55 protein-coding genes (1 of these 55 only partly in view) are annotated in these 56,178 nt (G+C 61.8%); 25 read left to right on the top strand and 30 right to left on the bottom strand.

All coding sequences use genetic code 11. The annotated features are described in order from the left end of the window. The 6 genes from M0H32_RS26050 to M0H32_RS26030 form a co-directional block, all read right to left on the bottom strand. Positions 1 to 1,240, bottom strand: partial view of an AMP-binding protein gene (locus tag M0H32_RS26050; RefSeq protein WP_248159404.1) — the 5' portion only. The gene continues 206 nt to the left of window position 1, outside the view; the window shows 1,240 of its 1,446 coding nt (coding positions 1-1,240); its start codon is at positions 1,238 to 1,240; its stop codon lies off the left edge, out of view. Positions 1,241 to 1,261: 21 nt separating this feature from the next. Further along, positions 1,262 to 1,816 (bottom strand): biotin transporter BioY, encoded by a 555-nt coding sequence (locus M0H32_RS26045; protein WP_248159402.1) that lies wholly within the window; start codon positions 1,814 to 1,816, stop codon positions 1,262 to 1,264. After that, complete coding sequence (locus M0H32_RS29575) at positions 1,809 to 1,943, bottom strand: hypothetical protein (RefSeq protein WP_282449563.1); 135 nt, start codon at positions 1,941 to 1,943, stop codon at positions 1,809 to 1,811. Before M0H32_RS29575 ends, M0H32_RS26045 begins: the two co-directional genes overlap by 8 nt. Positions 1,944 to 1,960: 17 nt before the next feature. After that, complete coding sequence (locus tag M0H32_RS26040; protein WP_248159400.1) at positions 1,961 to 2,569, bottom strand: energy-coupling factor transporter transmembrane component T family protein; 609 nt, start codon at positions 2,567 to 2,569, stop codon at positions 1,961 to 1,963. After that, positions 2,566 to 3,342 (bottom strand): energy-coupling factor ABC transporter ATP-binding protein, encoded by a 777-nt coding sequence (locus tag M0H32_RS26035; protein ID WP_248159398.1) that lies wholly within the window; start codon positions 3,340 to 3,342, stop codon positions 2,566 to 2,568. The genes M0H32_RS26040 and M0H32_RS26035 overlap by 4 nt, the downstream gene beginning before the upstream one ends. A gap of 135 nt (positions 3,343 to 3,477) precedes the next feature. Further along, positions 3,478 to 4,887 (bottom strand): aminotransferase-like domain-containing protein, encoded by a 1,410-nt coding sequence (locus M0H32_RS26030; protein WP_248159396.1) that lies wholly within the window; start codon positions 4,885 to 4,887, stop codon positions 3,478 to 3,480. A 107-nt stretch (positions 4,888 to 4,994) separates the two neighbouring features. Between M0H32_RS26030 and M0H32_RS26025 the strand changes: the two genes are divergently transcribed. From M0H32_RS26025 to M0H32_RS26015, 3 genes are all read left to right on the top strand, one after another. After that, positions 4,995 to 5,591 (top strand): LysE family translocator, encoded by a 597-nt coding sequence (locus tag M0H32_RS26025; protein WP_248159394.1) that lies wholly within the window; start codon positions 4,995 to 4,997, stop codon positions 5,589 to 5,591. A 518-nt stretch (positions 5,592 to 6,109) separates the two neighbouring features. Beyond that, positions 6,110 to 6,856, top strand: a complete 747-nt coding sequence (locus tag M0H32_RS26020) for a substrate-binding periplasmic protein (RefSeq protein WP_248159392.1) — start codon at positions 6,110 to 6,112, stop codon at positions 6,854 to 6,856. A gap of 362 nt (positions 6,857 to 7,218) precedes the next feature. Further along, positions 7,219 to 7,728, top strand: coding sequence for a substrate-binding periplasmic protein (locus M0H32_RS26015; RefSeq protein WP_425607365.1), 510 nt, complete (start codon positions 7,219 to 7,221; stop codon positions 7,726 to 7,728). Positions 7,729 to 7,737: 9 nt separating this feature from the next. Here the strand turns inward: M0H32_RS26015 and M0H32_RS26010 are convergent, their stop codons facing one another. Then, the gene (locus M0H32_RS26010) at positions 7,738 to 8,448 is read right to left on the bottom strand and encodes a methyltransferase family protein (RefSeq protein WP_248159390.1); all 711 of its coding nucleotides are present in this window, start codon (positions 8,446 to 8,448) and stop codon (positions 7,738 to 7,740) included. 138 nt (positions 8,449 to 8,586) lie between these two features. On the opposite strand from M0H32_RS26010, the gene M0H32_RS26005 reads away from it, so the two are divergent. After that, a complete protein-coding gene (locus tag M0H32_RS26005) occupies positions 8,587 to 9,120 on the top strand; it encodes a TetR/AcrR family transcriptional regulator (protein WP_248159388.1) in 534 nt (177 codons plus the stop codon). A gap of 89 nt (positions 9,121 to 9,209) precedes the next feature. Here M0H32_RS26005 and M0H32_RS26000 read toward each other — a convergent pair whose 3' ends face one another. After that, complete coding sequence (locus M0H32_RS26000) at positions 9,210 to 9,446, bottom strand: hypothetical protein (protein WP_248159386.1); 237 nt, start codon at positions 9,444 to 9,446, stop codon at positions 9,210 to 9,212. A gap of 94 nt (positions 9,447 to 9,540) precedes the next feature. Here M0H32_RS26000 and M0H32_RS25995 point away from each other — a divergent pair, with 94 nt between their 5' ends. After that, positions 9,541 to 10,467, top strand: a complete 927-nt coding sequence (locus M0H32_RS25995) for a LysR family transcriptional regulator (protein ID WP_248159384.1) — start codon at positions 9,541 to 9,543, stop codon at positions 10,465 to 10,467. A gap of 18 nt (positions 10,468 to 10,485) precedes the next feature. On the opposite strand, the gene M0H32_RS25990 is transcribed toward M0H32_RS25995, so the two are convergent. Together M0H32_RS25990 and M0H32_RS25985 are read right to left on the bottom strand one after the other, a co-directional pair. Then, on the bottom strand, positions 10,486 to 11,301 hold the full coding sequence (locus tag M0H32_RS25990) for a beta-keto acid cleavage family enzyme (RefSeq protein WP_248159382.1): 816 nt from the start codon (positions 11,299 to 11,301) through the stop codon (positions 10,486 to 10,488). 2 nt (positions 11,302 to 11,303) lie between these two features. After that, positions 11,304 to 12,620 (bottom strand): aspartate aminotransferase family protein, encoded by a 1,317-nt coding sequence (locus M0H32_RS25985; RefSeq protein ID WP_248159380.1) that lies wholly within the window; start codon positions 12,618 to 12,620, stop codon positions 11,304 to 11,306. 193 nt (positions 12,621 to 12,813) lie between these two features. Here M0H32_RS25985 and M0H32_RS25980 point away from each other — a divergent pair, with 193 nt between their 5' ends. Then, entirely contained in the window at positions 12,814 to 13,230 is a 417-nt protein-coding gene (locus M0H32_RS25980) for a YcbK family protein (RefSeq protein WP_248159379.1), read from the top strand. A 12-nt stretch (positions 13,231 to 13,242) separates the two neighbouring features. Here the strand turns inward: M0H32_RS25980 and M0H32_RS25975 are convergent, their stop codons facing one another. Then, positions 13,243 to 13,602: an ArsC family reductase gene (locus M0H32_RS25975; protein ID WP_248159378.1), complete on the bottom strand. Its 360-nt coding sequence runs from the start codon at positions 13,600 to 13,602 to the stop codon at positions 13,243 to 13,245. Between the two features lie 210 nt (positions 13,603 to 13,812). On the opposite strand from M0H32_RS25975, the gene M0H32_RS25970 reads away from it, so the two are divergent. The 7 genes from M0H32_RS25970 to M0H32_RS25940 all read left to right on the top strand — a co-directional run bounded on the left by M0H32_RS25970 (position 13,813) and on the right by M0H32_RS25940 (position 23,496). Further along, the gene (locus M0H32_RS25970) at positions 13,813 to 14,970 is read left to right on the top strand and encodes a hypothetical protein (protein WP_248159377.1); all 1,158 of its coding nucleotides are present in this window, start codon (positions 13,813 to 13,815) and stop codon (positions 14,968 to 14,970) included. A gap of 120 nt (positions 14,971 to 15,090) precedes the next feature. Continuing rightward, on the top strand, positions 15,091 to 16,812 hold the full coding sequence (locus tag M0H32_RS25965; RefSeq protein ID WP_248159376.1) for an adenylate/guanylate cyclase domain-containing protein: 1,722 nt from the start codon (positions 15,091 to 15,093) through the stop codon (positions 16,810 to 16,812). A 28-nt stretch (positions 16,813 to 16,840) separates the two neighbouring features. Then, on the top strand, positions 16,841 to 18,010 hold the full coding sequence (gene argE, locus M0H32_RS25960; protein ID WP_248159375.1) for an acetylornithine deacetylase: 1,170 nt from the start codon (positions 16,841 to 16,843) through the stop codon (positions 18,008 to 18,010). A gap of 118 nt (positions 18,011 to 18,128) precedes the next feature. Further along, complete coding sequence (locus M0H32_RS25955; protein ID WP_248159374.1) at positions 18,129 to 19,712, top strand: ABC transporter substrate-binding protein; 1,584 nt, start codon at positions 18,129 to 18,131, stop codon at positions 19,710 to 19,712. Positions 19,713 to 19,785: 73 nt separating this feature from the next. Beyond that, on the top strand, positions 19,786 to 20,760 hold the full coding sequence (locus M0H32_RS25950; protein WP_248159372.1) for an ABC transporter permease: 975 nt from the start codon (positions 19,786 to 19,788) through the stop codon (positions 20,758 to 20,760). Between the two features lie 14 nt (positions 20,761 to 20,774). Then, positions 20,775 to 21,752, top strand: a complete 978-nt coding sequence (locus M0H32_RS25945) for an ABC transporter permease (protein ID WP_248159370.1) — start codon at positions 20,775 to 20,777, stop codon at positions 21,750 to 21,752. A 7-nt stretch (positions 21,753 to 21,759) separates the two neighbouring features. Next, positions 21,760 to 23,496, top strand: a complete 1,737-nt coding sequence (locus M0H32_RS25940) for an ABC transporter ATP-binding protein (RefSeq protein ID WP_248159369.1) — start codon at positions 21,760 to 21,762, stop codon at positions 23,494 to 23,496. A 618-nt stretch (positions 23,497 to 24,114) separates the two neighbouring features. Here M0H32_RS25940 and M0H32_RS25935 read toward each other — a convergent pair. Beyond that, positions 24,115 to 24,345: a hypothetical protein gene (locus M0H32_RS25935; RefSeq protein ID WP_248159368.1), complete on the bottom strand. Its 231-nt coding sequence runs from the start codon at positions 24,343 to 24,345 to the stop codon at positions 24,115 to 24,117. Between the two features lie 10 nt (positions 24,346 to 24,355). Here M0H32_RS25935 and M0H32_RS25930 point away from each other — a divergent pair, with 10 nt between their 5' ends. The 3 genes from M0H32_RS25930 (at position 24,356) to M0H32_RS25920 (ending at position 28,184) form a co-directional block, all read left to right on the top strand. After that, entirely contained in the window at positions 24,356 to 25,699 is a 1,344-nt protein-coding gene (locus tag M0H32_RS25930) for an HAD family hydrolase (RefSeq protein WP_248159367.1), read from the top strand. A gap of 112 nt (positions 25,700 to 25,811) precedes the next feature. Beyond that, positions 25,812 to 27,611: an IlvD/Edd family dehydratase gene (locus M0H32_RS25925; protein WP_248159366.1), complete on the top strand. Its 1,800-nt coding sequence runs from the start codon at positions 25,812 to 25,814 to the stop codon at positions 27,609 to 27,611. A gap of 291 nt (positions 27,612 to 27,902) precedes the next feature. Continuing rightward, positions 27,903 to 28,184, top strand: a complete 282-nt coding sequence (locus M0H32_RS25920) for an SCP2 sterol-binding domain-containing protein (RefSeq protein WP_248159365.1) — start codon at positions 27,903 to 27,905, stop codon at positions 28,182 to 28,184. A gap of 311 nt (positions 28,185 to 28,495) precedes the next feature. Here the strand turns inward: M0H32_RS25920 and M0H32_RS25915 are convergent, their stop codons facing one another. The 10 genes from M0H32_RS25915 to modA form a co-directional block, all read right to left on the bottom strand. Beyond that, positions 28,496 to 30,100, bottom strand: coding sequence for a TRAP transporter large permease (locus M0H32_RS25915; protein ID WP_248159364.1), 1,605 nt, complete (start codon positions 30,098 to 30,100; stop codon positions 28,496 to 28,498). 10 nt (positions 30,101 to 30,110) lie between these two features. After that, positions 30,111 to 30,731 (bottom strand): TRAP transporter small permease, encoded by a 621-nt coding sequence (locus M0H32_RS25910; RefSeq protein WP_248159363.1) that lies wholly within the window; start codon positions 30,729 to 30,731, stop codon positions 30,111 to 30,113. A 127-nt stretch (positions 30,732 to 30,858) separates the two neighbouring features. After that, positions 30,859 to 31,866: a DctP family TRAP transporter solute-binding subunit gene (locus M0H32_RS25905; protein WP_248159361.1), complete on the bottom strand. Its 1,008-nt coding sequence runs from the start codon at positions 31,864 to 31,866 to the stop codon at positions 30,859 to 30,861. Between the two features lie 249 nt (positions 31,867 to 32,115). Further along, positions 32,116 to 33,027 (bottom strand): RNA polymerase sigma factor SigJ, encoded by a 912-nt coding sequence (gene sigJ, locus M0H32_RS25900; protein ID WP_248159359.1) that lies wholly within the window; start codon positions 33,025 to 33,027, stop codon positions 32,116 to 32,118. Positions 33,028 to 33,041: 14 nt separating this feature from the next. Continuing rightward, complete coding sequence (locus M0H32_RS25895; protein WP_248159357.1) at positions 33,042 to 33,473, bottom strand: carboxymuconolactone decarboxylase family protein; 432 nt, start codon at positions 33,471 to 33,473, stop codon at positions 33,042 to 33,044. A 258-nt stretch (positions 33,474 to 33,731) separates the two neighbouring features. Continuing rightward, on the bottom strand, positions 33,732 to 35,066 hold the full coding sequence (locus M0H32_RS25890; protein WP_248159355.1) for a sigma-54-dependent transcriptional regulator: 1,335 nt from the start codon (positions 35,064 to 35,066) through the stop codon (positions 33,732 to 33,734). A gap of 13 nt (positions 35,067 to 35,079) precedes the next feature. Continuing rightward, complete coding sequence (locus tag M0H32_RS25885) at positions 35,080 to 36,864, bottom strand: sensor histidine kinase (protein ID WP_248159353.1); 1,785 nt, start codon at positions 36,862 to 36,864, stop codon at positions 35,080 to 35,082. Between the two features lie 59 nt (positions 36,865 to 36,923). Next, a complete protein-coding gene (gene modC / locus M0H32_RS25880) occupies positions 36,924 to 38,036 on the bottom strand; it encodes a molybdenum ABC transporter ATP-binding protein (protein WP_248159350.1) in 1,113 nt (370 codons plus the stop codon). Further along, the gene (gene modB, locus M0H32_RS25875) at positions 38,029 to 38,736 is read right to left on the bottom strand and encodes a molybdate ABC transporter permease subunit (protein WP_248159347.1); all 708 of its coding nucleotides are present in this window, start codon (positions 38,734 to 38,736) and stop codon (positions 38,029 to 38,031) included. The genes modC and modB overlap by 8 nt, the downstream gene beginning before the upstream one ends. Positions 38,737 to 38,783: 47 nt before the next feature. Continuing rightward, entirely contained in the window at positions 38,784 to 39,542 is a 759-nt protein-coding gene (gene modA, locus M0H32_RS25870; protein WP_248159345.1) for a molybdate ABC transporter substrate-binding protein, read from the bottom strand. 191 nt (positions 39,543 to 39,733) lie between these two features. On the opposite strand from modA, the gene M0H32_RS25865 reads away from it, so the two are divergent. Both M0H32_RS25865 and M0H32_RS25860 read left to right on the top strand, forming a co-directional pair. Then, positions 39,734 to 40,141, top strand: a complete 408-nt coding sequence (locus M0H32_RS25865; protein ID WP_248159343.1) for a GNAT family N-acetyltransferase — start codon at positions 39,734 to 39,736, stop codon at positions 40,139 to 40,141. Positions 40,142 to 40,248: 107 nt separating this feature from the next. Next, positions 40,249 to 40,716 (top strand): DUF1203 domain-containing protein, encoded by a 468-nt coding sequence (locus M0H32_RS25860; RefSeq protein WP_248159341.1) that lies wholly within the window; start codon positions 40,249 to 40,251, stop codon positions 40,714 to 40,716. A 1-nt stretch (position 40,717) separates the two neighbouring features. Here M0H32_RS25860 and M0H32_RS25855 read toward each other — a convergent pair whose 3' ends face one another. Beyond that, a complete protein-coding gene (locus tag M0H32_RS25855; protein WP_248159339.1) occupies positions 40,718 to 41,365 on the bottom strand; it encodes an MSMEG_1061 family FMN-dependent PPOX-type flavoprotein in 648 nt (215 codons plus the stop codon). 236 nt (positions 41,366 to 41,601) lie between these two features. Between M0H32_RS25855 and M0H32_RS25850 the strand changes: the two genes are divergently transcribed. Then, complete coding sequence (locus M0H32_RS25850) at positions 41,602 to 42,447, top strand: isocitrate lyase/PEP mutase family protein (protein WP_248159338.1); 846 nt, start codon at positions 41,602 to 41,604, stop codon at positions 42,445 to 42,447. A 75-nt stretch (positions 42,448 to 42,522) separates the two neighbouring features. Here the strand turns inward: M0H32_RS25850 and M0H32_RS25845 are convergent, their stop codons facing one another. The 3 genes from M0H32_RS25845 to M0H32_RS25835 form a co-directional block, all read right to left on the bottom strand. Next, positions 42,523 to 43,416: an AEC family transporter gene (locus M0H32_RS25845; RefSeq protein WP_248159335.1), complete on the bottom strand. Its 894-nt coding sequence runs from the start codon at positions 43,414 to 43,416 to the stop codon at positions 42,523 to 42,525. Between the two features lie 186 nt (positions 43,417 to 43,602). Beyond that, positions 43,603 to 44,697, bottom strand: coding sequence for a ribosome small subunit-dependent GTPase A (gene rsgA, locus M0H32_RS25840; RefSeq protein WP_248159332.1), 1,095 nt, complete (start codon positions 44,695 to 44,697; stop codon positions 43,603 to 43,605). A gap of 188 nt (positions 44,698 to 44,885) precedes the next feature. Continuing rightward, a complete protein-coding gene (locus M0H32_RS25835; RefSeq protein ID WP_248159329.1) occupies positions 44,886 to 46,055 on the bottom strand; it encodes a citrate/2-methylcitrate synthase in 1,170 nt (389 codons plus the stop codon). Positions 46,056 to 46,132: 77 nt separating this feature from the next. On the opposite strand from M0H32_RS25835, the gene M0H32_RS25830 reads away from it, so the two are divergent. Then, positions 46,133 to 47,236, top strand: a complete 1,104-nt coding sequence (locus tag M0H32_RS25830) for a citrate synthase/methylcitrate synthase (RefSeq protein ID WP_248159327.1) — start codon at positions 46,133 to 46,135, stop codon at positions 47,234 to 47,236. Here M0H32_RS25830 and M0H32_RS25825 read toward each other — a convergent pair. Beyond that, positions 47,224 to 48,153 (bottom strand): LysR family transcriptional regulator, encoded by a 930-nt coding sequence (locus tag M0H32_RS25825; protein ID WP_248159324.1) that lies wholly within the window; start codon positions 48,151 to 48,153, stop codon positions 47,224 to 47,226. The two genes, M0H32_RS25830 and M0H32_RS25825, sit on opposite strands and share 13 nt — an antisense overlap. 140 nt (positions 48,154 to 48,293) lie before the next feature. Between M0H32_RS25825 and M0H32_RS25820 the strand changes: the two genes are divergently transcribed. Genes M0H32_RS25820 through M0H32_RS25810 form a run of 3 tightly spaced genes read left to right on the top strand, consistent with a single transcriptional unit; the run spans position 48,294 to position 50,909 of the window. Further along, on the top strand, positions 48,294 to 49,469 hold the full coding sequence (locus M0H32_RS25820; protein ID WP_248159320.1) for a cytochrome P450: 1,176 nt from the start codon (positions 48,294 to 48,296) through the stop codon (positions 49,467 to 49,469). A gap of 11 nt (positions 49,470 to 49,480) precedes the next feature. After that, entirely contained in the window at positions 49,481 to 49,804 is a 324-nt protein-coding gene (locus tag M0H32_RS25815; RefSeq protein ID WP_248159317.1) for a 2Fe-2S iron-sulfur cluster-binding protein, read from the top strand. A gap of 52 nt (positions 49,805 to 49,856) precedes the next feature. Further along, on the top strand, positions 49,857 to 50,909 hold the full coding sequence (locus tag M0H32_RS25810; protein WP_248159314.1) for a TRAP transporter substrate-binding protein: 1,053 nt from the start codon (positions 49,857 to 49,859) through the stop codon (positions 50,907 to 50,909). Positions 50,910 to 51,060: 151 nt separating this feature from the next. On the opposite strand, the gene M0H32_RS25805 is transcribed toward M0H32_RS25810, so the two are convergent. After that, complete coding sequence (locus M0H32_RS25805) at positions 51,061 to 51,801, bottom strand: tellurite resistance TerB family protein (RefSeq protein ID WP_248159310.1); 741 nt, start codon at positions 51,799 to 51,801, stop codon at positions 51,061 to 51,063. Positions 51,802 to 51,965: 164 nt separating this feature from the next. On the opposite strand from M0H32_RS25805, the gene M0H32_RS25800 reads away from it, so the two are divergent. Further along, complete coding sequence (locus M0H32_RS25800; protein WP_248159307.1) at positions 51,966 to 52,493, top strand: hypothetical protein; 528 nt, start codon at positions 51,966 to 51,968, stop codon at positions 52,491 to 52,493. A gap of 9 nt (positions 52,494 to 52,502) precedes the next feature. Here the strand turns inward: M0H32_RS25800 and M0H32_RS25795 are convergent, their stop codons facing one another. After that, a complete protein-coding gene (locus M0H32_RS25795; RefSeq protein WP_248159305.1) occupies positions 52,503 to 52,976 on the bottom strand; it encodes an Lrp/AsnC family transcriptional regulator in 474 nt (157 codons plus the stop codon). Between the two features lie 127 nt (positions 52,977 to 53,103). Between M0H32_RS25795 and hppD the strand changes: the two genes are divergently transcribed. Then, on the top strand, positions 53,104 to 54,216 hold the full coding sequence (hppD, locus tag M0H32_RS25790) for a 4-hydroxyphenylpyruvate dioxygenase (protein WP_248159303.1): 1,113 nt from the start codon (positions 53,104 to 53,106) through the stop codon (positions 54,214 to 54,216). A gap of 561 nt (positions 54,217 to 54,777) precedes the next feature. On the opposite strand, the gene gshB is transcribed toward hppD, so the two are convergent. Beyond that, positions 54,778 to 55,722 carry a glutathione synthase gene (gene gshB, locus M0H32_RS25785; RefSeq protein ID WP_248159301.1) on the bottom strand — a complete coding sequence of 315 codons (945 nt, stop codon included), beginning with the start codon at positions 55,720 to 55,722 and terminating at the stop codon, positions 54,778 to 54,780. Between the last annotated feature and the right edge of the window lie 456 nt (positions 55,723 to 56,178).

Genomic DNA, 56,178 nt, shown 5'->3' with positions numbered 1-56,178 from the left:
CGCGCACCGGATCGGGCAAACCGACGACGACGGCCAGCGCCACGGCGGGATGGGCCGACAGCACCGCCTCGACCTCTTCCGGATAGACATTGAGACCGGAGGTGACGACCATCCGGTTTTCGCGGCCGGTCAGAAACAGAAAGCCGTCTTTGTCGAGAAAACCGTGATCGCCGACCGTCAGCCAGCTGTCCCGCCAGCGCGTATCCTGCGAACCGCCGCACAGATACCCGGAAAAGAGCAGTCCGCTCTTGACCCAGACCGGGCCGGACCGCCCGGCGGACGCCGGATTGCGAGGGTCGCCAATGGCAATCGACACGCCGGGTGCCGCCCGGCCGACGGAACCAGCAGGGATAGTGTCGTCCGGGCCTGCGATGGTGATGAAGCTGGTTTCCGAGGCGCCATAGAATTCGAACAGCCGCGCCTCCGGGAAAACCGTCTTCAGGGCCTCCCTGTCGGCGTCATGCCACTTGGCGCCGCTGGCCAGGACCTGGCGCACGGCGCCCAGCGGTCCCGACCGTCCTGAAACCTCCGCCAGAAGATGAAGCTGGGTCGGTGTCGCATAGAGCACCGCGCCGTCCCCGCCGGCCACCCTCAGCGCCGCCAGGACACTGCGCGGATCGAAGCGCGGCAGCAACGCGACTTCCTGGCCGCCGGCCAGGGCGCAGACCGCGCCGTAAAGATGCAGCGAATGGGTGAGCTGTCCCGGGATGACCACGCGGCTCTCCGGCGCAATGCCGAACAGGGCGGAGGACAGCTTGAAACTTTCCAGCCAGGAGCCGTGCGAGCGGACATAACCCTTTGGCATGCCGCTGGAACCGGAGGTGAAGCCCGCGTAAAAAAGGTCGTTCTCTTCCGGTGGCACGGTATCCGGTGCCTGCCGGTTCGACGACGGGACGTTGCCGGCTGCCAGCTCTTCGAAGCGCGCATCATCGACAACGAGTTCCGGTTCGATCTCCCCCAGGGCGGCCCCTGCCAAGGTCGCCGGCCAGTCCGGGTCCATCACCACAGCGATGCGGCCGGTGCGGGCACAGGCAAAAAAGCAGAGCAGCAGGGCAACCGGATCCGTCAGGCGCAGCACCACCCGGCCGCTCCGCCGGGTGTGCGACCCAAGCGCCCCCTCAAGAACGGCAACAGCGCGGGCCAGATCCTGCCGGGACAAACGGATCGGGCCGCAGCTAAGTGCGGCCCGGTCGGGAGCTTCATTTGCAAACCGGTCAAGCCGGTCGCCGACAAAGGCCATGGGCCGGCCTTCTCTTCGGGATCAGGAGCGGGACAGGACGGCGCCGGGCAAGCCGCGGGCAACCGTCTGCGCGATCAACGCCGTCAGCACCACCTTGACCAGATCGCCGGGGATGTAAATGGCGCTGCCCAGCGCGGCCTTGGGCAGGGACAGGCCGGCCATGATGGCAACACCCGGGATACCGAAAGCATAGACCACCAGAATGCCGCCGACAGCCGCGGCAATGGCCGCCGACACCAGGACATTCATTTCACGGGTGGACTGCATGACCCAGCCGGCGACCAAGGCACCGACCGGCCAGCCGACCAGGAAGCCGACCGAAGGCCCCATGAACACGCCAAGGCCGCCACGGCCACCGGCCAGCAGCGGCGCGCCGAGCGCGACCAGGAACAGAAAAAGAAGAACCGCCAGAGCGCCACGCACCGGGCCGAGCATGACGCCGGCCAGCATGACGCCGAGGGTCTGGGCGGTGATCGGAACGCCGCCGAGAAAAGCAATCGAGACGGGCGGGACAAGTCCCAATGCCGCGATCAGGGCCGCATAGAAAGCAATGTGCACAAGTGATCGGTCAGCCATTTTTATATACCTTCTTCTCGATGGTCTGAGCGCTGCCGCTTGCGGTTGAGTTTACCAGAGACTCTAGGGCGACGCTGCGTCGTCTGTTGGCGGGATAACCCAATTTCTTGGCAATTGCCAGATCCATTCGACTTATCTCCTAGGTTATCTTGACAGGCCTTCCGAACCGCCGCGGGCTTTTAAAGCCTCGGCGACATTGTCGGACATGCGCAGGGACTGGATTGCAAACGGCGCCAGCAACCGCCAGGAATTCCGCGATCCGGTGCGCGCCTGCCAGGCCTCGCGCAACAGGCCGTAAACCAGCAGCATATGCGGCGCGAACCGCAGCACCAGCGCCACTCCGAGCGCGGGCTTGCGCGGCGACACGCCAAGGACACCTAGCGGACGGAACAGCGGCTGGACCGCCTCGAGCATGTCGTCCAAGCGCGTTGTGATCGACACGAAATTGGCCGCGAGGATCATCACCACCAGGCGCAGCACAATAACGACACCGTCATTGAGGGTCCCTGAGAGCCAGTGCAGCGCCAGCAGAAGGACAAGGACAAAGGACAGGCTGCGCAGGAGTTTCAGCTGTGCCAGGCCCTCGCGCCCGAGCGAGGCGTAGCACAGGATCACGGCGGCCAGGGACGCCAGATAGGCCCAGACGGAGACAACCTGAAACAGCACCAGGCTGGCAAGGGCGACGGCAAGCAGCTTCCAGCCCGCCCGCAGGCGGTGTGCCCAGCTGTCGCCCTGAAGGTAGAGGGAAATCATAGCCCGGCGAACTCCGGATTGCGCCCGAGCCGGAGGTCGATGTCCTGGCGGTAGGCGGCGCGCACCGCGTCCGGCTCGCCATCCATGCGCAGCCGGCCATCCTCCAGCCAGATCAGACGGTCGAAACCGTCGAAATGCTCCAGATCGTGGGAAACCATGACGATCTTCTGCGGCAGGGACAGGATCTTGTCGCGGATCCGCCGGGTGACAAGGGTGTCCAGACTGGTCATCGGCTCGTCGAGCACCAGCAATTTCGGCTCCATCACCAGCACCGCCAGAATGCAGACCAGCTGTTTCTGACCTTCGGAAAGCTCGGTCACCGGTTTGCCGGCGAGCGCCTCGACGCCGTGAAGAGCCAAAAAGCTCCGAGCCCGGCTGCGGCTGTCGTCCTTGCTTGCGCCCAACTGGGTCAGGCCGAAGGCGATCTCCTCCTCGACGGTCGGAAAGATGGCCTGGTGATCCGGATTCTGGAAGACAAATCCGACATGGCGAGGGAGCTCAAGCTCGGCTTCGGCGGCTGGCGCCCCGTACAATGTGAGCGTGCCGCCCGTCGGCGCGCGCAGACCGTTCAGCATGCGGACAAAGGAACTCTTCCCGGACCCGTTGAGACCGACTACGCCGATCCTGGCCTCGTCCAGGGACAGGGTCAGGTCCTCCAGGATCGTCTTGCCGCCGATCTCAAGTCCGACACGGTCGAACACCGCATAGGGACTTGCCTCGGGATTGCAGACCTGTGGCCGGTCCCTGTTCTTCTTTTTGGGCCAGAAAGCCATGTCACCTCGTCGCGGATGGCAGGTCGCCATCACCCGGTCTTTCGCGTTTTGCCGCTTATCGGCCGGAATCCCAAACATGTCAAAGCGGGACATACTCACGTCCCGCTCAGGTCACAGGTCTTCGTAACGTCAGGATCAGCCTACCGGACGGGTCAATTCCGGCAAGTCGGCCATTTGGTCGATCGTTGCCTGGATGCGTTTGAGCGCCCATTGAAAGCGTTCGTCAGATTCCTCGGATCCAAAGGTGAGGCGCAGATAGGGTGCCGGTGCATGGTCTTTGCCCTGGAAGTAGCGGGACGACAGAACCGAAATGCCCTGATGGGAGAGGGCTGCCTGGAGCGCATCGGCATCGACGATGTCCGGCAGGCGCAGCCAGCCGAACACCTTGTTGACGTCGCCTTGCAGAAAATGGGGCGCAAGCAGGTCGCGCGCCTTCAAAAACCGGTTGCGATTGGCCTTGCGTTTCAGCCGCAGGGTCTTGAAGAGATGACCTTCGCGCACCCAGCCGGCAATCAGCTCCGCCGTGATCGGCGAGGCCATCCAGGTGCTTTCGCCGATCTTGTTGCGAATGCTGTCGCCAAAGGCCTTCGGCACATGGACAAAGCCGATCCGGCTGCCCGGCGAACAGACCTTGGAGATACTGGCGATCGAGGCGGTGCGCTCCGGCGCCAATGCTCCGAAGGCGGGCAGGGTTTCGGGCAGGAACGGCGTATAGGGATCGTCCTCGACAATCTTCAGATCATGCTCGCGCGCGACCCGCACCAGATCCTGGCGCTCTTCGACCGACATGGTGTGGGTGGTCGGGTTCTGCATGTTCGGCATCAGGAAGACACCACGCACGCCGTGCGCGGCCGCGGCCCGGGCCAGCGCTTCCGGGTCCATGGCGCCGAAACCGCCGTCCGTCCGGGTGAGGGCGGGCACGGGCACCGGTTTCAGGCCGAGGCTTGAGAGCGAGGAAAAGATCGACGGATAGGTGAACCGGTCGACCGCAATCGCGTCGCCGGCGCGGAACAGAGCCTGGCAGGTGACCTGGATGCCGTGCTGGGCGCCGCAGGTAACGGCGACTCGTGCCGGATCCGCTTCCAGCCCGTAGTCCTTGAACACCAGGACGCCGGTTTCCCGGTGCGTTTTCAGGCCTTCGGAGGGCACAAAACCGTTGAGCCGGTCGATGCCGGCGGTGCGCGCCATACGCACCAGCCCGTCCGACAGGCTGGGATTGAGATGCGGATAAGCAAAATTGCGCGCCAGGTCGCAACTGTCCGGCTCGTCTTCTTTCGGAACCAGAGGCGAGACCTTCTGGGTTTCCGAGGCAATATAAGTGCCTCGGCCGGTTTCGCCCTTGACCAGGCGGCGGCGCTCCGCCTCGCCATAAGCCCGGGTGATCGTGCCGAGCGTGACGCCGAGCTGATAGGCCAGCTCGCGCTGCGGCGGCAGCCGGTCGCCCTGGGCGAGCGCACCCGTCTTGATGTCGTCTTCCAGCGCATCGGCAATCGCCAGGTAGATCGGGCCGGCGGCCGCCTCGATGTTCGGGATCCACATTGTCATAGGAACAATGTTATCATTGACTGATACAATTCCTCAAGCGCATTTATGTCTCCGCCATTTTGTATCGATTGTATCTATCGATCGATCCGCATTGTCTGGAGACACCCATGGATCACGCCACCTTTCTCGCCTTTGCGGTGTTTGTCATCGTCATGACCGGCACACCCGGTCCCGGCAACCTGACCTTTCTGGCCATCGGCGCCTCGGCGGGCTATCGCACGGCCTTTCCGGTGATCGTTGCGTCGCAGATCGGGTCGATGCCTCTGAAGCTCAGCGTCGCCTATGGCCTTGGGCATGTCTTGGCGGGCGGCGGCCCGGTCGTCACCGTCTTCAAGGTGCTGAGCATGGCCTACATGACCTATCTTGCCTGGCGCATAGTCTGCCTCAGCGTCAAACCGAAGGGAGAGGTCGCCCTGCCCAGTTTCTGGGAAGGCCTGCTGATCCATCCGCTCAGCCCGAAGACCTGGGCCATGAACCTGGTCGCCTTCTCGACGTTTCTGGCTGGAAATGGCCTCAGCATTCACGAGAACGCCCTGATCCTGGTTGCCGGCTTCACCCTGGGTGGCATGGTGTTCCATTCGCTATGGGCGCTGGTCGGCGTTTCCATTCTGGCTTTGATCGGCGACGGTCCGCTGATGCGCGCGATCACCGTGACCATGGCCGTTGCCATGCTGGCGGCAACACTTTGGGCGCTGTTGCTCTAGTGTGGTGAATTTGAAATTCGAAAACCACACTAGAAACATATGCTTGCTAGTCACCCTTTTGAATCTGAAGCTCGTTCCGAGTTTGCCGGGAAATAAGACGAACTTCAGATTAGGGTGACTAGGGTCAGGACCCATTCATTTGAGTGAAATGGTAGGAATGAATTTGTTCGGATACGAGGCGCAAAGCTGCAGGAAACCGTCCGGTTTCCAAAGATTTGCAACGACGTTGCCGGGCAAATTCACCCTATCCCGGAGGGACGCAAAACGGCTTAGATTTGCTGCGTCAAACCGCTCAACCGGGCAGGAAGCCCGCTTTTCGCGCTTTTCCTTGCAACTCCTTGCCGTTTGTTGCGCCATTTCGATCAAATGAACGAGTCCTGACCCTGGCGTCAGCAATCCACCTGCGGAGCAATCTGAGGTTTAGGCCTTCGGATTTGCCGGATGACAACATTGCGGAGTGTGAAACAGGGACGTTCTTGGTATTTTCAGACCAGACGTCCTTGTTGAGTGTGGTCACAATGAAAACGACCTGCTTCGCCTTGCTGGCAACCGCGCTGACCGTGATGTGTCACGCCTCCGCGGCAGCAACCCAAAAACCGGGCCCCGGAGCCATTGTTCTGGCGGTGCACTATCCGCCTTACGAGATGAGCGAGCCGGTCGACGGCCTGCATGGCTTCGATCATGAAGTGGTGATCGAAGCCTTCCGTCGCACCGGCGTCGAGGCGCAGGTCATTTATGTTCCCTGGACAAGGGCGGTGAGCGACACGACAAACGGCCTGTCGCCCGCGCTTCTGTCCTGCGCCAAAAACGCGGAGCGCACTCAGGTCTACCTGTTCAGCGATCCGATCAGCCAGGACACTTACGGGCTCTATTATCGCAAGGACTTCCAGCCGCCAGACATCCGGAAACTCAAAGACGTCGTCGGCCAGAGCGTCGCTTCGGTGTCAGGCTATGCCTCGCTTGCAAAGCTGGTGGAAATCGGCGCCAATCCGATCGAGGTCCGCTCCGAAGCCGCCGGCTTCCAGATGCTCGGCCTCGGCCGCTTCGACTTTCTCTACAGCGGAAAGCAGGCAACCGATTTTCAGATCATGCAGCATGGTATGAAGGGCCGGTTCGAGTTCGTGAAGACCGAGAACTGGGAATATCATCTGTGTTTTTCCAGGAAACACCCGCAGACGCTGGAATTGCTGCCTCTGTTCAACAAGGGGCTCGCCGAAATCCGCGCGGACGGCACCTACAAAGCAATCCATGACCGCTACAGGTGAGGCAGCCGGAGACAACGACGTCTGGCTCCCGTTAACGCAATGGTCAAGACGCGGGTGCAGGCGGCCCTTGAATTTGATACCGTTCGGAATTGAAACACGCGTCCCCAAAACCCATGCCTCTTCTCTTTTTTTGCAACCTCCGACTGCCGCCTTACCTAGCCGCCCTGGCGATGATCGTCGGTCTCGCGGCTGGACCCGCCTTCGGCAACCCTTCCGTCAGGATCTTGGCGATGCACTACCCGCCCTTCGAGATGAGCGAACCGGTCGACGGATTGCGGGGGTTCGATCACGAAGTCGTCGAGGAAGTCTTCCGGCGGAAAGGACTTGCCGCGGAGATTATCTACGTTCCCTGGACCCGCGCGATGAGTGACACCAAAAACGGCCTATCGCCTGTGTTGTTGTCCTGTGCGCGGAGCGAGGAGCGGGCTGAGTATTTCCATTTCAGCGAACCAATCAGCCGTGACACCTACGGGCTCTATTTCCGTCGGGGATTTGAGCTGCCGGAAATTTCCGGACTCAGCGACATCATCGGACAACGCGTTGCCTCGGTGCATGGCTATGTGTCACTGGCCAAGCTTCACGAGATCGGTGCGGACCCGATCGAGGTGCCTTCTGAAACAACCGGTTTCAAGATGCTCGCACTGAGCCGAATTGACTTCCTCTTTTCCGGCAAGGAAGCGACCGACTTTTTCCTCAAACAATCCGGGATGTCAGGTGAATTCGATTTCCACGAAATCGAATATCTCGAATATCACCTCTGCCTGTCTAAAAAACATCCGGAAGCAGGTGCGCTATTGCAGCCGTTCAACGATGGGCTTGCCGAGGTCAAGGCGGACGGAACCTACCAGCTCATTCACGCGCGCTACCGCTGAGCCCCCAACTCAATAGACAAACGGAACGAACTTTCGCGTTCTGGCGGCATAGGCCTCGAACTCCGCTCCATAACGACCTGCCAGATAGGCGTCGAGCGCCGGAATGTGGAAAAACACGAAGGACGCGGCCATGAAGGCAGGCACCGCCAGGGCGACAAGGCTGTGGGCCAGGAGGGCCCAGCCGGTGAAAAGAACCGTGTCGCCGAAATAGTTGACATGCATCGACCAGGCAAAGAGACCGCCGGTGTAACAATGGCCGCGATGGGCCGGGTCCCGCTTCCACCATTTGCGTTGCAGCTCCGACCAGCTGTTCAGAAAAGAGCCTGTCAAAACGAACACGACGGCGACGCCGTCCAGCATCCCAAACGGCACGGCCTCCTGCCGAAACGCGCCGGCTCCCAGAAGCAAAAAGCCGACCTCGAAAACGGCCAGGAACACGGACAGGCCGATCACCTCGGAGAAGGCGACCTTGCGGGCGAGCAGCACGAACAGCGTCAGGAGATGCCGGCCGAAATAGAGCAGGGCGCAACCAAGCAGAACAAGGCCGCGCGGCACGTCGGCAAGCGCAAGATCGAAACCGAACCAGGTGCCAAGGCGCTGCCAGCCACCGAACAGCAACCAACCGCACAAGACTACGCTGGCCACATGCAAGCCGGCAAAGACGATTTTTTCCGGCCGGGATCCGGCGTGTTGCCTGTTCACGCCACCTGAGGGGGCCATGGGTGTCTCCTAGTCTTTCCTGGTCTGGCTTGGTCTACCTGTCCTCTCGCCAGGTTTTTATCGACCATCTGGACGAAAAAGTCCTAGACGCACCCGATCCACATGGTCAATATGTTATCGACCAACTGGACGAAATAAATGCCGAAACAGATCGATCACGACGCCCACAGACAGGATATTGCCCGAAAAGCCGCGCCTTTGTTTTCCGAACACGGCTATTCAGGCCTCGGAATGCGCCGGATCGCCGAGGAACTCGGGCTCTCGAAAAGCGCGCTCTATCATTACTTCCCGACTAAGAAGAGCCTGTTCCTGGCTTGCACGGAAGTGGTCATGACCTCTGCGCAAGCAGGCTCCGGCAATCCGGGCGCGGCTGATGCCCCGGATCCCGCGGAGGCGCTGATCGGTTTTGCCAAACGCATGGAGCCGGATTTTGCCCGTGAGATGTCGCTGCTGTTCGATTACCTGCGCGGCAAGACGGCCGAGGACATCGCCGCCGACCCGGCCATGCGCCTGGCCAATGACCATCTGCGCCGGCAGGTGGAAAGTCTTGTCGGAGAAAAGCAGGCCGAAGCTGTGCTGTGCCTTTTGATGGGCACGCTGCTCATGCGCCACTTTACCGGCGGGCAACTGGAGTTCGCCGCTATCCGCCCCTTGCTGGACGGTTTGCGCTGAAAAGGACAGGTCCGACCGGGCATCTCTGCGCAATGGGACCTGTCAGTCAGGATGCAGGGGAGAGCGCATCCGAAAGGAACGACGGACACTCACCGCTGCAGGCACTTGAGTTCCTGTAGCCACCTGTCTTCAAAGGAACCGGCGACCGGATCCGGGCCCAGGCCGATGTCATGCCGCAGACTGGCGGGCAGATCAGCGGCGGCCTGTCTGTTGTGGCGACCCGATGGCTGTCTTGCGAAGACAGCGCCGATCAGCCTTTTGAATGAATAACCCAAGCCTTGTTGATGGATGGCTTGTTCCAGCTTTTCGCAGGATGATGGGGACATTTTGATAACTCCTTTTGTTAGGAGCTAGATATCGGTCCATACTGCTTGTCTTACCAACGAAATCTCGCTAGCTATGCATAAGGGAGATTTATGCATGCCGAACCCGTTGCCGCCACTGTCCGCCGTCCGGGCCTTCGAGGCCGCCAGCCGCCACCTGAGCTTCACCAAGGCGGGCGACGAGCTCGGCATGACCCAGGCTGCCGTCAGCTACCAGATCAAGCTGCTGGAAGAGCGGCTCGGCTTTCAGCTGTTCACGCGCAAGGCGCGCAAGATCGAGCTGACCGACCATGGCGCCCAGCTGGCCACCCGCGTGGTCGATGCGTTTTCGGCGCTTCGCAGCGCATTTGAAGACATCTCGGACATGAACGCCGGCCAATTGGTGGTCTCCTCCAACACCACCTTTGCCGTCAACTGGCTGGCCAACCGGCTGTTTCAGTTCCAGATGGAGAACCCGGATGTCGGCGTGCGTATCCTGCCATACGGCCCCTGTGCGGAGCCCGATTTCAACGATTCCGACATTGTCATTTCCGCATGCAAGGCACCGCCGAAAGGCTGGATCGCCCACGAGATCGTGCAGGCCGATTTCACTCCGATGCTCAGCCCCGCCCTGGCGGAGACAATTGGTGGCGTCAAGAAGCCGGAAGATATCCTGAAACTACCGTTGGTCGACCCGCAGGACCCGTGGTGGCAAATGTGGTTCGAAAAGGCCGGGCTTGCCGATGTGGACCTGAGCGGCCATCCGGCTTCGCGCATGGGGTCACAGGCCCTGGAAGCCAACCGGGCCATCGCGGGGCACGGCGTTGCGATCCTGACCCCCTATTTCTGCAAGACCGCGATCGAAGCCGGCCAACTGATCCGCCCATTTGAATTGACCTGTCGGGCGGATGACGAAAGCTGGTACTTGAGCTATCCGCCCGCGCTCCGGACGAGCCGCAAGGTTCGCCTGTTCCGGGACTGGGTCAATGCGGAACTGAAATGCGACGGCATGCCGGCTCACGGCATCATGGCTGTGGTGGCCTGAACGGGTGGCAGACATACTTCAGCCCCGCGGGACGTCCGTTAAGCCTTCGGCTTTAAGTGCCGCGGCCAGGTCGCGGACCCGGTCCGCATTGTCCAGGGCCACCTTGCCATCGCTGTTCCAAAGGCTGTTCTCAAAGCCAATGCGGGCCTTGCCGCCCTGGCGAATGGCGGCGACCAGACACTCCGTCTCCCGGTGCCCGAAGGCGCAGACCGCCCAATCGAGTGCCTGCGACCCGCGTCTTTTCGCCAGGGTTTCGAGGAAGGGCTCCAGATCCTCCGGCGCGCTCTGCTGATCCGCCGCATAGCGGCCGAGGACGAAAAGCAGCTGATGACTCCTCGCCGGGATCACCCCGGCCTCGTCAAGATCGAAGAACCGGTCGACATCCTCGACGCTGTAAAGAATGTGCTGGACCGCGCAGCCCTGGTCCCGAAGCTCGCCGTAAAAGGCTTGCGCCGCCGACATGTTGTCATCCGGGATCATTTCACGGACCGCGATGGAGACCGCGTCCGGTCTGACGCCCCGGACCAGATCCCGTTGCTCCTCCGGACTGTATCTGCCGACGGCCTCGGTGGTGATCTGTACGAGCATGTCCGGCACGGCGGCCTTCATTTGGGCAAGAAGCTGCCGGTAGAGACCGGCATCCAGGACATGCGCGCCGTCGGCATCGCGGACATGCGCATGCAGCGCGCCCGCGCCGGCCTCGAAACAGGCCTTGGCGGCAGCCACGGTCTCTTCGACGGTAACCGGCAGCGCCGCGTGGTCCGCCTTGGTCCGGCGCGCGCCGTTCGGCGCCACCATGATCTGGGGCAACGGTGGAAAGCCCTGGTCGGCCATTGTCAGAAAGCCGCCTTGAAGGCGGTAGCCAGCTTGTCGGTGATCTCGCCGATATGCGCGTCTTCCATGATGAAGGGAGGAGCCAGCAGGATGTGATCGCCGGTGACGCCGTCGATGGTGCCGCCCATCGGATAGCAGATCAGCCCGGCCTCGAACGCGGCCTTCTTGAGCACCTTGTTGACACCCCGTTTCGGGTCGAAGGGCGCCTTGCTGGCCCGGTCCTCGACAATCTCGATACCGCGAAAAAGGCCTCGGCCGCGGATGTCGCCGACATGGGGATGCTGGCCAAAAGCGTCGGTCAAGGCGGCCTGCAACTTGTCGCCCATGGGCATGACCCGGCCGGCGACGCCGCCGGTCAGTTTCTTGAAGACGGCAAGAGCCGCCGCGCAGGCGGTCGGGTGGCCGATATAGGTGTGGCCGTGCTGGAAGAAGCCGGAACCGGTCTCGATGGCCTGGTAGATGTCGGCAGTGCACAGCATTGCCCCGATCGGCTGATAGCCGGCCCCCAGCCCCTTGGCGATGCACAGGATATCCGGGGCGATCCCGTCCTGGTCGCAGGCAAACAGGGTGCCGGTGCGGCCCATGCCGCACATGACCTCGTCCAGGATCAGGAGCACGCCGTACCGGTCGCAGATCTCGCGAATCCGCTTGAAATAGCCCTCGACCGGCGGCAGAGCTCCGGCGGTCGCGCCGACAACCGGTTCGGCGACAAAGGCCATCACGTTCTCCGGCCCGAGCCGCTCGATTTCCGTTTCCAGTTCGTTCGCGACCCGCTGGCCATAGTCATAGGCCGTCTCGTCCTCGCGGCGGCCGCGATACTCGAAACAGGGTGAAATATGGGAGGTCTCGATCATCAGCGGCGAGAACGGTTCGCGTCGCCACTGGTTGCCGCCGGTGGCGAGCGCACCGAGCGTGTTGCCGTGATAACTTTGCCGCCGGGCGATCACCCGGTGCCGGGACGGTTCGCCTTTTTCCAGGAAATACTGCCGCGCCAGTTTGAGCGCCGCTTCCATCGCCTCCGAGCCGCCTGAAACAAAATAGACCCGGTCCAGCCTTCCGGGCGCTGCACCGATCAAAAGATCCGCGAGCTCTTCCGCCGGGTCGGTGGTGAAAAAACCGGTATGGGCGAAAGCGATGTTGTCGATCTGGTCCTTGATCGCCCGGGTGACGTCCGGATCGGAATGTCCGAGGCAGGACACAGCCGCCCCACCGGACCCATCAAAGTATTTTTTCCCTGACTTATCAATGATGTAACAACCATCACCCTTGGCCGCGACGGGAAGGGATGCCTTGGTGTGGCGGGGGAAGACGTGAGACATGGCAACGAGAACCTGATGCTGACAGAGCCGGCCCGACGCGGGCTTGTGACATTTGTATCAGAATTTCTCTTATCCTGAAACATTTGTTTCTAAGTGCTGTTAACCACGTTTTTCATTACAATTTTAATCAAATTCTATGAGCCTTGGAGCGGGGGACGACATTGCAATCAGTTACCGTCAAGGCTTGTTAGTCATGCGTCAGCGCCTTATCGCCTGGATCCTGTTCTTCGGATTGACCGTCACTCTGGCCGGCTGCGGCACGGTGGCCGGGGTCACCGGCATGGGCTGGATGACCGCGTCCCACAATTCCATCGACTACAACGACACGTCCTGGTGCGTGCCGCGCAAGCTGAAGAAGGTGCTCAACCGGGTCGCCCGTCGCTACGGCAAGGTCACCGTGCATTCCACCAAGCGCTGGTGGCTGGAAAACTGGTGGAAGGGCGGCGCCAAGGACAGCTACCACCTGAACTGCAAGGCGGTAGACTTCTCCGTGCGCGGCAACCCGTCCTCCGTGCTTGCCTATCTGAAATCCCAGAAGGAAGTCGGTGGCTACAAGCACTATTCCTCCGGCCATTACCACATCGACACCGGCCCGCGGCGGACGTGGTAAGGGCGTTCGAGGTTACTTGAGTTCTCCCAGCTCCAGTGCCATTTCCCAGGCGACCGCATCGAAGCCGATGAAATTCTTCGCTTCGCCCTCGACGATGGGACGCTTGATCACCGACGGATTGTCGATCATCACCTCAAGAGCGCTCTTGGCATCGGTGACGCCTTCCTGGGTTGCCTCGTCGAGCCGGCGCCAGGTGGTGCCGCGCTTGTTCAACACGGCCTCCCAGCCGAATTCGCCGACAAACCGGGCAAGCTTGTCACCGTCGACGCCATCTTTCTTGTAGTCATGGAATTCATACGCAACACCGGCCTCTTCCAGGAACTTCCGGGCCTTCTTGACCGTGTCGCAATTCTTGATGCCGTAGACTTTCATGGTTTCCTTCCAGCTGCTGAGCCACGGTTGGTGACTGTGCCGACAGCGGCCGAACAATCAAGACCGGCCGGCGAAAAAAGCCTGCCTGGGGAAAACCAAGTCGCCAAGACCCGGTCATGACAGGAACGTCAAGCTGTGCCCACTATCACAGACACCTCCGAGAATTGCCGATAGCCTCTCATCATCTTGATAGGCAACGGAGACACGGACATGCCTGGTGGAGCACTTCTTGGACAAGGCGCGAAACTGACGGCAAAGGAAGCCGCCAAGAAGGGCATCATGACCCTGATCAAGATGGCGATCCGCGCGGCGACCAAATACGAGGCAAAGGGATTTTCAAGGATCGCCGCCGACGGACAGATCGGTCAGGACTTGCGCCACAGAAACCTGTCCAAGAAAGGCGACCGGCTGATCAAGGCCTATGAGAAAGAGGCCGATGCGCCGGTGACCGGCCTGTCTTTCTCTCTTGCCGTTGCCCAGGTGTTTTCCGAAGCCAACGCGTTCACGACACTGTCTGGCGACGACCTGCTCGATACCCTGTTCGAGATGATTCCGTTGATCGATTTTGCCGTCGACCGCAAGTATCAGAAATATCTCGAGAAAGCGAACAGCTCGGCGGACACTGCCGTCGGCAATTTCCTGCAGACAAGTGTCGGCATTGCGGAAAACTGGCACAAATGCGTTACCTGGCAAAACACCTACAAGTCCCTGCGGGCCCAGCTTCGCGGCAAGCTGCAGGCCAAGGAAGACGCGCAGAAGGCACTTGCCAAAAGGCTCAAGGGGCTGGAGGCCCAGAACACCCAGTTGATCGGGCGCCTGGAACGTTCGATCAGCGAACTCAAGATCATGGTCGGCAAGTTCGTGAAAGTCGACCGGCGATCGGACAACATCGAAAGAGAACTGCGCGAGATCTCCCGCAAGCTGAATACCTCCAACGACAATTACGACCTGGTGATGGGACAGCATGACGAGCTTTTGAAACGGGGTGTGACCAGCTGGAAGGGCAAGATCTATTACCGCAAGGACCGGGAAGCCCTTCAGAGCATCCTCTATTCCTACGAAAAGAAGTGCGACGCCGCCAACAAACGGCGCAAGTCCCTCGATTCGAGCCATGACAAGCTGGAAAGCTGGGAACTGGCTTACGAAAAACACCTTTACAAGAAGCTCGCTGAAATTCGCGAATTGCACTGGCAGCTCTGGACGGTGCGCGAGGAACTGCACCTTCAGAACGGCAAGAAACCCGATCGCAAGGCGGCGGTCCCGCGCCTGGAAATTCCCTGGCGCATGAGCGACGGCTACCCCAAGCTGCGCAGCGAGTGTTATCCGTTCACGCTGCGCCTGCCGAGAACCCAGGAAGCCAGACATTAACGTTCCGGGACACCGCCCTCAACGCGCAATGACTTGACCTCCTGATTGCGCCGCGCTTGAAGTGGTGCAACACGCCCGGTTTGGGAATGTTGCGTTGAATTGGACCGGAGGTTGGTGAACATGGCTGTTGAGGCTCCCGGTGACGCCCGCCCGAAAGAGACCGGCAGCCGGGGCATGCTCGGCCGCGGCAACTGGCGCCAGCGCCTGCGCCTGTGGAGCGGGCTGATCCTGTTCACCTTCTGCCTGAGCCATTTCTCCAATCATGCCCTCGGCATCCTCTCTTTCGAGGCGATGGACCGGGCATCCATCTGGCACTACTGGGTCTGGCGCAGCCCGCTCGGTGAGACCGTGCTGATCCTGGCGGCGCTGACCCATGTCTTTCTGGCGCTGTGGCGGACCAGCAAGCGGCGAACCCTGAAGATGTCCCGCTGGGAACTCGCTCAGCTGACGCTTGGCCTTTACATTCCCTGGCTTCTGATCCCGCACATCACCACCACCATGGGCGCGGCCAAAGAATTCGGTTTCGCGCCGGTCTATGAGCAGATGCTCACCATCCTCTGGCCGAATCTTGCGCTCAATCAGTCGATCCTGCTGTTGGTTGTCTGGACCCATGCCATGATCGGCCTGCATTTCTGGCTGCGGCTTTATCCGCTTTACCGCCGACTCAGACCGCTCGCCGCCGGCTTTGCGATCGCCGTTCCCGTACTGGCTCTCTGGGGCTGGATCGAGGGCGCCCGGCGCCTGGCCCTCAGCCGAACCGTTGAGATTAAGCTGACAGCAGACCAGCAGGCGTGGGTCTACGAAGTGGTGGATCAGTTTCGCGCGGTGGTCTTCGGCCTGATCGCCGTCAGCCTGCTGGCAATCCTGATCCGCTATCTTCTCAGTCTGCGCGCGCGCAGCCTGTCGATCACCTTTCCGGGTGGCCTCGCCATCAAGGCGCAACCGGGAGCAACGCTCCTGGAAATCAGCCGCATCAATGACGTGCCGCTGGCCTCGGTCTGTGGCGGCCGGGCGCGTTGTTCAACTTGCCGGGTGAAGGTGCTTGAGGGTGGCGAGTCACTTGGCAAACCCGGGGTTTCCGAAGCGGCGGTCCTGAAGCGGATCGGAGCTGGCGCGGATGTGCGTCTGGCCTGCCAGATCCGCCCTGAGCAGAATATCGCCGTCCAGCCCCTGGTGCCGGTCAAGGCGAGCCTTGCGGCGGGCGAACACTTGAAGGACGCCTATCACTGGGGGGTCGAACAGGATGTGGTAGTCATGTTCGTGGACCTGCGCAATTTCACCGGCATCACCGAATCGCAACTGGCTTATGACGTCGTTTATCTGCTGAACAGCTATCTGGACCAGGCCTCAAACGCCATACGCGCGGAAGGCGGTTATGTCGACAAGTTCATCGGCGACGGCATCATGGCAATTTTCGGCATGGATTCGAGCCCGGCGACCGGTGCCAGGCAGGCCCTGGCCGCCAGCCGGCGCATCGAAGCCGTGATGCGGGCCCTGGATGCGGAAAAAGGCCCTCAGTTCAGGGACCCGATCCGGCTGGGCATCGGGCTGCATCTCGGACCGGCCATCCTGGGCCGGATCGGCGCGGCGGGTACGGAAGACAGCCCCGGCGGTCTGACCGCCCTCGGCGACGTGGTCAACACCGCCAGCCGGCTGGAATCGGAGAACAAGGCTCATGACAGTTTTCTGGTGGTCTCAAAAGCGGTGATTGACGCAGCGGCGGCTGCGATAGACGGCGCCGAGACCGCTGAAATCAAGGTGCGCGGCAAAGAAAAACCCTTGCAAATCCTAGCCTTGAGCAGCTTAGATAGTCTCCGGATGGCAGGAGGCGAAGCTCCCTGAGACCGTCCATGCGATTGCCGGAGGAGCCGTGGGCCGCACCTATACACCGCGTGAGATGCTGGAAAAGCTGATCTCCTTCAACACTGTTTCGGATCGCAGCAATCTCGACCTGATCGCCTTTGTCGCGGAGTATCTTTCCAGCTGGGGCGTGACGGCGCACAGCGTCAAGGACCCGACAGGCCAAAAGGCAGCGCTGTTTGCAATGATCGGCCCCGAGATCGAGGGCGGAACGGTGCTGTCCGCACATACCGATGTCGTGCCGGTCGAAGGCCAATCCTGGTCACACGACCCGTTCACGGCCTGGGAGGAAGACGGCCGGCTCTATGGGCGCGGCGCGGCGGACATGAAGGGATTTGCCGCGACCATCCTGGCCAAGGTCCCCGATTTCCTGAAGGCCGACCTGCGCGTTCCCCTGCATATCGCGCTCTCCTATGATGAAGAGACCGGCTGCGACGGCGCCCGGCGGATGATCCCCCACATGCTGGACCGCGTACCGCGTCCGGCCCGCGTGATTGTCGGCGAACCGACCAGCATGAAGGTTGTCACCGGCCACAAGGGCATCACGGTCCTGAAGACACGCATTACCGGTCATCCGGTTCATTCCAGTCAGTTGCACCGGGGCGTTTCGGCCATTTCTGTTGCCGCAAAGCTGATCGGCTGGCTGGACGGAAAAACGGCGGAAAACAGAGCAAAGGCGGATCCGGAATGTCCGTTCGAGCCACCCTACACGACGCTCCATTGCGGCACGATCACTGGCGGACAGGCCCACAACATCACGGCGCCCAGCTGCGAATTCGTGACCGATATCCGCATGTTACCAGGTGAGGCCCCTGCCGATTGGGTCAATGCCTATCGCCGATTTGTCGACACCGAGGTGCTGCCCGGGATGCGAGCTGTCTCGGCCCTGTGTGACGTTGAAATCACCGAGCTCGCCAATGTGCCAGGCCTCGGCGAGGAGCCGGACGGTCTTGCCGAGGCGACGGCGCGACGGCTGACCGGAGACAACGCCCGCAATGTCGTGGTCTATGCGACCGAGGGCGGGTTGTTTCAGCATCACGGCCTGTCGACCGTGGTCTGCGGTCCAGGATCAATCGACCAGGCCCATCAGCCCGACGAATTTATCGAATTGGAGCAACTCGACCGCTGCGCCGCCTTTCTGGACCGGCTGGTTGACGGATTGTCGCAATTACGCAGCTAAACGGGTTTGAATACAGACAGTTGCAGTGTCATAGTTCAATTTGACAGTATGGATGCGGCGCCCGCCAGGGTCATCGGGTCCATACAAAATTCCGGCAAACGGAAACAAAGAGGGGAAAATGACAAAGAAATCACTATTGCTGGCGGCTGCCTTGCTCGCAGCTGGCGCAGGCACGTCCGCCCAGGCCGAAACGCTGAAATTCGCGTTTCAGGGCGCCTTGAACGCGCTCGATCCCTACAGCCTCAACGAGACCTTCACGCTGTCGTCGCTCGGCAACACCTATGAAGGCCTGACACGGCGCGGCGCCGATCTTTCCATCGAACCGGCACTCGCCGAAAGCTGGGAAGTCCTCGAACCGACCCGCTGGCGCTTCCATCTGCGCAAGGGTGTGAAGTTCCATAACGGCAGTGACTTCACCGCCGAGGACGTCGCCTTTTCGGTCGACCGCGTGCGTTCGGAAGGCTCCGACCTGACCACCCGCGTGCCCGCAGACGCCAAGGTGGAAGTCGTTGACGACTACACCGTCGACTTCGTGCTCGCCAGCCCGAACCCGATCCTGCACTACGAGTGGGACACGTTCTACATCATGGACAAGGAGTGGACGACGGAGAACGATGCGGTGAAGGTCACCTCCGCCTCCGACACCACTCCGAATTACGCCGCCCTGCATGCCAACGGCACCGGGCCGTTCAAGATTTCCAGCCATGAGGCCGGCGTGAAGACGGTCTACGAAAAGAATGACGGCTGGTGGGACGAGGCAAAGCACAATCTCGACACTGTCGAATTCACGCCGATCGGCTCCGACGCGACCCGTGTCGCGGCGCTTCTGTCCGGCGAGCTGGACATGGTCTACCCGATCCCGGTGCAGGACATCAAACGCATCAACGATAACGCGGGCACCGTCGCCCTGACCGGACCGGAGCTGCGCACGATCTTCCTGGGCATGGACCAGATGCGTGACGAACTGCTCTATTCCGACGTCAAGGGCAAGAACCCGATGAAGGACGCGCGCGTGCGCAAGGCCTTCTATCAGGCAATCGACATTGAGGCGATCAAGAAGAAGGTCATGCGTGACCTGTCGACGCCGTCCGCGATCATGATCTCGCCATTCCTGTTCTCCAAGGCAGGCGAGTTCGAGCGCTACCCTTATGACACGGAAGCCGCCAAGGCCCTGCTCGCGGAAGCCGGTTATCCGGACGGGTTCTCGATCGGCATGGATTGCCCGAACGACCGCTATGTCAATGACGAGGCGATCTGTCAGGCGGTTGCCGCCATGCTGGCGCGCATCAATGTCAAGGTCGATCTGAACGCGCAGCCCAAGGCGAAATACTTCGCCAAGATCCTGGCCTCGGGCGGTTACGACACGTCGTTCTACCTGCTCGGCTGGACCCCCGGTTCGCTCGACAGCTGGAACGTCCTGTCCAACCTGATGAACTGCCGTGACGAAAGCGGCGCCGGTTCGCCGTTCAACAATGGCGGTTTCTGTGATGAAAAAATCGACAGCCTGACCAAGGAGATCCTGGTCGAGAACGATCCGGAAAAGCGCGACGGCATGATCGCCGAAGCCTTCAAGATCAGCCACGACAACGCCTACTACATTCCGCTGCATCAGCAGGGTCTGGCCTGGGGCGTTGCCGACAATGTCGATCTGGTTCAGCGCGCAGACAACCAGTTCAAGTTCCGCTTCGTGACCAAGAACTGAGCCTTCCACACCGCATGTCGCGCTCCCGGCCCTGCCGGGAGCGTGTTTTGTTACAAAGACTTAAAGAGCCGAAATGATTGGATTTGCAGCGCGTCGCCTGCTGCAGGCGATGATTGTCATGCTGGTGGTTGCGCTCCTGGCCTTCACCATGTTCCGCTTTGTGGGCGACCCCATCAACCAGATGGTGGGCATCGAGACCTCCCTTGAGGAACGGGAAGCCTTGCGGGAACGGCTCGGACTGAACGATCCCATTCCGGTGCAGTTTCTCCGCTTCATCACCCAGGCGGCACAGTTCGATTTCGGCACCTCCTACCAGTTCCGCCAGCCGGTCTCCGAACTCTTCGCCAAGCGCATTCCCGCAACCCTGGAGCTCAGTTTCGCCTCGGCGCTGTTCGCCCTGGTGGTCGGCATTCCCATGGGGATCTATGCGGGCCTCAACCGCGAATCGGCGATCTCGAAACTGTTCCTGTCCGTCTCCCTGATCGGCATCTCGCTGCCGACCTTCTTCATCGGCATTCTGCTGATCTTCCTGTTTTCCGTGACCCTGCAGTGGCTGCCCAGTTTCGGCCGGGGCGAAGTGGTCCAGGTCGGCTCCTGGTGGACCACCGGCTTCCTGACCCTATCCGGCCTGAAGGCGCTGATCCTGCCTTCGATCACCCTCGGCCTTTACCAGATGACCCTGATCATGCGCCTGATCCGGGCGGAAATGCTGGAAGTCATCCGCACCGACTACATCAAGTTCGCCCGCGCCCGCGGCCTGCCCGACAGGCTGGTCAATTTCCGGCACGCCCTGAAAAACACGCTCGTTCCGGTCATCACTATCACCGGCCTCCAGCTCGGTGCCATCATCGCCTTCGCGACCATCACCGAAACAGTGTTTCAGTGGCCGGGCATGGGGCTGATGTTCCTGCAGGCCGTTCAGAACGTCGATATCCCGATCATGTCGGCCTATCTGCTTTTGACCGCCTTCCTGTTCGTGGCGATCAACTTCATCGTCGACATTCTCTATTTCTTCATCGACCCGCGCCTGCGCGTCGGCCGGCCATAAGGGAGACAATTCCGATGCCTTACGTCTCCAACGAGGAAGCCAAGGCCGCTGTCCAGGACAGGGCCGGCATCCCGCCCGCGCCCAGCCGACTGGCCAGGATCGTGGACAGCGACATGTTCCACTCCTTCCTGCGCTCAAAGGTGACGGTGGTCGCGGCCTGCGGCACGCTGATCCTGTTTCTGCTGGCCTTCCTGGCGCCCTGGGTGGCGCCGCACAACCCGTTCGATCTGGCGTCCATCTCCATTCTCGACGCCCGGGTGCCGCCAGTCTGGATGGAGTATTCCGATCCGCGCTTTCTGCTCGGTACCGATGATCAGGGCCGCGATATCCTGTCGGCCATTTTCTACGGTATGCGGATTTCGCTGATTGTCGGTTTCTGTTCCGTGGCCGCCGCCGCGACCATCGGCATCACGCTTGGTCTGGTGGCCGGCTATATGGGCGGGCGCGTCGATGCGGTGATCATGCGGATCGCCGATGTGCAGCTGACCTTTCCGGCCATTCTGATTGCGCTTCTGATTGACGGCGTCGCCGCTGGGATCTTCGGCTCAATCGACCGGGAAGTGTTCGCCTTCTACATCCTGATCGTATCGCTGGCGCTGTCCTTCTGGGTGCAATATGCCCGAACCGTGCGCGGCTCGACCATGGTGGAAAAGAACAAGGAATATGTGCAGGCCGCGCGCGTGATCGGCATTCCGTCCGTGACCATCATGGCCCGCCACATCTTGCCCAACGTGATGGGCCCGGTCATGGTCATCGCGACCATCAACCTGGCGCTGGCCATCGTGACCGAGGCAACGCTGTCCTTCCTGGGCGTCGGCATGCCGCCCACCCAGCCCTCGCTCGGCACGCTGATCGCGATCGGAAACGACTTCCTCTATTCCGGGGAATGGTGGATCGCCATCTTCCCGGGCCTCGCGCTGGCGCTGCTGGTCCTCAACGTCAATCTCCTGGGCGACTGGCTCCGCGACGCCCTCAACCCGAAACTGCGGTGAGGGCGGCATGAACGTACTTGATATCAAGGACCTGAAGGTCGAGTTCCCGGGGCGCAAATCGGTGTTTGTCGCCGTCAACGGCGTCGACATGAGCGTCGAGGCCGGCAAGATCCTCGGCGTCGTGGGGGAATCGGGCGCCGGCAAGTCCACGGTCGGCAATGCCGTCATCGGTCTCCTCCAGGAGCCCGGCCACATCGCCGGCGGCGAGATCTACCTGCATGGCAAGCGCATCGATCAGCTGCCCTACAAGCAAAAGCGCCTGTTGCGCGGCCGCAAGATCGGCATGATCTTCCAGGACCCCCTGACCTCGCTCGACCCGCTGCAGACGGTCGAATCCCAGCTGGTCGAAACCATCCGCACCCATCTGCCACTGTCGGCCAAAGCGGCTCGCCAGCGGGCCGTGGAGCTGATTGATTCCGTCGGCATTCCAAATGCGGACGAGCGCATCAGGCAGTATCCGCACCAGTTTTCCGGCGGCATGCGCCAGCGCGTTGTGATCGCCCTGGCGCTTTGCGCCGAGCCGGAACTGGTGATTGCCGACGAACCGACAACCGCGCTCGATGTCTCCATCCAGGCGCAGATCCTGGAGCTGATGAAGAAGCTCTGCGCGGAACGGAATGTCGCCATGCTGGTGATCACCCACGACATGGGGGTCATCGCCGACATCACGGATCATGTCGCCGTCATGTATCACGGCGATCTGGTGGAATATGGCGAGACCACACAGGTGCTCGGCGCACCGGTGCATCCCTATACCCAGAGCCTGATTTCCGCCGTGCCGCGGCCCGACATCCGGGTCGACCGGTTTCCCGTGGTCAATTACATCGAAAAAGCCGGAACCCCGCAAAAGCAGATCGACATTTCGACCCACTGGCTCGGCAAGTCGCGCGACTACGGCAAGGTCTCCGGTCCGCTGGTCAAGATCCGCGATCTCGATATGGCGTTCGAAACCCGCGGATCGATCTTTCCCTCCCGGCGGAAATACTTCCAGGCCGTCAAGAAGGTCAGTTTCGATATCGAAGAGGGCGAGACCTTCGGCCTTGTCGGCGAGAGCGGCTCTGGAAAGTCAACCATCGCCCGCCTGATCACCGGCCTTTACGAGCCAACCGGTGGCTCGATCCTGTTCGGCACCACGGAGCTCACCTCCCTGAAGAACCGCCGGGACGTACTGGCGATGCGCCGCCAGATGCAGATGATCTTCCAGGACCCCTATTCCTCGCTGAATGCGCGCATGCGGGTGCGGGACATCATTGCCGAACCGATCAAGTTCCACAGGCTGGCGTCCAGCAATGCCGAGGTGCGCCAGATCGTGGATGACCTGCTCGATCATGTCGGCCTGGGCGCCGCCGCGGGCAAGAAATACCCGCATGAGTTTTCGGGTGGCCAGCGGCAGCGGATTTCGATTGCGCGCGCATTGGCGACCCGGCCGCGGTTTCTCATCTGCGACGAGCCGACCTCCGCGCTCGACGTGTCGATCCAGGCGCAGATCCTCAATTTGCTGAAGGATCTGCAGGAGGAACTCGGCCTGACCATGCTGTTCATCAGCCACGACCTCGCGGTCATCCGGCAGATGTGCAACCGGATCGGCGTGATGCGTCACGGTGAATTGTGCGAGGTGGCCGATTGCGACGCGCTTTTCGAGACGCCGCAGCATGCCTATACGCGCGAGTTGCTGTCACTCATGCCGTCGCTGGAACTGTTGTCGCGCGCGAACCTTCAAACGGTCGATCACCCGGAGGCTTGACCGAGTGCCAGGCTCGGATCCCTCCGGCCAAGCCCTTGAAGAAGAGTCTTTTTTCAGATTCGGGCGAGTCGCGGACTTGACTCCCGCGGCAGCGCCGATTCTGAGGTCGCCACAATCCAATAACCACAATGCAGTGCTATCCGGGCAGTTTTTGCCGCCCGACGCACGGGCGGTTATCGGCTGACAGTCAAACCTTTTGGTGCCGGTGCCATGCGAAGTTCTAAACAGAGTGTTAACGACCCTCTTCGGGGCATGACTTGAAGACTTCAATCCGATTGAAATGAAAATGGGAGGGTCAACAGACCCTCCCTCAAAAAATTAGTACACCCCGAAATGAATTTCGCCCATTGGACGTCTATTTTCAGGCCCTGAAATACAGCGGGTCTTATAACAACGACAATCCTTATTCTACGTAAGGTCGGATTGCTGGCAAGGACAGGCCTGCTCAAATGCTCGGCAGTTTTTGCAGGACAGCGCGCGGCAAGCGGGCAGCCTGCCCGATCGGGTGACTCAACGGCATTGCCTGCGCTGGGTCCGTCCAGCATTTTTGGCCCGTCGCCCCGGGACAGGCCGTCTGTTTGGTGTCCGCCGCCCAGCCATTCCTGTTGAAAAGACCTGTCACGAAAGTCTGCCGGCCATGCCGAATATGTCTTTAAATTCAATATTCTGGCTTCTATTCGCAAGCCTTGCCGCCGTGTTCCTTGCCTTGGCTTGCCAGGCTGCAACACTGACGCCGGAGACGGCCGTTGCGGCGTTGCTGGTTTTTGGAAAACACAGCGCACTCTTTTTCAGCATGTTTTCTTCGATTTTCTCCCTGTTGGCTCTGTCTTTGTCCCTGACAACGCCCATCGGTCGCCCGTTGACGATCTATACCTGCGCGGTCGGCACCGCCTTGCTTCTCGTCGCGCTCCTTCTCCAGCAGGCAGGCTTTCCACCTGTCGCCGCCGCAGCGCCGGCCGTCGCGGCCGCGTTCCTGATGATCCTCCGGGCTTATGGGGTGGTCCTTCTGCCGCCTCGCGGCGATCACAGCGGCATCGCCGAAGCCACGGGAGCGCTCGGCCTTGCACTGGCCGCTGGCGCCGCCTGGTGGACACTTGCTGGTCCTGGCACCGCGGTCATCGTGCTGGCGACCGTGATGGTTCTTGGCTGGCCGCATCTGATCGACGGCATCAACGCCTTTGCCGACAAGGTGTTTCACCAGGCAGCCCTTGGCGCAGGGGCCCGGGACATTGCGCCGGACGCGTTCAGCAAGCTCGCCCGGGCCCGCGACATCCTGATCGACAAGTCCGCCGTGATGTCCGGACCGGACCTGATGGTCACCAATGTCATGGCCTTCAACAACGAACCGAAGACGCTTCTCGCCGTTGCCGCCTCCGCCGAAGGCCGGTCCAGTCATCCGGTGGCGGAAGCGCTCCGGCAACTGGCGACGCAGTGGCATGTCGATTTGAAGCAACCGGACCGGTTCGAACCGGCTCCCGGCCTCGGTGTGGTTGCGCTCCTCGGCGGGCAGACCGTCGTGATCGGCACCACGGAACTCCTCAAAAAACTCAAGATCGACAGCTTCACCGCCGACGCCATCGCCCGCTCCCTTGAAGCCGACGGCAAGACCGTTCTGAGGGTGGCTGTCGGCGGCCGTGTCGTCGGCGTGCTCGGCCTAGAAGGCACCTTGCGGCAGGACGCCGGCGTCGCCGGCCTGGCGCTGCGCAAGGAAGGCCTGGTGCCGTGGCTCAATTGCGGCGACAGCCCGAAGACCCGGGAGGCCCTTGCCGGCATGCTCGGCCTCGAAGTGCTCGACGACCCGCGTCCCGGAGAAACCGCCCAGGCCGCCGCCGCGCGGGCCTTTCCGGGCGGAGCTCCGTTGGTGTTGACCCTGTCCCAGGACCGCCGAGCGCTGGAACTGCGGGAGGGTCAGGCCTCCGAAAAAGACGGTGCCCCCGTCTCCACACCGATCGCGCTCAGCGACACGGACGACATTGGCGCGTTTCCGGCGCTGAAAGCCCTCGCCATGCGCCGCAATCTGCTGGCGGTACATGCAAGGCGGCTTTTGTGCGGGCTCTGGCTTCTGGGTGCACTCGGTGGCGCGCTCACGGTCGTGCCCCTGTCGGCGGCACCGGTGCTCTTTGTCGTCTGTCTCGCCATCCTGTGGGCCTTTGCCCGGTTTTCCGTTGCCGACAGCTTGAACGGAGCCCACAGACCGGGCTGATCTCACATGCTGGAACCAATTTCGCTGACCGCCGCCTTTACAGCTCTCAGGAGCTGGTGTTTATCGGCATAGGGGACGGGACTCCTTGAGATGCGATGAGGGACAAGGCGCCATGAGCGAAACAAAACAACAAAAACTGCGATCGGCCGCCTGGTTCGACAATCCCGACAATCCCGGCATGACCGCGCTCTATATCGAGCGCTACCTCAATTTCGGCCTGACCCGGGAAGAGCTGCAGTCCGGCAAACCGATCATCGGCATCGCCCAGACCGGCTCCGACCTTTCCCCTTGCAACCGGCATCATCTGGAGCTGGCCAAGCGGGTGCGCGAAGGCATTCGCGATGCCGGCGGCATCGCCTTCGAATTTCCAGTGCATCCGATTCAGGAAACCGGCAAGCGCCCGACGGCGACCCTCGACCGGAACCTCGCCTATCTGGGTCTTGTGGAGCTGCTCTACGGCTATCCGATTGACGGCGTTGTGCTGACCATCGGCTGCGACAAGACCACGCCCGCCTGCCTGATGGCGGCGGCAACCGTGAACATCCCGGCGATCGCGCTGTCCGTCGGCCCGATGCTGAACGGCTGGTACAAGGGCGAACGCACCGGCTCCGGCACCATTGTCTGGAAGGCCCGGCAGATGCTGGCCGCTGGCGAGATCGACTATGACGGCTTCATGGATCTGGTCGCCTCCTCCGCGCCCTCGGTCGGCTATTGCAACACCATGGGCACGGCAACGACCATGAATTCGCTCGCCGAGGCGCTCGGCATGCAGCTGCCTGGCGCAGCGGCGATCCCCGCCCCCTACCGCGAACGCGGCGCGATTTCCTATGAGACCGGCAAACGCATTGTCGACATGGTCCATGAGGACATGAAACCGTCCGACATCATGACCCGGCAGGCCTTCGAGAACGCCATCGTCATCAATTCGGCCATCGGCGGCTCGACAAACGCACCGATCCACCTGAACGGCATTGCCCGGCATCTTGGCGTCGAGCTCGACAATGACGACTGGCAGGCCATCGGCCATGATGTACCGCTGCTGGTCAACCTGCAGCCGGCGGGCGAGTATCTCGGCGAGGACTATTTCCATGCGGGCGGGGTTCCCGCCGTCGTCGCCGAGCTGATGCGCAACGGCAAGCTGCCGCATCCGGATGCGATCACCGCCAACGGCAAGACCATGGGCGCAAATTGCGACGGCATCACCACCGACCTGCCGGACGTGATCAAACCGTTCGACGCGCCGATGAAGGAGAAGGCCGGCTTCCTCAATCTCAAGGGCAATCTCTTCGACAGCGCGATCATGAAGACCAGCGTGATTTCGGAGGAGTTCCGCGACCGGTACCTGTCCAATCCGGACGATCCGGAGGCCTTCGAAGGCCGCGCGATCATGTTCGAAGGACCGGAAGACTATCACCACCGCATTGACGACCCGGCGCTCGGTATCGACGAGCATTGCATGCTGTTTATCCGCGGCACCGGCCCGATCGGTTATCCGGGCGGTGCGGAAGTCGTGAACATGCAGCCGCCGGCCGCTCTGATCAAGCGCGGCATCACGGCGCTGCCCTGTATCGGTGACGGCCGTCAGTCCGGCACCTCCGGCTCGCCGTCGATCCTGAACGCGTCCCCCGAGGCTGCCGCCATGGGCGGACTGGCGCTGCTTCAGACCGGCGACCGGGTGCGCATCGACTTGAACAAGGGCACCGCCAATATCCTGATCTCCGACGAAGAGCTGGCTCAGCGCCGGGCGGCGCTGGAGGCAACCGGCGGCTTCAAGGTCGCCGACAGCCAGACGCCCTGGCAGGAAATCCAGCGCACGATGATCGGCCAGTTCGACAAGGGCATGGTTCTGGAACCGGCGGTCAAGTACCAGGACGTCGCGCACACAAAGGGTCTGCCACGGGACAATCATTGATCTGGCAATCTTGTCACTTGCATCGCGCCTGATCGCGCGAAATGCTGAATTTCTCCGTCATTGCCGGGCTTGACCCGGCAATCCAAGCCGTGACCGTTCCACGACGAATGAGCTTGGTGGCGCCGCAACGGTATGGATCCCATGGTCAAGCCATGGGATGACGAAGCGTGTGACAGAATTCTTCAGGTAGAATTCAACCTGTTCAATTTCGAACTTGACGATTACGTAAACGGCATGCTTCAAGAAGGGCAACAAACGGGCTCAGGCCCTGACCAGATGGGAGAAGACAACATGTCCTTGGAACAACTCACCGAAGGTGTGCGCGCGAAAGTGGCCGATGGCGGCATCGAGGAAGCGGTGAAATTCGATCTCGGCGAGACCGGCGTGATTTTCCTGCAAGGATCCGACGTTTCCAACGAAGACAGCGACGCCGACTGCACCATCAAGATGTCCGCCGAAGACCTCAGCGACCTGCTGGCCGGCGACCTGAACCCGACGGCGGCCTTCATGGGCGGCAAGATGCAGGTGGAAGGCGACATGAGCGTCGCCATGAAGCTGGGCAGCATCGTCTGAGCCTTGTCTCTCGCAGCAGAGACCTTGCCCGCCGGCTCCCTCGGGAGCCGGCTTTTTTGTGGGGTTGCACAGCGTCATTCCGGACAAGTGCAACTTTTGTTGCGCGCAGATCCGGAACCCAGAAATCAGCCGCGCGCCAGCGCGACATAAACCCAACAAGCAGTCCAGTTCGCTATGCTCACCCTGATGCGCTGGATTCCGGATCTGCGTACGGCTTATGCCTCACTTGTCCGGAATGACGCCCACAAACGACGCCACAAAAACGGCGGCCCCGAAGAGCCGCCGCTTCCGTTTTCGGATTGTCCTGACCGCTACCGGTTCGTGATGATTTCCGGACCCATCAGGCTGTAGGGCAGCCAGGTGGAGAGGGCCGGGACATAGGTCACCAGGACCAGGAACAGGAGCAGGATGGCAACGAACGGCGCCGCCGCCTTGACCACCTGCACCAGACTCATCCCCGTTATGCCCGATGTCACGAACAGGTTGAGCCCGATCGGCGGCGTGATCATGCCGATTTCCATGTTCACCACCATGATGATGCCGAGATGGATCGGATCGACGCCGAGTTCCATGCCGATCGGAAACACCACCGGCGCCACGATCAGAAGGAGACCGGACGGCTCCATGAACTGACCGCCGAGCAGCAAGAGCAGGTTGACCGCGATCAGGAAGGTGAACCAGTTGAAGCCGGCACCCACCATCAGATCCGTGATCGCCTGGGGAATGCGTTCGGAGGTCAGCACATGGGCAAACAGCAGCGCGTTGACGATGATGAACATCAGCATGATGGTCGTCTTCGCCGCGTCCACCATCACCTTCTTGGTGTCCTTGTGGAACATGGCCGGAAAGAACTTCCAGCCGATCAGGCCAATATTACGGCCCCAGACCTTGCCGCCAACTGCGAACGTGGCGGGAAGGGCCGCCGGTGCCACGCCGTGACGCAGGATCGGATAGCCGATCAGGGCTGCCAGCAGCACGGCCGCGCTGTCAATGCCGAAGAAGCCTGCGCGGCTGGTAAAGGCAGAGGCAAGTCCCGACCAGACGAACATGGCCACAACCGCGTAGGTGATGGTCTTGAACCCGGCAAGGCCAAGTTCGCCATCCTCGTCCCGGACCCAGCGGATGCCGGCCAGCGGCCCCATGTCGCGATAGACGAACAGCGCCACCAGGCAGGCATAGACAGCGGCCACAGCCGCGGCTTCGGTCGGCGTGAAGATGCCGCCGTAAATGCCGCCGAGGATGATCACCATCAGGAACAGGCCGACGGCCGCTTCCATCATGGCGTGCCAGATTTCCTTGAACCCGGGCCAGGGCTGGGCCGGCAGGTTCTTGACGCGGGCCATGACGTAAATGGCGATCATCAGCATCAGGCCGGCGATCAGGCCCGGTACGACACCGGCCAGGAACATGCGGCCAACGGAGACGTTGGTTGCCGCGGCATAGACCACCATCACGATCGAGGGCGGGATCAGGATGCCGAGCGTGCCCGCATTGGCAATGACACCCGCGGCGAATTCCTTGGTGTAGCCGGCCTGGCGCATGCCGGCGATGGCGATGGTGCCGATTGCGACCACCGTGGCCGGCGAGGAGCCGGACAAGGCGGCGAACATCATGCAGGCGAAGACGCCGGCAATGGCAAGACCGCCGCGGATCGAGCCGACGGTTGCGATCGAGAAGCGGATGATGCGCTTGGCGACACCGCCGGTCGACATGAAGGCGGAGGCCAGGATGAAGAAGGGGATCGCCAGGAGCGTATAGTTCTGCGAGGCCGTGAACAGCTGCAGCGCGACCGAGGAGATCGAATCGTTGGAGAAGATGGCGATCGCCAAAACGCTCGACAGTCCAAGCGATATGGAGATCGGAACGCCCAGGAACAGAAAGCCCAGGACCATGATGAAGAGAATTGCTGCTTCCATTGTCCCGGCCTCAGTCCTTCAGAACGTCTTTGTTTTCGGCCACGAGGTCTTCCGCCTCATGCGCCGCGATCATCATTTCGCGTTCGCCGGTGATGATCTGCCAGGCAGCCTGAACACAACGGAACAGGAACAGAGCCAGGCCAATGGGAAGGATGAGATAGGCGATCCAGCGCTGGACGCGCTCCTGGGTGCCGAAATTCTCGATGATGACTTCCGGGTAACGCAGATCGTCGAGGCCGATGCCGATCTTGTACATCTTCATCCAGTAGTCGATGGCCCCGCCCCGGGTGTTGAGACCGAAGATGTGCAGCCATTCGGACCAGAGCAGCGTCAGGGCATAGACAACGCCGCACAGCGCGCCGAACACGGCAACGGCACGGAACATCTGTTTCGGAAACAGCCGGATGACAGCATCGACACCCAGATGTGAGCCGATTTTCACGCCGTAGCTCATGCCGAACAGGATCAGCCAGGCGAACAGGATACGTGTGAGCTCCAGGGCACCGGTCCAACCGGAATTGAAGCCGTATCGCGCCACCACCTGGGTGAAGGATACGATGGTCATGGCCGCCAGAAGAAAGGCGAGAACACCTTCCTCGAAGCGCGTGACCCAATTGTCGACGCGTTGCATGCGTTTCCCCCGAAATAGGTCTCTTGACTTGTTGCGGGCCGGACGGCTCAGGCAGCCGTCCCGGCCTCAGGACCTTGGCAGAAGGGCCGGTCGAACCGGCCCTTCCACGTCTTGGTTTCGTTCGCCGTCAGCTGGCGTTGTTGGCAGACGTAGCGGCGTCGATCAGATCCTTGCCGATGTCGCCTTCGAACTTTTCCCAAACCGGCTTCATGGTGTCGACCCAGGCCTTGCGCTGTTCCGGGGTCAGTTCACGAATGGTGGCGCCGGTGTCCAGGATGTTCTGGCGGTTTGCGGCTTCCTTCGCGGCGACCTTGCCGTTGGCGGTTGCGGTGACATCTTCCACGATGGCCAGGAACTGGTCACGCACGGCCGGGTCCAGGCTGTCCAGCCATTCGTCGGAGGTGACGAGCAGATAGGCCAGCAGCTGGTGGTTGGTTTCGGTGATGCCGTCCTGCACTTCGAAGAACTTCTGGGTGTAGATGTTGGACCAGGAGTTTTCCTGACCATCGACAACGCCGGTCTGCAGCGCGCCATAGACTTCCTTGAAGGCGAGCTTCTGAGCGTTGGCGCCCATGGCTTCGATCATGGCGACGGCAACGTCGGACGTCTGAACACGGAATTTCAGGCCCTTGGCATCGGTGGGTTCCAGCAGCGGCTTGTTGGCCGAGAACTGCTTCAGGCCGGAGCTCCAGTAGCCGAGGCCCTGGAAACCGTAGTCGGTCATGGAGTTCAGGAGTTCCTTGCCGTCCGGGCCGGTGGTGAAGCGGTCAACGGCCTTCAGGTCCTGGAACAGGAACGGCAGGTCGAACAGGCGGAACTTCAGCGTATAGGCTTCGAACTTGGACAGGGACGGTGCGGCCAGCTGGACGTCGCCGAGCAGCAGGGCTTCCATGACCTTGTCGTCGTCGAAAAGCTGCGAGTTCGGGAACACCTGCATGCAGGCGGTGCCGTTCATCTCGTCGTTGACGCGTTCGGCCAGAAGCGTGGCGGCGTCGCCTTTCGGGTGACCGGTCGCGGCAACCACGTGGCTGAACTTGATGACGATTTCGCCGTCATCACAGGCATCGGCCGCGTAGGCGTTCGCGGAAAAGGCAAGAGACGCCGCGGTTGCTGCGGCGAGAGCGAATTTTTTCATCGGATGTCCTCCCAGACATTTCAGTATGACGGCCATTCGGGCCGGACAGCGCGGTGGCTGGTCGGCTCCCTCTTGGCAAAGCGCGTGCCAAGTGGGGCCAGCTTCTGAAAAAGCGCCGGTTTCCGCAGGTTAACAAAAAGTTTCCCGCAAACCCAGCCCGGTTGGTTCCGTAAGGGATGGGTTGCTTGCGACACATGCCGGAAGTCCGATGTGTCGATTTCGACACATCGCAGGCGTCACAGCCTGTCCCTATTGCCAGAGAGCGCCGCTTTTCAGGTCATGCTGTAGCGGCACTTCGAGCCGCGCCAGCTTGTCCGGGTTGCGAATGATGAAGATCCGGTCGATTCGGCCATCGCCGTCATAACCGAGGGTCAGCGCGGATTCGATGCGCTCGTCCTGCAGCAGGACCAGTCCACGCACGCCATTGATGTTGCAGATCCGGACGGGACCGCCATCCCAGAGGCGCGACATGATCCGGGCGACATATTTGGCGACATCACCACGCCCTTCCAGAATGCGCCCGAGCGCTGTTGCCTTGCCACCACCATCCGACTGGAACTGCACGGACTCCGACAACAATCCGCTGAGCTGCTCCGTTGAGCCGCTTTCGACTGCTCTCATGAAGGCATCCAGCATGCGCTGTTGATGGTCGGGCGCCGGCACAAAACGCGATGACGGTGACTGGACATGCTTGCCGGCGCGGGACACCAGCTGGCGGCAGGCCTTTTCGCTGACGCCGATGGCGGCCGCGACCTCGCCATAGGGCTTGCCGAAGACCTCACGCAGCAGATAGGCGGCGCGTTCCTTCGGACTGAGCCGTTCCATGAGCAGCAGAAAGGCGGTCGTCAGCGACTGGGCCCGCTCCAGATCGGCTTCCGGGTCCGACCCGGCGTCGATCTGGAGCGGTTCCGGGATCCACGGGCCGACATAGTCGACCCGCTTGCGATGGGCGGCCTTCAGGGCATCCAGACAGCAATTGGTGCAGACCGTGGTCAGGTAACCCTCCGGATTGGCGATCCCGGCGGTGTCCGCGGCCTGCCATTTCAGAAAGGTGTCCTGGACCGCGTCTTCGGCATCCGCCATCGAGCCGAGCATGCGATAGGCAAGACCCAGGAGGCGCGGGCGAAGGCTGTCGAAGGTGCTTCTGTCTGAACGATCCATGCTGCCGCCGCCTGTCAGTGGTTGGAAACCTGAACGCGGTTCCACAGGTTGATCATCGCGACCGCCGCGGTGATCGCGCTGATTTGCGCTTCGGTGAAATACTTGCGCAGATCCGCCCGCAAAACCTCATAGTCGGTCTTGGGATCAAGGCTGGTCAGGGCTTCGGTCCAGGCAAAGGCCGCCTGTTCGGCCGGCGTGAAATCGTCCACGTGGCGCCAGACGATGACGCGTTGCAGCCGTTCCTGGCTTTCGCCATCATTGAGAGCTTCTTCCGTGTGCATCTTCACACAGAAGGCACACTGGTTGATCTGGGAGGCGCGCAGGTCGATCAGGTGGCGCAATCCCGGTTCCAGATCGGCCTTGCCGATCTCACCGCTCGCCGCCACGAAGCGCTTCACGATGTCCGGCACGTTTTCATAATGGTTGATGGCAGTTGCGTGCGTCATGGGTGTCTTCCAATCGAAGTTACGGGGTTTGACACCAGGATGACGACTGACAAGACCGGTTTGTGACATGGCACATGCAAATTTTTGAGGTTGCCGAAAGGCAACGGCATGGATTGCAGGGTCAAGCCCACTGCAATGACGAAAAAATCAAAACCATCGCAAATGCAGCCTACGGATCTCCCCGTCATCCCATGGCTTGACCATGGGATCCATGCCGTTGCATCACCTCGGGGCACTTCATCGCGACCACTCGAACAATCACGTCGGCAAAACCTCATCCTTGCCGAGGCCGTATTTGCGCATCTTTTCATAGAGCGCCTTGCGGGACAGGCCGAGATTTTCATAGGTCGGCTTGATGGCGCCGTCATTGCGTTTGAGTTCGGTGGCGATCAGCGCACGTTCATAGGCCCCCACCTGATCGAACAGCGTGGCGCCCGACGCGCCGACCGGTCCGGTGACCTGTTCCACGCCAAGCACGAAGCGGTCGGCGACATTGCGCAATTCGCGGACATTGCCGGGCCAGTCCCGCGCCATAAGGCCGGCCAGATAGTCCTCGTTGATGTCCGGGATTTCCCGGCGGTAGCGGGCGCGCGCTTCCACCGCCAGGTGCCGGAACAGCAGCGGGATGTCCTGTAGACGGTCGCGCAGGGGCGGGATCGCGACATTGACCACGTTCAGCCGGTAGAACAGGTCCAGCCGGAAGCGCCCGGCCTTGCCGGCGGCTTCAAGATCCTCCTTCGTCGCCGCGATAAAGCGGACATCCAGCTCGATCGCCTTGTTGGAGCCGAGCCGTTCAATGGTGCGGGTTTCGATCACCCGCAGCAGCTTGACCTGCAGCTCCAGCGGCATCGATTCGATCTCGTCCAGGAACACCGAGCCGCCATGGGCATGTTCCAGTTTGCCGATGCGCTGGCCGCTGGCGCCGGTGAAGGCGCCCTTCTCGTGGCCGAACAGTTCCGATTCGATGATTTCGGCGGGCAGGGCACCGCAATTGAGCGCCACGAAAGGCTTGTCCCGGCGCGGGCCCTCGTCATGCAGCGCCCGGGCGACAACCTCCTTGCCGGAGCCGGTCTCGCCCAGGATCAGGACGTCGGCATCGGTCGCGGCCAGCGCCGTAACGTTGCGCCGAAGCAGGTCCATGGCCGGTGTGCGCCCGACCAGCCTGCTTTCAAGGCCGGTCCGGTCCGCCAGTTCCTCACGCAGCTTGCGGTTTTCCAGAACCAGCCGGCGCTTGTCGAGCGCGCGCTCGACCACCGAGGCGAGATGCGAGACCGAGAACGGCTTTTCCAGAAAATCATAGGCCCCTGCGCGCATCGCCTCCACGGCAAGCGGAACGTCGCCATGGCCGGTGATCAGCACGACGGGCAGGGCCGGATCGATTTCGAAGGCCTTTTTCATGACCTGGAAGCCGTCCGTGCCGGGCATGCGGATATCGGTGATCAGAACCCCGTAGAAATCCCGGCTGATGCGCTCCAGCGCCGCTTCCGGCGTGCCGGTTGCAAAAACCGCCTGGCCGGAGAGTTCCAGCCCTTGAGTGAGGGACTCGCGCAGATCCTCTTCGTCGTCAACCAGCAGAACCGTCGCCTGATCCATATGCGTCTTTCTCTTATTCCGCCGCCAGAATGCGTTCGTCGGCGACCGGCAGGCGCATGATGAACATGGCGCCGCCCCGGTCGAGGTTGGCCGCCTTCAGCGACCCGGAAAAGTCATGAACGATCTTGTAGGCAATCGACAAGCCCAGGCCCAGGCCCGCTCCCACATCCTTTGTGGTGAAAAACGGGTCGAAGATCTGTGGCAGGACGTCCGCATCGATCCCCGGACCGTTGTCGGTCACCGTCAGCACAGCTTCCTCGCCCTCCCGGCGGAGCGCCAGCGAAACGGTCGGAACCGGGTTGCCGGCGACCGCGTCGACCGCGTTGGACAGGAGATTGACCACCACCTGTTCCAGCCGGATCCGTCCGCCCCGGACAATAATGTCCTCCTCGGAGAGAACCAGGTCCAACTGCACCTGTTTCTGCTTGATCTGGGGCTGCAGCAGCAGGGTCGCCTCATCGACCACCTGGCGCAGTGACACCGGCTTGATGTCGGTGCCAGATTTGCGGGTGAAGCCCTTCAGCGTCTTGGCGATCTCGGCCATGCGGGTGACCATGCCTTCGATCCGGCCGAGATTGGTCTTGGCCTCGTCGGCCCGGCCGCGCTCGATCAGCATGCCGGCGATTTCCGCGTCCGAGCGAATCGCCGCCAGCGGCTGATTGTATTCATGGCTGAGCGCCGCCGACATGCGCCCGAGGGTCGCCAGCTTTGCCGCCTGAACCAGTTCGGCCTGCGCCAGACGCAGATCGGCTTCCGCCTGTTCGCGTTCACGCACCTCGCGCTCCAGGCGCACATTCGCCTTGCGCAGGTCCGACGTCCGGCTCTGGACGCGCCGTTCCAGCCGCAGCGCCTCGGCGCGGGTGCGCCGTTCCTGGCGTGCGAATTCGGCCCGGCGCGCGACCAGGATGGCGAGTCCCCCGGCCGCGATCACACAAACCAGAAGCGCCACGAGCATGGCCCAGCCGGACCGCTGGCGCGCATCGCCGATATCGACCAGGGAGTGCACCTGCCAGCCCAGGACCGCCACGTTCTGCCGCAATTGCAAATGGGTGTCGGCAACCGATGCGGCGGGCAAAAGCAGTTCCAGACTTTCAACGACGGACAGGCCGGTGATGTCGCGTCCAAGGTTGAGTTCCTCAAGTGTCTTGCCGCGCCAGTCGGGCATGTTGCTCACCACGACACGGCCGTCTGTGTCGAGGGCAAAGATCGTGTCCTTGCTGAGCGCCCAGGCCTGTTCGACATCGTCGAGACTGACACGCACGGCCAGCACGCCAATGATTTCGGTACCGCGGCGAAGCGGCGAGGCGAAGACGTAATTTGAGACCTGATCCGGGGTTCCCGGAATCAACTGGCGCCCGAGCTGCCCCAGCTTGGCCTGCTCGAAGGCCTGCCGGATCTGCTCGGCACCGCCGATGGAACTTGTCGGCACACCGGCGTGGCTGGAGACGACGACAGCACCATCCGCATCCATCAGCCAGATTTCCTCCGCGCCGGACATGCCGGCGGCAATCGCGGTGATGCCGGGGTCGAGATGGCGGCCACCGCCCGACAAAAGATCGCCGATATCGGGTCCACGCGCCAGCAGCGGCGACAGCAGGCGGAACTTGTCGAGAAGCCGCTCCAGAACCGCCGTCTGTACCGCCAGATTGGCGCGCGCGCCTGTTTCCAGCTCCGCCAGGGTGATCCTGAGACTTGCAAGCCCCGTCAGCCACAGGACCAGCAGCGTCGCCAGAACCAGCGACGCAGCAATTCCGATTTTCAGCTTGCGCCAGGAGCGACGCAGGGGTGTTCCTATCATGACGCCAGTATAGTCACGCCGATTGATCCGTGAAGCCGTTCCATCGGCCGCCCTGCACGTCAGAGCGGAACCTTTGCACCCTCACCGTGCATCTGTGTCCTTTGCCTCCGGTCGATGGCCACGCTCTTGATCAGCACCGTGACATTCCTGCCCGGGTAAAGATCGAGATCGGCAACCGACGCCCGGGTGATGCGCGCCCGCAAGGTCTGCCCCTGAACGGAACACAGGATCTCGGCATAGGGGCCGGTTTCGCTGGAAATGCTGCTGATCGTCGCTTCGAAAGCGTTGCGGATCGACAGGCCTTCAGGCGGATAAAGCGCCAGCGCGACGTCCCTGGCCCGGATGCGCAGGCGCACCGCGTCACCGACTTCGGCCGCCATGTCCGGAATCTGCAAGACAGCGCCGCCGATATCGACATCCGTCAGACCCCAGTCCGGATTGATCCTGGCAACCTTGCCTTCAAGCAGGCCACCGGCCTCATGGCGGCCGGTGGCTTTGCCGAGATCGGTGCGGGCCAGCATGTCCGCCACCGGACCAAAGGCCGGTGTGGTTCCCTCCGACAGGATCACCAGCGTGTTGGAGAGCCGCGCGACTTCCTCGATGGAATGGCTGACATAGAGGATCGGGATCCCGGCCTCCACGCAGAGCCGGTCGAGATAAGGCAGGATGTCGTTGCGCCGGGCCTGGTCCAGATTGGCCAGCGGTTCGTCCATGATCAACAGGCGCGGGTCGGACAACAACGCCCGGCCGATGGCAACACGTTGTTTTTCACCGCCGGACAGAGTGCCCGGCATGCGCTCGAGCAGATTGCCGAGACCAAGCAGGTCGACCACTTCATCCATGTCGCGCGTCCCCGGCCGGCGGCCAGCCCAGCGCGCATAGGTCAGATTGGCTTTGACGCTCAGATGCGGGAACAGCCTCGCGTCCTGAAAAACATGTCCGACGCGGCGCTTCTGGACCGACAGATTGATGCCCTTGCCGGCATCGAACAGCGTCGTGCCGTTGACGGAAATCCGCCCGCGCAGAGGCGTCAGCAGACCGGCGATCATGTTGGTGAGCGAGGTCTTGCCGGCGCCCGACTGCCCGAACAGCGAGGTCACGCCGCCACTGCTTTTGAACGCCGCCTGAAGTTCCATGGCCCCGACCCTGCCTGTGATGTCGACGTCAAGCATGACCGCCTCCAACACGCTTGCGCAGCCGGCGGACCAGCAATTCGGAGGCGATCAGCGCGGCAAAGGCAACCACAAGCGCGATCGCGGTCAGGCGAAAGGCGGCCAGATCGCCGCTCGGGGTCTGGGTCGCGGTATAGAGCGCCAGCGCAAGGGTACGGGTCTCGCCGGGAATGTTGGAGACAAAGGTGATGGTGGCGCCGAATTCGCCCATCGCCTTGGCAAAGCCCAGAATGGCGCCGCCGAGAACGCCGGGCAGGGCCAGTGGCAGCGTAATGGTGAAAAAGGCGGTCAGCCGGTGCGCTCCGAGCGACTTGGCGGCTTCCTCCAGCTTCGGATCGACGGTTTCGAAGGAGATCCGGATCGGCCGGACCATCAGCGGAAAGGCCATCACGCCGGCGGCGAGCGCCGCACCGGTCCAGTTGAAAGCGAAGCTGAAGCCAAGCGTGTTTTCCAGAAAGGTGCCCACAGCACCCTTGCGGCCGAAGGTCAGGAGCAGAACATAGCCGGTGACCACGGGAGGCAGGACGAGCGGCAAATGCACCAGAGCGTTGACGATGCCATGTCCGGCAAACCGGGTGCGCGCCAGCAGATAGGCAACCAGAACAGCAATCGGCAGCGCAACGATGAGGGCGGTTGCCGCCACCTTGAGCGTGAGCAGAAGCGCCTGCAATTCACCGGGCTGGAGGGAGAAAAATTCCACGTGTGCTCAGTCTGTTGGTTCCAGTCAGGGACCTGTTGCACCGGCCCCTAGCCGTTATCGGCCACAAACCCGAAGGAACGCAAGATCTGCCGTGCATCCGGGCCCGACAGAAATGACAGGAATTCGGACGCAGTCTCCTGATCGCCTTCGCCGGTGAGCGCCGCCAGATAACGGATCGGCGGGTGATTTGACTGCGGAAATTCAAAGAGAACGGAAACACCCGGTTCGACCCGGGCATCGGTTGCGTAGACAAGGCCGAGCGGTGTGTCGCCGCGGGCGACCGCCGTCAGCGCGACCCGGACGTTTTCCATGGGCGCAACGGACCCGGAGACAGCGGACCAGAGGCCAAAACCCTCCAGCGCGGCCTTGCCGTAGCGACCTGCCGGCACCGTATCCGGATCGGCCATGGCCAGGCGGTGGCCGCCAAGCCGCTCAGAAAGGCCGTCCGGCGACGGGGTTAGAGGCGCGCTGCCCTTCGGTCCGACGAGCACGAGCGTATTGGAGGCAAAGCCACGGATCGTGTTCGCCTCGACCGCGCCCGCATCACGGACATAATTCATCCAGGCCTCGTCCGCGGACAGGAAAACCGCCGCCGGGGCGCCTGCCTCAATCTGCCGTGCCAGCGTGCCGGTCCCCGCGAAGGAAAACACCACGTCGGTTCCGGTCTCCGCTTCGAACGCCTTGCCAATCGCCTCCATGGCCTCACGCAGGCTGGCGGCGGCAAAAACCGTCAGTGGCTGCTCGGCGCGCGCAGGCGTCAGCGCTGTCAACGTCAACACGACTACAAGAAGCAGGCGACGGAACATGGAGACCTCTTTCCTTCGGACCTCTTTACCTAAGTCCTTCTCAAGGGTGCTTCAATAGAGTGTGGACCGCGCATAGGACCCTGCAGATCCCGGCGCAATTTCAGATTGCCCTTCAAGGCCGGCCTCTCCTATGGTTCAGCCCCAAATCGCTTTTGCGATCTCCTTTCGCCTCGCATTCCACCGAGATCACCATGACCATCGAGCTGAAACCGCAGATTCCGGACACGGACACCTTTCTCATGCTGCGCAAGAGCGCGGGCCTGAGCGGCTACGAACGCGAAGCGGCGGATCTCGGTCTGAAAAACAGTCTTTTTGGCGTGATGCTGTTCGACGGCGGCACGCCGGTCGGCATGGGGCGCCTCGTCGGCGACGGTGGTCTCGCCGTGCAAGTCACGGATATCGCCGTTCTGCCGGCCTATCAGGGCCGCGGGCTCGGCAAAACCATCATGGCCGCGCTGAAGCAATTCATCGAGGCCGAATTGCCGGCCTCGGTCTATGTCAGCCTTATCGCCGACCTGCCTGCGGACCGGCTCTATGCGCAATTCGGTTTCAGGGAGACGGCACCTGCCTCCATCGGCATGTGGCGCCGCGGGCGCTGAGCTACAGCGCAAATATTTTTTTGAAAATTCAAGGCGCTCGCAAATCGGGTCGTCCGCCCTTATCAGGTCTCCTAATGTCGCCTCAAACCACATGAGGAGATCCCAAGATGTTTCAGATCCAGCCCCTTCCCGTAACCGAATTCTCCCATCTCTTCGGCCTGAGCGACGCCGAGCTCGCCGAGAAAAACATTCAGGTTCACTATTCCGACGGTGGCTTTCCCTGCCGGGTCTCCCTTGAGGATGTCGCCGAAGGCACCCGTGTCCTCTTGATGAATTTCGAGCACCAGCCGGGCGAAACGCCCTATCGCTCGCGTCACGCGATCTTTGTCGCCGACGGCGCCAAGGAACGCCATCCGGAAGCCGGCACGGTGCCGGAAGTGATCGCCTGCCGCCTGCTGTCGGTGCGGGCCTTCAACCGGGGCCATGAAATGATCGACGCGGATGTCATCGAAGGCCGTGAAGTCGACAGCCTGATCATCACATTCTTCGGCAATCCGCAGGTCGACTACATCCACCTGCACTTCGCCCGCCGCGGCTGCTTTGCCGCGAAGGTGACCCGGGCCGCCTGGTCCTGACTCAATACAGCCTGAGCAATCCCTCGGAGGTGGCTTCTTCCAGAAGCGCCTCCGGGCTTTGTGTGAGCTTCCCGTGCTTGATCATGGCATCGCCGATGTCGCCCAGGTCATCGGCGTTTTTCCATGTCTCCGGTTGCCAGATCTTTGATCGGATCATCGCCTTCGGACAATGCATGAAGGCGCGCGTCACATGAACGGCCAGCGCCATTGACGGCACCTTGCCGTCGACCCGCATCGTTTCCAAAAGAGCCGCATCCTTGACGATCTTCGCTTCACCGGAGACGCGCAGGGTCTCGCCCTTGCCCGGGATCAGGAAGATCAGTCCGATCCGGGGATCTTTCAAGAGGTTGTGGTAGCTGTCCAGACGGCGGTTGCCCGGCCGGTCCGGTATCGCCAGAAGCGTGTCGCTCAGAACCCGCACGAAGCCCGCCGGATCCCCTTTCGGACTGACATCGAGAACCCCGTCCGGGTCACAAGTCGCGATCAGACAAAAGGGCGCACGGGCAATGAAGTCGCGGCAGAGGTCATCCAGAGTCGTGATTTCCTTGACCCGGACCTTTTCTGGTGCCGTCCCGGCATGCGCCTCCAACTGCTCAAGCGTCTCGATCGTGTCGGTAAAATCCGAAAAAGGATTTCCTGGGTCCGGCATTCTGTCCTCCGGTGTCCTCGCCTGGCCCTGCAAGGGAGTGCAACTCGACTGTCGCGCTTTGACGTCTCGCTGACACGAGTCCCGCCTGCAACCGGAGTTTTTTCGAACTGGCTCTTAATTTCCGGTTAAACTGGTGCTTTCCGACACATCACCGCGAAACGCATAAAGGAGCCGCATTGCCGTACCAAACGCTCAAGATGTAATCTGATAGAACACAATCCCAGGGAGATCTGGCCATGTCCACCGCAGCAGACCGCCGAGCCGCCTTCAAGGCCCTTCATGAACAAGGGCGGGCTTTCCTGATGCCGAACCCCTTCGACATCGGCACCGCCCGGATCCTGGATGGCCTGCGCTTCGACGCCCTGGCCACCTCCAGCGCGGGTTATGCCTGGACACGGGGGGTCAAAGACGCGGAAGGCCTGATCACGCGGGACGACGCCCTGGCTCATGCCGCCGAAATCATCGGCGCCTCCAATCTTCCGGTGAATGGTGATCTGGAAAACGGCTTTGGCGACAGTCCGGACGACGTCGTGGCAACGGTGAAAGGCGCCATCGAGGTCGGATTGGCGGGCTGCTCGATCGAAGACTACAGCCAGGACCCCAGACACCCCTATTATGACCTGGATCTCGCGGTTGAACGAATCAAGGCTGCTGTCGACGCCAAAAACAGGCTGGCGCCCGATTTCGTCCTGACCGCGCGCAGCGAGGGGCCAGTTCAGTCCGACTATGAACTTGAGGAAACCATCAAGCGGCTCAACGATTTCGCGGCGGCCGGTGCCGATTGCGTCTACGCGCCGCAACTGAAGGACCGCGATCAGATTTCCAAGGTTCTGGCGGCGGTCGATGCGCCTTTGAACATTCTCGCGGGCCGCAAGAATTTCCATCTCACCCGCAAGGAGCTGGGCGACATGGGCGTGACACGGGTCTCGATCGGCGCGGGTCTTGCCCGAATTGCTTTTGATGCCTTTATTTCAGCTGCGGAGGATATGAAGGACGGCGGCACGTTCGGCTGTTTCGACCGAGCCGAAACCATGCCGGAAGGCCTGCCCGATTTCGAATCCTTCATGAAAGCGAGGCCCTGACTTTCATGACTGCGGTTGCTGTGCCCAAGGGACTGACCCGGGCGACGCCGGAAGACGCCTCGGGCCTGACGGCGGTCAGCCTGTGGCCCAGTAGGTCAGCACGAGCGGCAGCGTGACCAGCGTCAGGATCGTGGACACAAAGATGAAGCCGGCAACGCCGGGAGCATCGTCGGGCTGGTACTGCGCCACCGCCAGGTAACTTGCGACCGAGGGCGGCATGAAGCACAGCAGCACGATCACGCTTTCGATTTTTGGATCCAGCGTCAAAACGCTCGTCAGGACGAAGGCGGCAATGATGCCATTGACGATATGCAGGCCAGACAGGAAAAAGGCCCGCACGAGCCCACCGGTTTCAAGCGTTGCCAGGCTGTATCCAAGGGTCAGCAGCATGACAGGCACGGCCAGACCCGCCAGGATCGTCAGGCTCTGGTCAACCGGCCCTGGCAGCTTCAGTCCCGTGGCGAGGAGAAACAGTGCGAGCGCGACCGCGTAGACAACCGGCTGACGCGCCAGCGTGGCAAAATCCGGACGCCCCATCGGCAGTGCCTGGCCGATCGTAAAAATGGCGACCAGCACCACGACAACAAAGCCGATGGCAACAGCCGCTCCTTCCGGACCGAAGGCCAGCGTCGCCACCGGCAAGCCGATATTGCCGACATTGATCAGCATCATCGGCGCCAGATAGGCCTTGATGGGCAGACGCAGAATCTTGAGGACGCCAAATCCGAGGATGCAGAGCAGCAGGACGAGCCCCGCGGCGGCGGCCATAACGGTGAGAAAGGTGTGGAGCTGAATGTGCTCCTTGGCCAGGTGCGACAGGATCAGAGCGGGATAACCGACATTGGCGACCAATGCGCCGAACAGCTTCCGGTCGAACGGTGCCCTGATCTTGGCAAGGGCATAGCCGAGCAGAACGCACAGGAGCACCGGCAGCATGACGTTGACGACATGATCGAAGATTGTCGACATCCGCTTTCCCCCTTTCAGGTCCCTGGACCGGAACGCAAATCCTCTCCAAGCCAGACGTCATTCCACCTTCAAGACATTAAGAACCCGTTTGGCGCCCTCTCTGCCCCGCCGGCGGGGGCAAGACGTTACTGGCCTCCAGTTTCGGCCGCCCCGAGAAACGCGAAGTTCCGGGGCGGCTGAAGATGGCTAGTCGGAACTCCACTTCGACTGTTTCTTCTCCTTCATGATACCCCGGACCATCTTGCCAAAAGCCTTATCCTTCGAGCGGCGTTCGGCAAGGCTGGCGGAATTGAAGGCTTCCTCGGCCTTCAGCTTGCGCCATCTCGTCAATCTGGACGGGTCAAGGTCACCTTCGTCGATCGCCGCCTGAACGGCGCAACCAGGCTCGCTTTCGTGCTTGCAGTCCTTGAACCGGCAGGTCGTTGCCAACGCATTCAGGTCCGCAAACAGGTCGTCGATGCCCGAGGCGACGTCGGTCAGCTGCAACTCGCGCATGCCGGGCGTGTCCAGCACCAGGCAGCCGCCCGGAACCCGATGCAGCTGGCGGCGGGTGGTGGTGTGGCGGCCCTTGGCATCGTCCTCGCGGATCGCCTGCGTCGCGATCTCCTCTGTCCCGGCGAGCGCATTGGTCAGGGTCGACTTGCCGACGCCAGAAGAGCCCAGAAACGCAACGGTCTGACCGGGCTTGCACCATGCGGCCAGCTTTTCGCGCGGTTCCGTACCCCTTGCATCCAGCGTGATGACCGGAACAAGGTCCGAGATGGCCCGGGCCTGATCGAGATAAGCCTCCGGAACGTCGGCAAGATCAGATTTCGTCAGCACGATCACCGGCGTGATCTCAGCCTCGAAGGCCAGCGCGATGTAGCGTTCCAGGCGGGCGATGTTGAAATCGGGATTGCAGGAGGAGACCACAAAGGCCGTCTCGATATTGGCGGCGATCAGCTGGATCTGCCGGTCCGAGCCGGGTGCGCGCCGCTTCAGCAGGCTCTTGCGCTCCAGAACAAGGCTGGCCGCCGGCTGGTCCCGGTCCAGAAGGACCCAGTCGCCCACCGTTGCCTCGATGCGCGGCGGTATGGTCGCGTCGATGCCGTCGCCGATCAAATGCAGCGCATTGCGATGGACTTCGACAACCCGAACGGGCGGGGTCTGCTCAAGCGCGTCGGCGCTGGTCTGCTGGGTGAAAAAGGGTTGCCAGCCAAGCGCCTGAAGAGGCGTTACCTGCTGATCTTGCGGATTCGGTTTTGGGGCCGAAGGGAAAAAGTCGGAATAGTTCCGTGGCATTGGATGTCTCGTGATTTAAACACATGTAATCAGGCGCCCGCGCCGGGCACCGGTTCATGTATTTTCGGCTCTCCGCTCTTTAAGAGAGCCGGATCACGCAATCTCTGACATCAAGTCTCCATGGTCGCACGACATGTGCGTGCCTTTCAGGTAGCCGCTGCCTGACGGGTTTTCAAGCCCGCCGGCGCTTATTCCGGCCGCTCGCCGACATAGGCTGCCCGGGGGCGGATCTGTTCGGGAGCCGCATATTGTTCAAGCGCATGGGCGATCCAGCCGGTCATGCGCGCGGCGCAGAAGATGATCTTGCCGGCGTCCCGAGGCAAATCATAAGTCTTCTGGATCGCCGCCAGTGCCAGATCGACATTCGGCGCGACGCCGAACAAGTCCCGGGCGACACCGACCAGGCCGGGCAGGCGCTGGACGAAAGGGTGGTCCGGCTCGCTTCGGTAGAGAACCTTGAGCAGGCATTCCGCGCGCGGGTCCTCATCGCCGTAAATGGAATGGCCAAAGCCGGGCAGGGGTTCGCCGCGGCTGAGCCGGTCGGACAGTTTTGCCTCAATGTCGGTTTCGGGTGTCACCGTCGACAGCCAGGCGGTCGCCCGGTCGGAGGCGGCGCCGTGGCGCGGCCCGGCAAAGGCCCCAAGTCCGGAGATGAGCGCGGCATGCAGTGGCGCCCTGGTGGAGGCGGCGCAACGGGTAGCGAAGGCGCTGGTGTTGAGTTCGTGATCGGCGCACAGCACCAGTGCGGCTCGGATGACGTTTTTCGCCGAGGACGACACGCCGAAGGCCTTGGCGATCTGGCTGTGGATCGGCACCGCGACCGGGTCCGCGTTCAAAAGCACCGCCACGGAATAGCGCAACAGCGCCGCGCCCTTGGCCTGCAGAAGTTTCGGTGCCTGGGTGTAGGCAGCGCGGTCCTGAAGCGGCCAGGCGGCGAGCCCCATCATCAGCCGGTCGAGCGCCCCGAGACCGGCGGGCAAGTCCGGCGGCGGCAGGGGCGCCTCCTCGGCAAAAGGATCGCGCTCGGAGTTCCAGAGCAGCGTCGCCACGGTTTCCAGTGTCGAGGTTTCCGCCAGATCGATTGCCCGCCGGCCCCGGTAGACAGGACCTTCCTCGGAAATCAGCGTGAGCTCCGTTTCCAGCACCGGATCGCCGGTAAGCGGGCGGGCGCCGGTGTGATCGTCGGCCGCCCGGCGTCCCTTGAGCCGGCGCACCTCGGCGGCATCGTAGCGGCGTTTCTTGCCCGGCCCGGCGCTGGAGGTAATCAGACCCCGGCTGACATAGGCATAGAGGGTGGCTGGCTGGACGCCGAGCTCGGCGGCCGCCTCGCGAGCGGAAAGATAAATCGGCTTGGTCATAACTTGATTTTATGTATCAATATTGATCAATGCAATTGTCTTCTTCTATCTGGCCTCCAACCACAAAGGAGAGACCCATGACAGAAGCGCCAAGTCCCGCCCGGATGACCCCGGACCCGATTGCCGGTCTGGAGGGGGTCGTCGCAGCCAACACAGCCCTCAGCCATGTCGACGGCCAGAACGGTATTCTGATCCTGCGCGGCCAAAGGATCGAGGAAATCGCCGGCAAGATGCCGTTTGAATCGGCCGTTGCCCATCTCTGGCGGGATTTCGATATCACGGGTGCGTCCGCTCTCAGAGCTGCCTTCGGCGAAGCGCGCCGGTCGGCCTTTCAGGTGGTGCCTTTGCTGGAGGCGGCATCCCCGGAACTTTCCGTCTATGAGCGCATGCAGCTCGGGCTCGCGGCCCTGCCGGTCACCGGCGAAATCCCGGCGGCAATCGCGGTCAGCGGTGCCCTTCCGGTGTTTCTGGCCGCGTCCCACCGGATCGCCAACGGGCTGACACCGCTCGCTCCGGACAGCACCCTGGAAACGGCCACCGACCTGTTGCGCATGTTGTCCGGGGAAACGCCGCCTGAAGCCCATGCCGATGCGCTCAACCGCTATCTCGTCACCATCCTGGATCACGGCCTCAACGCCTCGACCTTCACGGCCCGGGTGATCGGTTCGACCCAGGCGGACCTGAAACAGGCCGTGCTCGGGGCCATGGGCGCGCTCAGCGGCCCGTTGCATGGCGGCGCGCCTGGACCGGTGCTCGACATGATCGATGCCATCGGCACTCCGGAAAACGCGGACGCCTGGATCACGGATGCGCTGGCGCGCAAGGAGCGGTTGATGGGGTTCGGCCACCGCATCTACCGGACCCGGGATCCACGCGCCGACGTTTTGAAGGCGGGCCTGCGCAAGCTCGGCGCCGACAATCCGAAGGTGCGGCTTGCCGAAAGCATCGAGAAGGCAGCCCTTGCCGCTCTCAGAAAGGCCAAGCCGGACCGGCCGCTGGACACCAATGTGGAGTTCTATACCGCAGTCCTTCTGGACGCGATCGGCATCGACCGGACGCTGTTCACGCCGCTCTTTGCCACCGGCCGCACCCCGGGCTGGTGTGCTCATGTGCTGGAACAGCAGGCGACCGGCAAGCTGATCCGGCCGTCCTCGCGCTATGTCGGGCCTCAACCCGCCTGAGCGTCTTCAAGGGTCCGCGTCCTGCTGTTCAGGCGGTAGATCATGTCGCGGACCCACATATGCACTGGCGAACGATGATTGACCGCCGTCCAGACCAGCCCGATCGTGACCGAGGTTTCGACCGGGCAGGCGATCGTCCGGAGCCCGGCACTGACGGCTTTGGACAGACGCTCCGGGACGGTTGCGACAAGATTTGAGCCGCGCACCAACTGCTCAAGGCCGGCCGGGCTCGGCACCCGCAGGACAACCTTCAACTCCCTGCCCAGCCTTTCCAGTTCGATCAGGTAGCGCGAGCGCCACTGGCCGCCATAGGTGACCAGCACATGATCGAGGCCCAGATAATCTTCCAGGCTCAACGGCTCGTCCGCCATCGGATGGGCCGGGTCCAACAGACAGACATAGCGGTCCCGGTAAAGGTCACGCCTGTAAAACTGCGGGTCCGAGCGCTCAAACGGTCCGATCAGAAGATCGGCCTCGTTGCGCATCAGGCGTTCATGGCCGATCCCGGATGCATCGATGATTTCAAGCTCCAGATTTGGCGCTTCCCGTGTCAGCGTCTTGACGATGTCCGGAATGATCAGGACGCGTTCATAGAAATTGCAGGCAATGACGAATTTCTGCGCTGCCGTTTTTGGGTCGAACTCGGGCGGCGCGGTCAGTTGCCGGAATTCCACCGTCAGCCTCTTGGCCTGCTGGACGATGTCCTCGCAGCGCTGCGTTACGTGCAGGCGCCGCGACTGGCGCACGAACAGCGGGTCCTGGAACACCTCCCGCAGCTTGTTGATCGTATAGCTGACGGCCGACTGGTTGACGCCGAGTTCCTCGGCGGCCCGGGTGAAGGACCGGAACTGGTGCACCCAGATCAGAACCTGCAGGGCGCGAAAATCGATGTCCAGCGGATCGACGGGTTTCGTCACAGGTCCTCCTTCCGGCAGCTGTGCCGTTTCCAGGCAGTAAAATCAAAAAATTAGATCGCAACTATAAAGTCAATCGCATTGCTTGATTTTATGGGGGCGATCTACAGTCGCCTTCTGCCGGATTTGGGAGGAGAAGGCACATGGCGGTCGCACCGGTCAATGAGACCCTGACCCTGGCGGACCTGACGCGGGATCCCTATCCGGTCTACCGGCGGATGCGCGCTGAGACGCCAATTGTGGAAGTCCCGGCTGCGCGCCGGATCTTTCTGACCAAGGCGAAGCACACCAAGATGGTGAAGGACGATCCGGAACTGTTCAGCTCCGACGATCCCGTCACCCCGATGCGCCGGGCCTTCCTGGCGCATACGCTGATGCGCAAGGACGGCGAGGAACACCGGCGCGAACGCATGGCCATGCAGCCGGCCTTTTCGCCCAAGGTCATCAAGACGGACTGGGCCGATCTCTACCGGACCATAGCAACCGACTATCTGGACCGGCTGCCGCGCGGCGAAACCGTGGACCTCTTTACCGCGCTGTGCGGGCCGATCGCGGCCCGGATCCTGGCGCATATTCTGGGTCTTGACGAGGTCAGCGACGCGGACATGCAGCGCTGGTCGCAGACCCTGATCGACGGCGCCGGCAATTTCGGCTTCGCGGACGAGCCATTCGAAAAATCCGATGCGGCCAATGCCGAGATGGACGCGGTCTTTGACAGTCTCCTGGATCGTCACCGGGCGGAGCCGAACAATTCCGCCCTCTCGGTGATGCTGAATGCGAAAAACCCGATTCCGATGAGCCAGGTCTACGCAAACATCAAGATTGCTATTGGCGGCGGCATCAACGAACCGCGGGACGCGCTGGCGACCATCCTTTTTGGGCTTCTGACCAATCCGGACCAGCTGGAAGAGGTCAAGCGTCAGGAAGCCTGGGCGGAAGCTTTCGAGGAGGGCGTTCGCTGGGTCGCACCGATCCAGGCCTCGTCGCGCCGGGTCACGCGCGATCTTGAAATCGACGGGATCGACATTCCCGAAGGCGTGACGCTGATGACCATCCAGGCTTCGGCCAACCGGGACGAGGACCTTTACGAGGACGGCGAGAGCTTCAACGTCTTCCGCAAGAAGGCGCCCCACCAGGCCTTCGGCAGCGGGCCGCATCATTGCGCCGGCGCCCATATTTCTCGGCGGACCGTGGGGGAAATCCTGCTGCCGATGCTGTTCGAGCGCTTTCCGAACATGAAGCTGGACAGGGCGGAGGATGTCGTCTGGAGCGGCTTCGGCTTCCGGGGGCCGTTGAACCTGCCGGTCAGGCTGAGCTGAGGAGGAAAACCATGGTCCAGATCACCTTCATCCAGCCGGACGGCGGCCAGACCACACTCGACGCCGCAGAAGGCGCCAGCGTGATGGAGACCGCCGTCAACAACGGCATCGACGGCATTTTCGCCGAATGCGGCGGCGCGATGATGTGCGCCACCTGCCATTGTTATGTCGACGAGGCCTGGGCCGGCAAGACCGGCGCGCGCGTTGACGGCGAGGAAGACATGCTGGAATGCGCAGCGGCGGAACTGCGCGAAACCTCGCGCCTGTCGTGCCAGCTGAAACTCAGCAGCGAGCTGGATGGGCTTGTCGTGCATTTGCCGGAAGAACAGGCCTGAGCACCGCGCGGGAGCAAGCTGCGGGCGGGCGAGACAAGAAAGGGAGGAAATCATGCACAAAAACAGGAAATTGAGGCTGGCCGTCGCTGGAACCATCCTGGCTGCCGCCGGCCTGCTGGGGGGAACATCAGCACCTGCGGAGGCTGCGGACGTGACGCTGCGCCTGCACCAGATGCTGCCGGCCCAGGCGAGCGTGCCGAAGAACATTCTTGAACCGTGGATGGCCAAGATCAACGAAGAATCCAATGGCCGGATCGAAATCCAGCACTTCCCGTCCATGCAACTCGGCGGCAAGCCGCCGGAACTGATCGACCAGGCCATCGACGGCGTCGCCGACATCGTCTGGACCCTGCCCGGTTACACGCCCGGCCGGTTCCCGCGGACGGAAGTGTTCGAGCTGCCCTTTGTCATGACCAATGCCGAGGCCGTCTCGCGCGCCTTCTGGCAACTGGCCGAGGAAACCATGCTGGAGGAAGACTTCAAGGACATGAAGGTGCTCGGCCTCTGGGTGCACGGACCCGGGCTGATCCATTCCAAGGAGCCGATCGACAGCCTGGACGATCTCAACGGCGTCAAGCTGCGCGCACCCACGCGCGTCACCAACGACATGTTCAAGTCGCTTGGCGCGACGCCGGTCGGCATGCCGGTTCCGGCGGTTCCCGAAGCGCTTTCCAAGGGGGTAATCGACGCCACTGTGGTGCCGTGGGAGGTGACCGGAGCGCTCAAGATCAACGAGCTGGTCAGCAACCACACGGATTTCGGCGATGATCCTCTCTACACGGCCGCCTTCGTGCTGGCGATGAACCGGGCCACCTATGACGCGCTTCCCGATGACCTCAAAGAGGTGATCGACCGGAATTCAGGCCTGGAACTCTCCGCCTTTGCCGGTAAACAGATGCAACTGGACGATGCCGGACCGCGCGATGCGGCGGTTGCGGCAGGCGGCAACATCATTGAGCTTTCTGATGAAGAGATCGCGCGCTGGAAGGAAGCCGCCGCCCCCACCAGGGAAAAATGGATCGTCGAGATGGATGAGAAGGGTCTCGACGGCAGCAAGCTCTATGAGCGGGCGATGGAGCTGATCGCCGAAAACACGACGCAATAGCCGGTCCGGGTGGCGCCGGCTCCCCCACAGGGCCGGTGCTTTTTTAGCCCACGCACGGTTTGCCATCGCGACGTCCGTGCGTTGCGGGCCGGTTATCCGGGCGTTCCGAAACATGCAGCTCGGAGCGCCCGGATCTTTTTTTGCGTGTGCGTTAGTTCGCCATCTCCGCTTCGCGTACGGCGAGCTCAATTTCTTCGACCAGGCCCTGTTCCAGACCAAGCCGCGCGGCAAGCATCTGCAGGTAAGCCTGTTCGGCCGGATGGTCCGGATTGATGGCAAGCCGCGAAGCGGCGTAGATCTCGGCAGCCGTTTCCTGGCAGGTAGCACTGGCGACGACCTTGTCGAGGTCAAGCGGCGAACGCAATTCGTCCATCAGAAAAGCCTTGGCCTCGCTGTCGAGGCCGGCCTCGTCGATCTTGGCGAAGATCCTGTCCTGTTCATCCCGGTCGATATGACCGTCGGCCTTGGCCGCGGCAATCATGGCCGAGAGCAGGTCGATCGCGACCTGGTGTTCGCCGCCCGGATGCTCGCACGGATCGAAGGCGGTGCCGCGCGGCGCCTCGATCGGGATCGGCTCGTCCTGCGGATATTGCGGGCGCGGGGCATTCTGCTGGTTGGCCTGGTGCCCCTGATAGGCCTTGTAGGCAAGGCCCGCCACCAGCGCGAGGCCGCCATAGGTAACCGCCTTCTTGCCGAGCTTGCGGCCGCTTTTGGTGCCCAGCATCAGCCCGGCGAGGCTGCCCAGCGCAAGGCCTCCGCCCTGGGATGACAGAAAATCCTTGCCCTGGGAGAGCAGGTCTCCCGAACCGCCTCGGCCGGAGCCGCGCTGGCCGGATGGGCCGCCGGCCTGGCTTCCCAGAAACTGATCCAGCAAGGATTTTGCGTCGAACATTCTTGGCTCCTCAAAATGATCCCTGACACGGGCAAAACTCACCGTCCTATCAAATGGGATTTTCTGCAAGCTGCGCAAGTTTGCGTTACATCTGCTTGACGACGGCCGGGCTCAATCAACGCGAACCGGCACATGCGAGGTTTGATTTGATCCGAAACGTTCCAGTGCGACGGCTTCTCCCGGTGTTTCTGCTCCTGGCGCTGACGCTGACGCTGCCAGAACCGACTGCCTCGGCCTTTTCCGTCAACGATGCCGCGGATGCCTATGCCCCGTTTGACAGTGAGGGAGGGAGCCTCCAGTTCGCGAAGATCCTGGCGGAAGCGGGCGAAAGCACAACAGGCCGCCTGTTTGCGTTTCACGTCAAGGGCTGTTCGCCGGAAACCAGACCGGACGCGTCCGTGACCATCCACGCCGTCCAGGACAGAGGCCTGCCGCGCGGCGAAGACTATCCGACCTATGTCCTGGTCTCGAAAGGCGCTGCCGGACTGCCTGAATTGATCTTCAGGACCCACGCCGGCAAGCGGCTTTACATGGCCGACAGCTTTTCGTGTCAGCCGGACACCTGTCTCCTGTCCGCGCAGCAGGGTTACACCGACATCTGCCTGTCGGACCCGTTCGGCAACGCCGCACCGGACCTGCCTGGGCTGCGCAAGGATTTCTGGTCGGACCTGATCAAGCTGTTCGGTCTTTGACCCTCTCTTTCAGGACGATCCGAGCGGCAAAAGATTGTCGTCCTTCAGTGTCTCCATCGCGATCGACGAGCGCACATGGTGGACCGCTTCCTGGGGCAAGAGCTCGTCATTGATGATGTTGCTGAGCGCTTTCAGGTCCGCCACCACGATTTTGAGCATGTAATCGAGATCGCCGGTCAGCGTATGCGCCTCTTGCACTTCCGGCATGGCTTTCACCATGTTGCGGAACTTGCGGGCGTTTTCCTTGGAATGCGCGCCAAGCGTGACCCCGACAAAGGCCGTGACCGTCAGGCCCAGCGCTTCCGGGTCGAGCGCCGCGCGGTATCCGCGGATCACCCCGGCCTCCTCCAGCTTGCTGCGCCGGCGCGACACCTGGCTGGCGGAGAGGCTGATAATCTCGCCGAGTTCGGCATTGGTCAGAGCGGCATTGTCCTGCAGGGCCGCCAGCAATTTCACATCAAAGCCATCCAGAGCAACAGTCATGCGCAAACTCACTTCTTGACGCACATTGTGTGCAACATCTTACGCGAAAACACGTGGATTGCACACACACTGCGCGTAGCTACCGGCATCCTGTGAGAAATGAATTCCTTCGAGAGGACTGCCAGCCATGGGACCGTTTCCGCATCATGCACCGCCTGCCGAAATCACGCCGGAAAACCCGGCCGGAACGGACGGCTTTGAATTTGTCGAATTCTCCCATCCGGACCCGGCGGCGCTGGACGTTCTGTTCCGCAAGATGGGCTATGTGCCGGTCGCCAAACACAAGTCCAAGAACATCACGCTCTACCGCCAGGGCGACGTTACCTATGTGCTGAATGCCGAGCCGGGCAGTTTCGGCATGAAATTCGTCGACACGCACGGCCCGTGCGCGCCTTCCATGGCCTGGCGCGTGGTCGATGCCAAACAAGCCTTCGATCACGCCGTTGCCAAGGGCGCAACACCCTATGAAGGGGACGACAAGACCCTGGACGTTCCGGCGATTGTCGGGATCGGCGGTTCGCTGCTTTATTTTGTCGACACCTATGGCGACAAGGGCTCGGCCTATTCCAAGGAATTCACCTGGCTGCGCGAGTTCGATCCGAAGCCGGAAGGCGTGGGTTTCTATTATCTCGACCACCTGACCCACAATGTCTATCGCGGCAACATGGACAAGTGGTGGGACTTCTACCGCGACCTGTTCAACTTCAAGCAGATCCATTTCTTCGACATTGACGGCCGTATCACGGGCCTCGTCAGCCGGGCGATCACCAGCCCCTGCGGCAAGATCCGCATTCCGCTGAACGAGTCCAAGGACGACACCAGCCAGATCGAGGAATACCTCAAAAAATACAACGGCGAGGGCATCCAGCACATCGCCGTCGGCACGGACGATATTTACGACAGCACCGACAAGCTGGCCGAAAACGAGCTGAAATTCATGCCCGGCCCGCCGGAGACCTATTACGAGCGTTCCCACAAGCGCGTGAACGGTCACAGCGAACCGATCGAACGCATGAAGCGCCACGGCATCCTGATCGACGGCGAGGGCGTCGTCGATGGCGGCATGACCAAGATCCTGCTGCAGATCTTCTCCAAGACCGTGATCGGTCCAATCTTCTTCGAATTCATCCAGCGCAAGGGCGATGAAGGCTTCGGTGAAGGCAATTTCCGCGCCCTGTTCGAATCGATCGAGGAAGATCAGATCCGACGCGGCGTGCTCAAGACTGAAGCCGCCGAGTAATCCCACTTGCCGGTTGCTTTGGAAGGCCGCTTTTCCCGCAAGGAGAAGCGGCCTTGATCTTTTTGGGGACTGGATCATCGGACCCGGGGAACCGCCTCCACACACCCGGGTGTCATCCCGGACGCAGCGAAGCGGAGATCCGGGACCCACTCATTTCCAGAGCAGAATTTTTGTGCAGCAGCCTACGCGGCAGATATCCGGAGGCTTGCGCAAGCGGCGCGGCGAGCAGGCCCCGGCTCAAGGCCGGGGTGACACCTGAGCGGGCTGCGAGTGTGTGACCAACTGGCCAAACTGCCAACCAAAAAGCCTTTTCAGCCAAGGCTTCCCGGCAATCCGTAAAAAAGCTTATGTTTTTTCGAGACAGCAACAGATTGATTTCATTTCCCTTTTCCATCCCAACAGCACATTGGGCACGAGTCTTTAAACGAATTTTCCATTCGTTAAGGAAGAAGTCGGAGGGGCAAGGGTTTTACTGACAGAGGCTGCCGAGTAGGCCCTCTGTTGCATTGTCTAAGCACAAACTCTTATACCTCCGCGCCCACGCGGAGGTTTTTTTTGCGCTCAGGCCTTCACCTTCGCTTCCAGAACGTCCCAGACCATCTTGGCGACGTCCGGGCCGCCGAGATTGCGGATAGCGCGGATGCCGGTCGGGGCGGTGACGTTGATCTCCGTCAGCATGCCGTCAATCACGTCGATGCCGACCAGGATGAGGCCTTTTTCTTTCAGCGATGGCCCGAGCCGGGCGCAGATTTCGCGTTCGCGATCGGTCAGGTCGCTGTCGGTGGGCGCGCCGCCGCGGACCATGTTGGAGCGGAGGTCTCCGGCCGCCGGCACCCGGTTGACCGCGCCGGCAAATTCCCCATCGACCAGCAGGATGCGCTTGTCGCCGTGTTTCACATTCGGCAGGAACTGCTGGATCACCCAGGGTTCGCGGAAGGTTGCGGCGAAGAAATCGTAGAGCGAGCCGTAATTGAGATCGTCCTGCGTGATCCGGAAGACGGCCGCGCCGCCATGGCCGAACAGCGGTTTCATGACGATGTCGCCATATTCTTCCCTGAAGAAATCGATTTCCGCCCGGTCCCGGGTGATCAGCGTCGGCGGCATCAGGTCGGGAAATTCGGTGACAAACAGCTTTTCCGGCGCGTTGCGGACCTCGGCCGGATCGTTGACCACCAGCGTTTCGGGATGGATCTTCTCAAGGATATGCGTCGCGGCGATATAGGAGAGATCGAAGGGCGGGTCCTGGCGCATCAGCACCACGTCGATGTCGCGCATGTTGAAACGCTGTTTTTCGCCGAGCGTGAAGTGATTGCCCTTTTCGTCGCGAACCTCGACCGGCTCCAGCGCGCAGAAGACATCATCGCCGCGCTGCGCCAGGCGGTCGGGCGTGTAGTGGAAGAGCGCGTGGCCTCGCGCCTGCGCCTCCAGCATCATCGCAAAGGCGCTGTCGCCGGCAGTGTTGATGGTCGAGATATGGTCCATCTGGACCGCAACTTTCAAAGCCATGAGGCAACTCCCGGCGGGCGGCGCTTCAGCGCCATTGGGATTTCAGAACGGTTGGTCCAGATATGCGGTGCGGGTGGACGAATGTCCAGAGGGGGCGGTGTCAGGCAACAGTGGACAGGCCCCGCCAGGCCTCTCGCAACCTTCGTCATTGCCGGACTTGATCCGGCAATCCATGCCGTTGCCTTGCCCCGAATGCCCGACAGACCCTTTTGAACCGGAACGGCATGGATCCCATGGTCAAGCCATGGGATGACGTCGTGAAAGAGCAGAAGGCATGCGGAAGCGGGGACCCAGGAACCCTCATCATTTGTTGCAGCCAAACAAACACCTAAGAGGAGTCCTGTTGGGGTGGACGGCCCCTACGGCATCGATGTGCCAGAATGAGGTTGTTGATGATCTCAAACGATGGAGCCGTCCATGAAGAATATTAGCCGTGTTGGAATGGATACGTCCAAG

The organism is Roseibium sediminicola, from assembly GCF_023156505.1.
GTDB classification, from domain to species: Bacteria; Pseudomonadota; Alphaproteobacteria; order Rhizobiales; family Stappiaceae; genus Roseibium; species Roseibium sediminicola.
The sequence above is the reverse complement of the archived record's forward strand: the minus strand, read 5'-3'. Positions and strand labels throughout refer to the sequence as shown.

Coding starts and splice junctions, on each gene's coding strand:
- M0H32_RS25855 (WP_248159339.1), bottom strand. CDS start 41,365: ATGCCGGACCCAGGAAATCCTTTTTCGGATTTTACCGACACGATCGAG.
- M0H32_RS25965 (WP_248159376.1), top strand. CDS start 15,091: ATGGCTGTTGAGGCTCCCGGTGACGCCCGCCCGAAAGAGACCGGCAGC.
- M0H32_RS25795 (WP_248159305.1), bottom strand. CDS start 52,976: ATGACTGTTGCTCTGGATGGCTTTGATGTGAAATTGCTGGCGGCCCTG.
- M0H32_RS26025 (WP_248159394.1), top strand. CDS start 4,995: ATGGATCACGCCACCTTTCTCGCCTTTGCGGTGTTTGTCATCGTCATG.
- rsgA (WP_248159332.1), bottom strand. CDS start 44,697: ATGCCACGGAACTATTCCGACTTTTTCCCTTCGGCCCCAAAACCGAAT.
- M0H32_RS26035 (WP_248159398.1), bottom strand. CDS start 3,342: ATGGCTTTCTGGCCCAAAAAGAAGAACAGGGACCGGCCACAGGTCTGC.
- M0H32_RS26040 (WP_248159400.1), bottom strand. CDS start 2,569: ATGATTTCCCTCTACCTTCAGGGCGACAGCTGGGCACACCGCCTGCGG.
- M0H32_RS26045 (WP_248159402.1), bottom strand. CDS start 1,816: ATGGCTGACCGATCACTTGTGCACATTGCTTTCTATGCGGCCCTGATC.
- modA (WP_248159345.1), bottom strand. CDS start 39,542: ATGTTCCGTCGCCTGCTTCTTGTAGTCGTGTTGACGTTGACAGCGCTG.
- M0H32_RS25865 (WP_248159343.1), top strand. CDS start 39,734: ATGACCATCGAGCTGAAACCGCAGATTCCGGACACGGACACCTTTCTC.
- sigJ (WP_248159359.1), bottom strand. CDS start 33,027: ATGGATCGTTCAGACAGAAGCACCTTCGACAGCCTTCGCCCGCGCCTC.
- modC (WP_248159350.1), bottom strand. CDS start 38,036: ATGCTTGACGTCGACATCACAGGCAGGGTCGGGGCCATGGAACTTCAG.
- M0H32_RS25810 (WP_248159314.1), top strand. CDS start 49,857: ATGCACAAAAACAGGAAATTGAGGCTGGCCGTCGCTGGAACCATCCTG.
- M0H32_RS25860 (WP_248159341.1), top strand. CDS start 40,249: ATGTTTCAGATCCAGCCCCTTCCCGTAACCGAATTCTCCCATCTCTTC.
- M0H32_RS26010 (WP_248159390.1), bottom strand. CDS start 8,448: ATGGCCCCCTCAGGTGGCGTGAACAGGCAACACGCCGGATCCCGGCCG.
- M0H32_RS25995 (WP_248159384.1), top strand. CDS start 9,541: ATGCCGAACCCGTTGCCGCCACTGTCCGCCGTCCGGGCCTTCGAGGCC.
- M0H32_RS25980 (WP_248159379.1), top strand. CDS start 12,814: ATGCGTCAGCGCCTTATCGCCTGGATCCTGTTCTTCGGATTGACCGTC.
- gshB (WP_248159301.1), bottom strand. CDS start 55,722: ATGGCTTTGAAAGTTGCGGTCCAGATGGACCATATCTCGACCATCAAC.
- M0H32_RS26000 (WP_248159386.1), bottom strand. CDS start 9,446: ATGTCCCCATCATCCTGCGAAAAGCTGGAACAAGCCATCCATCAACAA.
- M0H32_RS25935 (WP_248159368.1), bottom strand. CDS start 24,345: ATGGGCGTTGTCAGGGACAAAGACAGAGCCAACAGGGAGAAAATCGAA.
- M0H32_RS26005 (WP_248159388.1), top strand. CDS start 8,587: ATGCCGAAACAGATCGATCACGACGCCCACAGACAGGATATTGCCCGA.
- M0H32_RS25990 (WP_248159382.1), bottom strand. CDS start 11,301: ATGGCCGACCAGGGCTTTCCACCGTTGCCCCAGATCATGGTGGCGCCG.
- M0H32_RS25850 (WP_248159338.1), top strand. CDS start 41,602: ATGTCCACCGCAGCAGACCGCCGAGCCGCCTTCAAGGCCCTTCATGAA.
- M0H32_RS26030 (WP_248159396.1), bottom strand. CDS start 4,887: ATGACAATGTGGATCCCGAACATCGAGGCGGCCGCCGGCCCGATCTAC.
- M0H32_RS25845 (WP_248159335.1), bottom strand. CDS start 43,416: ATGTCGACAATCTTCGATCATGTCGTCAACGTCATGCTGCCGGTGCTC.
- M0H32_RS25920 (WP_248159365.1), top strand. CDS start 27,903: ATGTCCTTGGAACAACTCACCGAAGGTGTGCGCGCGAAAGTGGCCGAT.
- M0H32_RS25820 (WP_248159320.1), top strand. CDS start 48,294: ATGGCGGTCGCACCGGTCAATGAGACCCTGACCCTGGCGGACCTGACG.
- M0H32_RS25950 (WP_248159372.1), top strand. CDS start 19,786: ATGATTGGATTTGCAGCGCGTCGCCTGCTGCAGGCGATGATTGTCATG.
- M0H32_RS25940 (WP_248159369.1), top strand. CDS start 21,760: ATGAACGTACTTGATATCAAGGACCTGAAGGTCGAGTTCCCGGGGCGC.
- hppD (WP_248159303.1), top strand. CDS start 53,104: ATGGGACCGTTTCCGCATCATGCACCGCCTGCCGAAATCACGCCGGAA.
- M0H32_RS25925 (WP_248159366.1), top strand. CDS start 25,812: ATGAGCGAAACAAAACAACAAAAACTGCGATCGGCCGCCTGGTTCGAC.
- M0H32_RS25890 (WP_248159355.1), bottom strand. CDS start 35,066: ATGGATCAGGCGACGGTTCTGCTGGTTGACGACGAAGAGGATCTGCGC.
- M0H32_RS25805 (WP_248159310.1), bottom strand. CDS start 51,801: ATGTTCGACGCAAAATCCTTGCTGGATCAGTTTCTGGGAAGCCAGGCC.
- M0H32_RS25835 (WP_248159329.1), bottom strand. CDS start 46,055: ATGACCAAGCCGATTTATCTTTCCGCTCGCGAGGCGGCCGCCGAGCTC.
- M0H32_RS25910 (WP_248159363.1), bottom strand. CDS start 30,731: ATGCAACGCGTCGACAATTGGGTCACGCGCTTCGAGGAAGGTGTTCTC.
- M0H32_RS25985 (WP_248159380.1), bottom strand. CDS start 12,620: ATGTCTCACGTCTTCCCCCGCCACACCAAGGCATCCCTTCCCGTCGCG.
- M0H32_RS25970 (WP_248159377.1), top strand. CDS start 13,813: ATGCCTGGTGGAGCACTTCTTGGACAAGGCGCGAAACTGACGGCAAAG.
- M0H32_RS26020 (WP_248159392.1), top strand. CDS start 6,110: ATGAAAACGACCTGCTTCGCCTTGCTGGCAACCGCGCTGACCGTGATG.
- M0H32_RS25915 (WP_248159364.1), bottom strand. CDS start 30,100: ATGGAAGCAGCAATTCTCTTCATCATGGTCCTGGGCTTTCTGTTCCTG.
- M0H32_RS25975 (WP_248159378.1), bottom strand. CDS start 13,602: ATGAAAGTCTACGGCATCAAGAATTGCGACACGGTCAAGAAGGCCCGG.
- M0H32_RS29575 (WP_282449563.1), bottom strand. CDS start 1,943: ATGGATCTGGCAATTGCCAAGAAATTGGGTTATCCCGCCAACAGACGA.
- M0H32_RS25895 (WP_248159357.1), bottom strand. CDS start 33,473: ATGACGCACGCAACTGCCATCAACCATTATGAAAACGTGCCGGACATC.
- M0H32_RS25815 (WP_248159317.1), top strand. CDS start 49,481: ATGGTCCAGATCACCTTCATCCAGCCGGACGGCGGCCAGACCACACTC.
- M0H32_RS25830 (WP_248159327.1), top strand. CDS start 46,133: ATGACAGAAGCGCCAAGTCCCGCCCGGATGACCCCGGACCCGATTGCC.
- M0H32_RS25885 (WP_248159353.1), bottom strand. CDS start 36,864: ATGATAGGAACACCCCTGCGTCGCTCCTGGCGCAAGCTGAAAATCGGA.
- M0H32_RS26015 (WP_425607365.1), top strand. CDS start 7,219: ATGAGTGACACCAAAAACGGCCTATCGCCTGTGTTGTTGTCCTGTGCG.
- M0H32_RS25955 (WP_248159374.1), top strand. CDS start 18,129: ATGACAAAGAAATCACTATTGCTGGCGGCTGCCTTGCTCGCAGCTGGC.
- M0H32_RS25905 (WP_248159361.1), bottom strand. CDS start 31,866: ATGAAAAAATTCGCTCTCGCCGCAGCAACCGCGGCGTCTCTTGCCTTT.
- M0H32_RS25945 (WP_248159370.1), top strand. CDS start 20,775: ATGCCTTACGTCTCCAACGAGGAAGCCAAGGCCGCTGTCCAGGACAGG.